The organism is Mitsuokella jalaludinii DSM 13811, assembly GCF_000702905.1.
GTDB classification, from domain to species: domain Bacteria; phylum Bacillota; class Negativicutes; order Selenomonadales; family Selenomonadaceae; genus Mitsuokella; species Mitsuokella jalaludinii.
On sequence record NZ_JNKR01000006.1, the window covers coordinates 1 to 57047 of the forward strand.

The window sequence follows — 57047 nt, forward strand, 5'->3', positions numbered from 1 at the left end:
TTTTCCGCTCCATTTGCGGAAATAGCTCAGTGGTAGAGCACCACCTTGCCAAGGTGGGGGTCGCGAGTTCGAGCCTCGTTTTCCGCTCCATTTGCCTGATTCCGCTCTGCGGATCACATATATCAATGGGCCTATAGCTCAGTTGGTTAGAGCAACCGGCTCATAACCGGTCGGTCCTTGGTTCGAGTCCAAGTGGGCCCACCAAAACAATCTTATAACCAATCACATGACTCAGTAGCTCAGCTGGATTAGAGTATTTGACTACGAATCAAAGGGTCGGGGGTTCGAGTCCCTCCTGGGTCACCATTGTGGGTAGGTGCCCGAGTGGTTAAAGGGAACAGACTGTAAATCTGTCATCTTCGGATTACGATGGTTCGAATCCATCCCTGCCCACCACCTTGAATGCATAGCGTCGCGCAAGCGGCGCTTTTTTCATGTCCATCTTGCTCCTGACTGAGAAAAATGATACGATAAAATGATACGATAACGAAGCAGAAGATGTACATCAGAGGAAAATCTGCTGATTCGAGGAGGTTAGAACGATGATATTTCCAGATGATTTTCTCTGGGGCGGTGCTGTGGCTGCCAACCAGTGTGAAGGTGCTTATCATGAGGACGGCAAGGGGCTCGACATCCAGGATGTCATGCCGAAAGGCATCCTGTCGGGGCCGACGGCGGAGCCGACACCTGACAATCTCAAGCTCAAGGCCATCGACTTCTACCATCGCTATCCGGAGGACATCAAGCTCTTTGCAGAGATGGGCTTCAAGGTCTTCCGCACGTCAATTGCCTGGAGCCGCATCTATCCGAATGGCGACGATGCGGAGCCGAACGAGGAGGGGCTGGCATTCTACGACCGCCTCTTCGATGAATGCCGCAAGTACGGCATCGAACCCTTGGTGACGATCTCGCACTACGAGACGCCGCTGCACCTCGCGAAGGCGTACAATGGCTGGGCGAATCACGCGCTCATCGGCTTTTACGAGCGCTATGTGCGCACGCTCTTTGCGCGCTACCGGGGCAAGGTCAAGTACTGGCTGACGTTCAACGAGATCAACTCCGTCCTGCACCAGCCGCTGCTCTCAGGCGGCATCATGACGCCGCGCGAGAAACTCAGCCTCACAGACCTCTACCAGGCGTGCCATCACGAGTTCGTGGCCTCGGCGCTCGCGACGAAGCTCGCACATGAGATCATGCCGGAGGCAAAAGTCGGCTGCATGATCCTGGCGATGCCCATCTACCCGCTGACACCCGCCCCTGACGACATGATCGCGGTGATGCAGGCAAACCACTTCAATGATTTCTTTGGCGATATGCATGTGCGCGGGCGCTATCCGGGCTACATGAAGCGCTACTTCCGGGAAAACGGCATTGAAATCCGGATGACGCCGGAGGAGGAGCAGCTGCTGCGCGAGAATACGGTCGACTTTGTATCCTTCAGCTATTATGTCAGCATCTGCGAAGGTCATGGCGGAGAGAACGGCGGCGGCAATATCCTGGGCGGCAAGAAGAATCCGTATCTCAAAGCCAGCGAATGGGGCTGGCAGATCGATCCGCAGGGGCTTCGGTACACGCTCAACCGCTTCTACGACCGCTGGCAGAAGCCGCTCTTCATCGTCGAGAACGGCCTCGGCGCCCGCGATGTGCTCGTCGATGACGGCAAGGGCGGCAGGACGGTCGAGGACGATTACCGCATCGCTTACCTCAACGACCACCTCGTGCAGGTTGGCGAGGCCATCGCAGACGGCGTGCCCGTCATGGGCTACACGACCTGGGGCTGCATTGACCTCGTCTCGGCCTCGACGGCACAGATGAGCAAGCGCTACGGCTTCATCTATGTCGACCGCAACGACGATGGCACGGGCACGCTCGCGCGCTACCCCAAGAAGTCGTTCTACTGGTACAGGGATGTCATCGCTTCAAATGGTGCGGCGCTCAAGGCGTGACCGTGAGACAAAAAATCCGCTCGGTGAAGAGCGGATTTTTTGTCTCTATGGATGCATCACGATTCGAGCGGGCAGGAGTGCGTCTGGGCTTTTGGGCCGCGCTCAGCCGTGTGCTTGCCCTCGAAGAGCGCCTGACTCACGCGGCGCATGAGCTCTTCCTCCTCGGCGGCGGCGCTGAAGACAAGCTGCTTCTCTTCTGGCTGTACTTCGCCCTCGAGTGCCGTGATGGCGAGCTGCAGGCGGTGGTCCTTGTCCTTGCGGAAGGAATAGTTCTGGCGCGTGGCGAGCCACTCCGTGATCATCTCGATGTTCTGGAACGAAGCGTTCTTGTTGTAGTCTTTGTAGACCTCTGCGGCAATCGAGGCTGCGCGCTTCTTGTCCTCGGAGGCACCGATGATGGAGAAGGCTTTCTGCTGGCCTTCCGTGACGAGTTTCGTGACGATGTAGAGCATGAGATCATCCTTTCAATGTACGTTGACTCTGGTACGAAAAAAGCACTTGCCGAGGCAAGTGCTTCTGATTTCAAATGGTGACCCAGGAGGGACTCGAACCCCCGACCCTTTGATTCGTAGTCAAATACTCTAATCCAGCTGAGCTACTGAGTCATGTTCTTGTTGGTGTTTATCGCTGTCAACGGATATTATAATATCACCCCTTGGCGCATGTGTCAACACTTTTTTTGAAAAAAGTGTATAGAGCCGGAAAATCCCGGTTTGAGGGCCGCCACAATAAAAAGATGAATTATATTCATTTTTCTCTTTATAAAGGGAGCATTTTCCTTTATAATAGAAAGAGTCAATGATAAAGGGAATGAATTCTTATGGACTGGAGCGATGGACATGGAAGAGAAAATGGGCCGCCGGGAGCGGAAGAAGCTGCTGTCGCGCAAGGCAATTCTGGATGCCGCCGTCCGCGAGTTCTCGCGCAAGGGCTTCAAGGAAACTTCTGTGGCCGACATCATGAATGCCGCAGACCTCGGCATCGGCACGTTCTACAACTACTTTGAGTCGAAGGAAGAGATCCTCATGTGCCTGCTGGGCCGTCTCGTGCACGAAGTCGATGAGGCGCTCAAGGACATGCGCGCGGCCAAGCGGCCGTCGTACGAACTCCTCGATGCAGGCTGCCGCATCACGGCGCGCTTCCTCGACGAGAACCGCTTCCTGCTGCCGCTCTTTCTCGCGGCCGCCGAGCATTCGGCCAAGCCGCAGACTGAAGCGCACGACAAGATGCCCAAGGGCATGGTGACGCCTGGCTTCAAGCCGATCTTCGAGGACATCCTGCGCGAGGGGCAGCTTGCGGGGGAGATCCGCGACGATGTCCCGGCTGATCTCATCGCTGAGATGTTCCATTCCGTCTATCAGGCTGCGGCCTTCAGCAAGCTCCCCGTTGGTTTTCAAGAGAATGTGGCACTCAAGACGCGCCTGTTGCTCGCTGGGATACGCAAGGCGTGACTGAGCCGCAATGAGATGATGTTATCTATGTTTTAGGAGAGGCTTATGATCAGTGTAACGAAACTCTTATTCGCACGGGAATACTTTGGCGACCGCCTGCGCTATACGAAGAACGCGCACACGATGCGCAATGGCGCGGCAGAGGGCGTTGGCCCTGTCGTCGTCTGGAACTCGACGAAGACATGCAACCTCAAGTGCATGCACTGCTACATGCAGTCGGATGCCAAGAAATACAAGGACGAGCTGACGACGGAAGAGGCGAAGAAGTTCATCGACGACCTCGCGGACTTCCATGTGCCCGTGCTGCTGTTCTCGGGCGGCGAACCTTTGATCCGTCCGGACTTCTTCGAGCTAGCGGCTTACGCGCAGGCAAAGGGCGTGCGTCCGACGCTCTCGACGAATGGCACGCTGATCACGCGCGAGGTCGCGCAGCGCATCAAGGACATCGGCGTCGGCTACGTCGGCATCTCGCTCGACGGCCTCAAGGATGTCAACGACAAGTTCCGCGGCGTCGACGGCGCCTATGAGAAGGCCATGCAGGGCATCAAGAACTGCGTGGCTGTCGGCCAGCGTGTCGGCCTGCGCTTCACGATCAACCACCACAACATCCAGGAGCTCGACCGCATCTTCGACTTCATCGAAGCGGAGAACATCAACCGCGTCTGCTTCTACCACCTCGTCTACTCGGGGCGCGGTGAGCAGATGATGGACCAGGATGTCACGCCGGAGGAATCACGCCGCGCGATGGACACGATCATCCGCCGCACGAAGGACTTCGAGGAGCGCGGGCTCAAGAAGGAGATCCTGACGGTCGACAACCACTGCGACGGCCCTTACATGTACATCAAGGCGCTCGAGGCGGGCGACCTCGAGACGGCGGCCCAGATCAAGAAGTACATCTCGATGAACGGCGGCAACCGCTCGGGCATCGCCTTTGGCGAGGTCGATCCCTTGGGCTACGTTCACCCGGACCAGTTCACGCAGCATCACACGTTCGGCAATGTGCGTGAGCGCAAGTTCGGCGATATCTGGCAGGATACGACGAACCCCATCATGGCGGGACTCAAAGACCGCAAGCCGCTCCTCAAAGGGCGCTGCGCGAAGTGCAAGTGGCTTGAGAACTGCAACGGCAACTTCCGCACGCGCGCGGAGGCACGCACGGGTGACTTCTGGGAGTCGGACCCGAGCTGCTATCTGACGGATGAAGAGATTGGACTGACGGAGGAGACGAAATGAAGATCATCTCGTGGAATACGACGAATGCCTGCAACATGTACTGCGCCCACTGCTACCGCGACGCCGGCTGCAAGGCGGAAGAAGAACTGAGTACGGAGGAGGGCAAGAAGCTCCTCTCGGAGATTGCCAAGGCCGGGTTCAAGATCATGATCTTCTCGGGCGGCGAGCCTTTGATGCGCCCCGATATCCTCGAGCTCGTCAAGTACGCCTCGGACCTGCACATGATCCCGGTCTTCGGCACGAACGGCACGCTGATCACGCTCGACATGGCGAAGAAGCTCAAGGAAGCCGGTGCCCGTGCGATGGGCATCTCGCTCGATTCGCTCGACCCGAAGAAGCACGACACGTTCCGCAGCTTCCCGGGCGGCTGGGAAGGCGCCGTGCAGGGCATGAAGAACTGTGCCGCTGTCGGCCTGCCGTTCCAGATCCACACGACGGTCATGGACTGGAATCAGGGCGAGCTCGAGGCCATGACGGACTTTGCCGTCGAGATCGGCGCGAAGGCCCATCACTTCTTCTTCCTCGTGCCGACGGGCCGTGCGAAGACCATCGAAGAGGAGTCGCTGCGCGCTGAGCAGTATGAGGATGTGCTCACGCGCATCATGAAGAAGCAGCAGGAAGTCGACATTGAGCTCAAGCCGACGTGCGCACCGCAGTTCCTGCGCATCGCCGACCAGCTCGGCTACAAGACGCGCTTCCACCGCGGCTGCCTCGCCGGTCTCTCGTACTGCATCATCAGCCCGCGCGGCAAGGTCCAGCCGTGCGCTTACCTCAACATGGAGCTCGGCGACGTGCGCGAGACGCCGTTTGACGAGATCTGGGCCAAGAACGAAGTCCTGCAGAAGCTCCGCACGCTCGACTACAGCGGCGGCTGCGGCGCCTGCCAGTACAAGGGCGCCTGCGGCGGCTGCCGCGCGCGCGCAGCCTACTACCACGGCGGCGACTACATGAGCGAAGAGCCGTGGTGCCTCTACCACGGCCGCCGCGGCGAATGACGCGAGACGCTATCTACATAAGAAGACATCAAAAAAGACGCAATCCCATCGGGGATGCGTCTTTTTTGATGCATGTCGGGGTTCAATGACCGATCTGCTTCTTGGCCACGGCCTTGATCCACTTCCAGTGCCAGACGAGGTGGAAAATCAGGCCGACCATCATGATGTAGCCGCTGTAAGTGTGGACGTCTGTGATGATGCCCTTGAGGGTGCGGCCGCCGCCGAAGCCGCCGAAGAGATGGAAGTCGAGCACGATGCCCGTGATGATGCAGACGAGGCCGCTGACAAACAGCAGCAGGTCCATGTAAAAGTTCTTCTTCATGAGAATCCCTTCTTTCTGATTCGCTGTATTCATGTGCTCAGTTTACGGGAGAGGGCTGAAAACTGCATGGAGATTCTATGAAAATGAAATTATATTTTCTCATCTTAACACTCGTGGCTTGAGTGGTGCGGTGCAGGGGTGCGGCGCAGTGCAATGCTCATGCAGAGCGCCTGCAGCAGGCCGACGAAGAGCAGCAGCAGGAGGGCGCGGCTCGTGCCGAGGCTGGTCGCTGGGGCGAGGCTTTGCGTGCTCTGCTGGCAGGCCGCGACGATGGCGGCTGGGATGGAGGTACCGACAGCGCCGGCGAGCTGCTGTACGGTGTTGCAGAAGGCGTTGCCGTCTGCGCGGATTGCTTTGGGCAGTGCGCTGAGGCCGTACGTCAGGATGTTGCCGACGGAGAGGCCCTGTCCCATGGCGAAGAGGACGTAGATGGCAGTGAGCCCGAGCGTGCCGACTTCAGGGATGGCAAATTGGAAGAGGAGGAGGCTCAGCAGCAGCAGCGCACTGCCGGTAAGCAGGGGCTTCCTGGCGCCGAGGCTGTCGTAGATGCGGCCGCTGACGGGTGCGAACATGGCGCCGACGATGCAGCCCGGAAGCAGGATGCAGCCGGCTGTGAAGGCTGTCTCGCCCTGCACGATCTGGGAGAAGTTCGGCAGGAGAAAGCCGATGCCGAGGCAGACGAACTGGAAGCAGAGCAGTCCCATCGCCGAGAGCGTGAAGGCCCTGTGGCGCAGGATGGTGATGTTGAGCAGTGGATGCGCGCCGCGCTGGAGCAGGCGCTTCTCCTGACGGACGAAAAGCAGCAGCGAAAAGACGGTCAGGAGCAACAGGAGGGCGAGCAGCAGCGGCTCTGAAAGCAGGTCGTGGAGATAGCTCGTGAGCAGCAGGAAGGCGGTAAAGGCAGCTCCGAGCAGGATGAGCCCACGGGAATCGAAGGGGCGCGGGCCGTAGTCGGAGGACTGGCGGATGGCGTACGTGCCGACTGCGAGCGAGAAGAGCAGCACGGGCAGCAGGGCGATGAAGATCATGCGCCAGCCGAAGGTGCTGACGATGTAGCCGCCGACGGAGGGACCGACGGCCGGCGCGAGTGCACAGACGAGCATGGCGGCGCCCATCATCAGGCCCATCTTGTCGAGCGGCGCCTGCTCCATGACGATGAGGAACATCAGCGGCAGAGCGATGCCCGTGCCGGCGCCCTGCAAAAGGCGGCCGAACAGCAGTTGGGCAAAACTCGCGGAGGTCGCATCGAGCAAGGTGCCTGTCAGGAAGAGCAGGTTGGCTGCGAGGAAGAGCCGCTTCATGGCGAAGCGCTGCTTGAGGTAACTGGATGTCGGGATGACGATGGCGAGGATCAGCAGGTAGCCTGTCGTGATCCACTGGACGGTGGAAGTGGAGATGGCAAATTCCTGCATGAGCGTCGGGAAGGTGATGTTCATGGCCGTCTCGATGACGACGCCTGTGAAGGAGAGAAGGCCGGCGGCGATGATGGAGAGGAAAAAGCGCAGGTCTGCCCGTCGCTGGAATCCGGATATCGATTTGGAGGTTGGCATAAGTACATCCTTTCTGAATAACTCTGATGAATCGATGGGGGTATTTCTCCGCTTGGGAAATATGTATCAGTATAATAAGATTTTTAAAGTATGCGATTAAAATAAATGGGGTTGTGATATATTTTTTGGGGATTCAGGTGATTGTATGACTTTGACGGATCGCGAGAAGATCCTGTTGCCCATGATGATGTCGGCCTTCGTGACGCCGTTCACGGGCAGTGCCCTGACGCTCTCGCTGCCGGATATCGGACTCGCTTACGGCGTCTCGGCTAATGAACTCGGCTGGGTGCTCGAGATTTTTCTGCTCGCCTCCATCGTATTCCTGCTGCCGATGGGCAAGATGGCAGACCGTTTCGGCAAGCGGCGCATCTTTCTCTTGGGGACGACGCTCTTCACATTGTCCTCCGCGCTCTGTGCCGTCATGCCGGATATGGGCTTCCTGCTCGTGGCACGTGCGCTGCAGGGCCTGGCGGCATCGATGCTGTATGCGACGAACATGTCGATCGTCGCGCTCTGCTTTCCGACGACGCAGCGCGGCCGCGCGCTCGGCTGGATGGTCTCGATGGTCTACGTGGGCCTGGCCTGTGGCCCGGTACTCGGCGGACTGCTCAATTACTACGCGGGCTGGCAGAGCATCTTCCTCTCCATCACGCTCGTCAGTCTTGCCTGTACCTGCGCGACATTGCGCTACCTGCATCAGGAATGGAAGGAACAGGAGGTGACAGGCGTCGATGGCAGGGGCGCACTGCTCTACGGTCTCGCGATGATCTTTGCGATGTTCGGTCTGTCGGAGCTGGCGGAACTCTCCTGGGCTTGGAGTTTGCTGCTCCTGGGGATGGTGCTTCTCGGCGCATTCCTCTGGCACGAGTGCAGGACGAAAGATCCCATCCTGCCCGTCTTCATGCTCGTCGAGAACCGCGTCTTTTCGCTGTCGAATCTCACAGCGATGATCGACTACAGCGCGACATTTGCCATCAGCTTCTTGCTGTCGATTTACCTGCAGTCGGTCCTCGGCCTTTCGTCTCGCGAAGCGGGCCTCATGATGCTGATCCAGCCTGTCATCATGGCTCTGCTTGCCCCGACCGCGGGCAAGCTGTCGGATAAATATCAGCCGGCGAAGATAGCAGCCTTCGGCATGGCTGTCACGGCGCTCGGGATACTGGGCCTCGTCGCGGCCGTACGGCTGCAGTCGCTCTGGCTCGTCGTGCCGGTCGTCATCGTCATCGGCGTCGGCTGTGCCTTCTTTGCTGCGCCGAACAACAATGCCATCATGGGGTCTGTCGCCAAAAGGCACTACAGCCTCGCGACGGCGATGATTGGCACGGTGCGTCTCGTCGGGCAGGTCGTCTCGGTGGCCATCGTGACGATGGTCCTGTCGCTTGACTGGGATTCGCTGACGGAGATGGAGGAACTCGTCTACAACATCGAGCTATCGTTCATCGTCTTCACCGTGCTCTGTGCCATCGGCGTCTTCCCCTCCTGGGCAGCCCGGCTGAAGAAGGGTGATGGGAACGTAGGATAGGATAGCAAGAATCCCCGCCTCTCTGGCATGAGAGGGCGGGGATTCTTGCGTGGTGGTCATGCATGCCAGGCGTCGCGTCCGGCGACAATCGTGCGCTGGACGTTCAGCGCATTGTCAAAGATCGTGATGTCTGCATTTTTGCCGACGCTCAGCGAGCCGAGCTTGTCGTAGAGGCCAAGCTCCGCAGCCGGCGTCTTGGTGACCGCCTCGATGACCTCTTCAATCGGTGCACCGGTGTTTTCGCGGAAGATGCGCAGGCCGTCGTTCATGCAGAGCACGCTGCCGGCAATCGTGCCGTCCTCGAGCGTTGCGAGCGTGCCCTTGACGAAGACCTTCTGGCCGCCAAGCTCGGACGGACCGTCGCCGAGTCCGCAGGCGCGCAGGGAGTCAGTGATGAGGATGAGGTGGTCCTTCTTGAGGCGGTAGACGAGGCGCTGTACGGCTGGATGGATGTGGACGTTATCGACGATGAGCTCGCAGTTGGCATCCGTATCGAGTGCGGCGCCGACGACGCCGGGATGCCGCTGATGCAGGCCAGTCATCGCATTGAAGAGATGTGTGATGTGCTTGGCACCGTACTGCTCGATGGCCTGGCGCGCCGTCTCGTAATCGGCTGCCGTGTGGCCGAGCGAGACGACGATGCCGCGCTCATGGCAGTCGGCGATGAACTTGCCCTGGTCGTGCAGCTCCTCCGGTGCGACGGTGATGATCTTGACGATGTCCTCATATGGTGCAATCTTCTCGAAGTCGGCCTTAGCGATGTTCTTTTCGGCCTGGGCGCCTTTCTTGGCCGGGCTGATGAACGGTCCTTCCATGTGGCAGCCGAGCACGCGTGCGCCTTCTTCGCGCGCCATGGCCTCGCGTACGTGGCGGAAGGCGCGTTCGAGCGTCGGGAAGTCGTACGTCATGGTCGTGGGCAAAAAGGAGGTCACGCCGGTCCTGGCCTGGAAGCGCTGCATCTTCCGGATGGCTTCCGGCGTGTCATCCATCGTATCGGCGCCGACACAGCCGTGGATGTGGACGTTGAGAAAGCCCGGCGCGACATAGGCTCCGCGCGCGTCGATGCACGCCTCAAGTGCCGCCCGCTCCGCTTCCGATACGGAGGCGGCGGGACAGATTTTCTGGATGGTCTCATCGAAGAAGAGCGCGAGTCCTTCTTCTACGGCAAAGCGCCCCGCTTTGTCTGGTACGATGAACCGGCCGTTGATGATTGCTTTCATGGATGTTCCCTCACTATCTTAGAATCGTTGCTTTTATTATACACCATCGCGCATGATGGCAGAACCGTCTGGCAGGAATTGAAAAGTATCGGCGATTCCTGCTATAATGAAGAGGAATTTTGTGGTGTTGCATCAGCTGCTGCAGGCGGCATGTTGAGATTGTGAGGGATGGTATGATCAAGATCATTTTTTCGGATATGGATGGGACGCTGCTGGACGAACATGGCAATGTCCCCGAGGGATTTGACGAGATAGCGGAGGAACTCCAAAAGCGCGGCGTCATGTTTGCGCCGGCCTCCGGGCGGCAGTACTACTCACTCGAGGACAGCTTCATGAAGTACAAGGACCGCTTCCTGTTCCTCGCGGAGAACGGCACGGTCGTCATCTACAAGGGAGAGAAGATCTTCACGTGCCCGATGGACAAGCAGATCGCGCAGCAGGTGCTCAAGGTAGTCGAGCCATTCCCGGAGATTTACGGCGTCTTCTGCGGCACGAAGAACGGCTACGTGCTTTCCCGGCAGTACACGGATGAATTCCTGCAGGAACTCCACAAGTACTACACGCACTCTGAACCGATCCCGTCGTTCATCGATGTGCCGGATGAACCGGTCAAGGTGTCCCTGTTCGATCCGACGGGCCGCGCGGAAGAGACGATCTACCCGCTCGTGCGTCAGTTCGAGAAGGACCTGCAGGTTGTCCTGGCCAGCGATTACTGGGTAGACCTCATGAATCCTGGCATCAACAAGGGCGTGGCCGTCAGGGAAGTGCAGAAGCGCTTCGGCATCCGCCCTGAGGAATGTGCCGCGTTCGGCGACTACATGAACGACGCCGAGATGATGGAAGCCGTCTCGTACAGCTTCGCGATGGGCAATGCGTACCCTGCAATCAAGAAGCTCGCGCGCTTCGAGACGGGTACAAATGTGGAGAAGGGCGTCCTGATGGGCATCGAGCGCCTGATGAAGGAAGGACTGATTTAAATGCGCATGGACTATCACATGCATTTCGAGAAGGGTTCCTACGACGAGACATGGGTCGAGGGCTTCTTCGAGGCCGCCAAGAAGCGCGGCCTTGCGGAGATCGGCATCTCAGAGCACTCACACACGTTCCCGGAATTCAAGGACCTTTACTATGAAGACCTCGTACTCGATGATTCGTTCATCGGCACGTTCCAGCAGCAGTGGCTCAAGAGCAACAAGTTCAAGTACACGCTCGACGAGTACTTCGCCTTCATGCACAAGCTGCAGCAGAAGCATCGCGTCAAGATCGGCATCGAGGTCTGTAACTTCCAGGACCAGGCGAAGGTACGCGACATCCTCAAGGATTACGATTTTGACTACATCATCGGCTCGGTGCATTTCCTGCGCGGCTGGGCTTACGACTCGTCGGAAATCAAGGCGGAGTGGGAGAAGCACTCGCTCGAGGACATCTACGAGTGGTATACGGAAGAAGTGGAGAAGCTCGCGGACTCCGGCCTCTACGATGTGCTCGGCCATCCGTTCAACATCCGCCTGTTCCGCTACCTGCCGGATTTCGATGTGACGCCGTACCTCACGCGCGTGGCGAAGGCGCTCAAGAAAGCTGATATGGTCGTCGACGTCAATACGGGCACGTACTACCGCTATCCCATCCACGAGATCTCGCCATACCCTGATTTCATGAAGCTCGCGGCTCATTATGACCTGCCCATCATCACGACTTCTGATGCGCACAAGCCCGAGGATTGCGGCAATTACAATGAGATGGCTGTCGACTACGCCAAGAGCTTCGGCTATGCGGGCAGCATCCGCTTCGACAAGCGTCAGCGTACGCTTGTTTCGTTCGATTTGGAATAAATTTCATATATTGTATCATGATTATTATTGTTTTACCCCTTGACGAATGGAACCGGTAACGTTATAATAACATCGAACCGAGAAAAACAACTCAGCTTGAGGAAAGTCATCTGATTAGCAAGATGGTGGCACAGACTGATGAGCCACATGCGAGTTCTTCTTGAGAGCCATCACATGTAGGGAAGTTTGTCTTGTAGTCTGGATGATTGACAGAAGTGAGTCGTGGGTGTTTGTTACCATTACTTTTTTGTTATTCATGCAGTTTCAAGGAGAGATTATCGTGAAAGTACAGATTTATTCGCAGTGGATGGAAGAAGTTTATGTGCCGGTCCGCGTGAGACAGTTTGCCAAGGCAGCGAAGCTCATGGGCAAGAGCTTCGAGCAGTATGCTGCCGCGGATAATGTGAAAGCTGACAAGGCCGATGAGCGCGAGCTCGTCGAAAGCTGGCTGAGTAAGCGCTCTGCTGCAATCGCTGCAGAGGGCGTTGCCTGAACACACGCGAAAATACAGAAGACTCGCCGTCTGGCGAGTCTTTTTTTATGCCGTTGAGCCTCGGTCAATGCTCAATGGAGTTTTTTGGCTGTCTCTGGCATCTGCGGAGCATGCGGGATGGAGAGGGCGACGTGCTGAACGGCCGCGGCCGTTTCGCGCATCATCGCCGGGGTCTTCTCGGCCCAGATGCGCTGGACCTTCTTGCGGAAGCCTTCTGCCGAGAAGGGGTTCTTCTTCTGGGCGGCGACGTGCTTCCTGATGACAGACTGGCATTTGTCCGATAGCTCGATGTCGCGCTGGGCGAGCAGGATCTGCAGCGTCGTGTCGACGAGGTAGAGGTGCAGGGTCTTGTCCTGCAGGCTCTTCTCTGTCGGCATCAGTCCCTCTTTGAGGTTGTGGAGCGACAGCGGCGCATCGCCCCAGCCCTCCTTGAAGATGCCGTCAATCTGGTAGAGCAGGAAGAGCAGGCCGTCCTGCTCGTAGAAGGCGAATTCCATCTCACCCGTGCGGAAGGCCTCGCGCGCGATGACGTCCGTGCGCGAGAGTTGCAGGATGAACATCGCGCCGTTGGCGTCGACCTGGAACATCGCGCCGTCGGCCTGCGTGGCAATCGGCATCGGGAATTTCTGGCCAATCTCAAAATTCGTGTACTCACTCATGTTGTATCCCTCGTTTTCTTCGTATGTGCTCTTTCTATTTTACCACAATCTCATGGGTGGGAACATCCGGCTGTGCTATACTTAGGGAAAAGGGGGAATGAGCATGAGCCTCAATGATACACCGCGCGCGATGCGCCTTCACATCGGCCTGTTCGGCCGCCGCAACAGCGGCAAGTCGTCTCTTATCAACGCGTTGACGGGACAGCATGTCGCGACCGTCTCGGATGTTCCGGGCACGACAACAGACCCGGTCTACAAGTCGATGGAGATCCACGGCATCGGTCCCGTCGTCTTCATCGACACGGCAGGCTTCGACGACAGCGGCAGCCTCGGAGCGTTGCGCGTCGAGCGCACGAGAGATGCAGCGAAGGAGACGGACATCGCCCTCGTGCTGCTTTCAACCGGTCCGGATGATGGAGCAGGAGCGGCAGGGAATGAAGATGCCTTTCGCTGGCTCGAGCAGCTGAAGAGGCGCGGCGTTCCCGCCATCTCCGTCATCAGCCGCATCGATGAGAGCACGGCGGCCGCATCTCTTGCGCAGGTCATCGAAGCGAGGACAGGTGAGCGTTCCGTGCTCGTCAGCGCTGCGACGGGCGAGGGTCTAGCGGCGCTGCGCGCGGAAATCGCGCGCCATTTGCCAGAGGACTACCGGGCGCGCAGCATCACGGCCGAGGTCTGCGAGAGCGGGGATGCAGTCCTGCTCGTCATGCCGCAGGACATCCAGGCGCCGAAGGGACGCCTGATCCTGCCGCAGGTCCAGACGCTGCGCGAACTGCTCGACCGCAAGTGCCTCGTCTCGTGCTGCACGACGGACTGCCTGCCCGCGATGCTCGCCTCGATGGCAAAGGCACCGGACCTTGTCATCACGGACTCGCAGGCATTCCGCACGGTGCATGCGCAATTGCCTGCCGACAGCCGCCTGACCTCGTTCTCGGTGCTGTTTGCGGCTTACAAGGGCGAGGCGCCGTTCTTTGCGGAGTCGGCCCGCCGTCTGCGCGCACTGCCCGCCGATGCAAAGATCCTGATCGCCGAGGCCTGCGCCCACAAGCCACTGCGCGAGGATATCGGCCGCGTCAAGCTGCCGCGCCTGCTCAAGAAGGTGCTCGGCGATGCAATCACCGTGACGGTGACAGCGGGCCGCGACTTCCCCGAGGATCTCACGCCCTTCGACATCGTCATCCACTGCGGCGCCTGCATGTTCAACCGTGCCTATGTCATGAGCCGCGTCGCGGCCTGCCGGAGCGCGCACGTGCCGATGACGAATTACGGTATGGCCATCGCCGCACTGCTCGGCATCCTCGACGATGTCGCGATACCAGGTGTTGACTGATTGCGGCTCGTTTTAGTTGGCTGTCCTTGCTGTACCTGCATGAATACGATACAATAGAAGAGAAACAAATACAACAGAGGTGAGTAACATGAAACACGCATCCTGCATTACGGCGAGCCTGCTCCTGCTGCTCGTCTGCTTCTCGTTCATGCCGCTCGGCATTGTGCGGGCGGAGGGCTGGTACTGGCTGTCGTCGGACAGCAAGTACAGCAAGTATTTTGAACCGTCTTCTGTTCACGTCACGCACAGCGCGGAGACGAGCCACGGCTCCGTCGCGACGGAGATTACGGCATGGACGAAGACGACGTACAGCTACGAGGGCGCCAAGGAGACGCTCGACAATTACGGCCTTAGCGGCCTGATCCCTGACCCCGCGCAGCTGTCATACAGCCTTGCGGAGGTGGCCATCAATCCGCAGAACAGGACCATCCAGTACACGAAAGAGGATTTCTACAACCCGCAGGGCGCAGTCATCTGGTCGAAGGTGGACGGGCGCGTGAAGGAGATTACGAGCCAGCAGTTCGATGAGGCGTTCTATGATGCCATCGTCGATTCGGTATTTGGTGTCGGCGAGGTGGACAGGGCCAGCGCCAAGGACCGCTGGCTCACGCTTTACTCGCATGCGGACGTCGATGGCACGCAGACGCATGTGACGGCCGACACGACGACGATGCGCATGAAAGGCGACAATCTGCTCTTCTGGCAGTGGTCCGAGCACAAGGACGCCGACGGCAATGTTACGAAGATCACCTTCATGAAGCGGACAGTCAATCTGCCGCAGGGAACAGAGCGCCTGATCCGCGCGGAGACCTGGACGCCGTCTCAGGGATGGCAGGATGTGGAGAGCGGTCTCGACGGCGCTTATCACATGATTGCGGCCGATTCGCCAGCGTATCAAGGGCTCCTGCAGCTGCGCGCCTATGCGAAGGCCAATGCCATCTGGGTCCATCGCTACAGCATCTGGTGAGTCGATATACGGGAATCAAGCGGGCAGATCTCTTTTATTCAAAGGGGTCTGCCTTTTTGTGTACAGACTGTTGGATGTGATATAATAAGAAATATTGTATCTGTTTCCGTTTTACTGCCGTGGCATGTGGAAGGAAGTGTTTTCATGCCAATCAAGATACCGAACAACTTGCCGGCCGCCCATATCCTCGAAGGAGAAAATATCTTCGTCATGGATGCGGACCGCGCTTACAGCCAGGATATCCGCCCGCTCAAGATCCTCATACTGAACCTCATGCCGATCAAGTACATCACCGAGACGCAGCTCTTACGCCTGCTCGGCAATACGCCGCTGCAGATCGAGGTGGACTTCATCTACACCGAGTCGTACACGCCGAGCCACACGTCGCAGGAATACCTGACGGAGTTCTACGGCACGTTCGCAGAAGTCCGCCACAAGAAGTACGATGGCATGATCATCACGGGTGCGCCCGTTGAGATGATGCCATTCGAGGAAGTCGCCTACTGGGATGAGATCTCGGAGATCATGGAGTGGAGCAAGACGCATGTCTACTCGACGTTCCACATCTGCTGGGGCGCGCAGGCCGGCCTCTACTACCACTACGGCGTCCCGAAGTACCAGGTGCCAGAGAAGATCTTCGGCGTCTACAAGCATCACCTCTGCGTCGAGCACGAGAAGCTCTTCCGCGGCTTCGACGATGAGTTCTTCGTGCCGCACTCGCGCCATACGGAGAACCACCGCGAGGACATCGAGAAGGTGCCGGAGCTCACGATCCTGGCGGAGGCCGAGGGGGATGCCGGCGTCTACGCCATCGCCAACCTCAAGAAGCGCCAGTTCTTCATCACGGGCCATGCAGAGTACGACCCGCTGACGCTCAAGCAGGAGTACGACCGCGACGAGAAGGCTGGCATGCATCCGAAGATCCCGCAGAACTACTATCCTAATGACGATCCGACGAAGAAGCCTGTCGTGCGCTGGCGCAGCGTCGCGCACCTGCTCTTTGCCAACTGGCTCAACTACTACGTCTACCAGGAGACGCCGTACGTCCTCGACGAACTCTACAAGGAGAGCGACGACTGAGTGCTTCACTAAACTTTCAGCCGACAGCTCTATACTGATGGTGTCACGATACAGCACGATACAGGAGGGAATCTCATGAACAAGTTCAAGAATACCTGCCTCGGCCTGATGGCTGCTGCTGCCTTCTTCACGGCAGTGCCGGCCTGTGAGGCGGCCAGCATAGATGTGCCGGAGAATGTCTTCCAGTGGGTTCAGTCGACGGCGCGGCAGAATTACTACTTCAATAAGGAGCAGATGTGCTACGCGGTCAATCCAAACGGGGAAATCGATATCGGTACGCTGATCGTGCCGACGCTGCGCACGTTCGATGATGTCCAGAAGCAGGATGTCATCGACAAGCGCCGCTGGAAGATGCTGTCAGTCAAGGGGTACGACGACCTCGTCGGCTGTGCCGACTACCTCGCCATCGACCTGCGCGACCGCACGATAAAGGTCACAAAGCATGACGACCTCGACAGCACGTGGTCGGCGCTCGACTCGACTGTCGACGCGGCAACCATCGACATGAAGAAGCTCTCGGGCAAGGATGTCGACTTGAAGTTCTGCAACGCTGTCCTGCAGTATGCGGCCAAGCATCAGGATGAGCTCATCGCGCGCACGAAGGGCAAGCTCAGTGCAGCCGATGCCAAGATCCTCAAGACGAAGAAGGACCCGCTGTTCCAGCCTGCAGCTGCGCCGCAGTCAGCAGATGCCGACAGCACGGCCGGCACGGCGAAGCACCGCGCAAGGAAATAAAGGGATAGATTTGAGAGGAGGAGCGGTGTGGAGCAGCAGGAAATGGAAGCGTGCGTGAAGCGGGCAGAAGCGTCGCATGTGCTGACGCCCGAGGAGATCACAGCACTACTGGGCGCACCGGAGGTGGAAGAATGCCTCGCTGCGGCTGCTGACCGCGTGCGCCATGCATTTGTCGGCGACGGCGTGCACCTGCGCGGACTCATCGAATTCTCGAACATCTGCCGCCAGAACTGCATGTACTGCGGCCTGCGGCGCGAGAACGGCAAGGTCGAGCGCTATCGGCTCGACGCCGATACCATCGTGGAGCTCGCGCACAAGGCAAAGGGCTACGGCTATCAGACAGTCGTCCTGCAGTCGGGCGAGGACCTGTATTTCACGGCAGAGCGCCTCGCTGCCATCGTCCGTCGCCTCAAGGAGCTCGACCTCGCGGTGACGCTGTCGGTGGGGGAGCGCAGCTATGAGGAGTACGCACTCTGGCGCACTGCCGGTGCCGACCGCTATCTGCTGCGCATCGAGACGACGGACGAGGCGGTCTACGAGCGCTGGGACCCGGGCATGGACTACGCGAACCGCGTGCGCTGCCTGCGCGACCTGCGCGCGCTCGGCTATGAGGTCGGCACGGGGACACTCGTGGGCCTGCCGGGGCAGAGCCTTGCTTCGATTGCGGCAGACATCCTGTTCTACCAGCAGCTCGATGCGGACATGGTCGGCATCGGCCCCTTGATCCCGAATCCCGACACGCCGCTCGGCAAGGCTGTGCCGGGCGACTTTCACCTGACGCGACGCATGGTCGCCCTGCTGCGCCTGCTGCTGCCCGAGGCCAACATCCCCGCGACGACGGCCATGGAGACGATGGTGCCGCACGGCCGCGAGCTCATCCTCGCGTCGGGGGCCAATGTCGTCATGCCGAATGTCACCGAGGGCGACCCGCGCCGCAACTATGCCCTGTACCCCGGCAAGGTCTGCGTGGCCGACACGCCGGCTGCCTGCCGCAGCTGCATGAGTGGGCGCATCCGCGCGATGGGACGCTTCGTCGCGAAGGACAAGGGCTTCCGCCGACACCGCCAGTCGTGAACCGATGGTGCCAAGAACGAAGAGAGAGGAGAGGATGTTATGCGTGCATATGCTGTCATCGATATCGGCGGCACGGCCATCAAGTACGGCTGTGCAACAGAGGAGGGCCAGTTCCTCGAGAAAGCTTCCCGCCCGACCAGAACGGGGGCCGTGAGCATCCCCGATGCGGTCCTCGCCATCGTCAAGGACATGGCCGCGCGCCATGAGCTTGCGGGCATCGCCATCGATACGGCGGGCATCGTGCGGCCGGGCGAGGACGGCGAGATCGTCTTTGCCGGTGAGACGACGTTCCCCGGCTACAGCGGCACGAAGCTCGGCCGCATCGTGCGCGAGACGATGCAGCTGCCCGTGCTCGTCGAGAACGACGTCAATGCTGCGGCGCTCGGCGAAGTATGGCGCGGTGCGGCCCGCGGCGCATCCTCTGCCTTCATGATCACGGTCGGCACGAACCTCGGCGGCTGCTTCGTGCAGCAGGGCCGCATCTGGCACGGTGCGAGCTTCAGCGCCGGCGAGATCGGCTATCTGCGCTTGCACAATGAGAAGCGCATCTTGGAGGACGTCGCCTCGACGCGCGCCATGATTCGCGAGGCTGCCTTCTCACACAACATGAGCCCCTCAGAGCTCACGGGCGAGACGGTCTTCGACTGGGCGCGCGAAGGCGACGAGGAGGCATTGGCGGCCATCCAAGGACTGGCTGACAACCTTGGCGAGGGCCTAGCGGCTGTCTGCTGCCTGCTCAATCCAGAGGTCATCGTGCTCGGCGGCGGTGTCATGGCGCAGAGCGAGGTTCTCGGGCCGCTGCTCGAGCGGCGCCTCGAGAACCTCGTCATGCCTGCCATGCGCGTAAAGACGCATCTCGCCTTCGCCGTACTCGGCAACGATGCCGGCATGCTCGGCGCGCTCTACGCGCTGCTGCAGCAGGAATATGTTGAAGTGCAATGAAGATAGGAAATGACAGAGAACAGGAAAAGCCATCCGCGACAGCGTGCGGATGGCTTTTTTTGTTGCCTTGTGGATCAGTGGAACAGGATCATGACGAGGCCGCCGACGGCCGGCATGCCGACGATGAAGACGCGAAGCAGGGGCAGCGGGGCGAGGTGCGTCATCTTCGCACCGAACCAGGCGCCGATCATGAGGCCGGCGAGCGTCTGGATGAAGATCGGGAAGTCGAGCCGACCGTTGAAGAGGTAGCTCAGGCCGCCTGCTGCCGAGATGGGCAGGATGACCATCATGCAGGTGCCGATGGTCTGCAATAGCGGCACGCCGAAGACGACCATGAGGGCGAGCTGGATGTAGGCCGCCGCGCCGATGCCGAAGGCACCGGAGAGGAAGCCCATGAAGAGGCCGATGGCGATGCCGTAGATCCAGAGCTTGCGCCCCGTCAGAGGCTCCTGACGGATCTTGATGTGGCGGCCGAGCCATTCGGCCTGGTACATCTTGATGTAGAGTGTCAAAGCGCTCGAGGCGAGCATGATGCCTGTGATCGCGCTGAGGATGGCGGACGGCACGATGTTGGAGAAGTTGGCGCCGAGATAGGCACCGGCGATGCCGCCTGCGCCCATGATGGCACCCGTCTTGACGAGCACCTCGTGCTGGCGGAAGTGGCTGATCGTGCCGGACAGCATCGTGAAGACCATCGAGGCGAGGGCCACGGCGAGCGCTGTGTGGATGGGCACGTGGAAGCCGACGGTCAGCAGGGCAATCGTGACGCCGGCGCCGCCGGCCCCGACAAAGCCGATCAATGCGCCGAGGGCGAGCATGGAGGCGAATAGCAAGAGAATCATCCTTTCTGATTTCTGATGTTTGTCTGAGCGCGCTTTGAGAGAAGCAAAAAAGCCAGGAGCAACTGCATCCTGGCTGTGATATACAATGGTGACACCTATGGGATTCGAACCCATGAACCCGGCGTGAGAGGCCGGTGTCTTAACCGCTTGACGAAGGCGCCGTGGTGACACCTATGGGATTCGAACCCATGAACCCGGCGTGAGAGGCCGGTGTCTTAACCGCTTGACGAAGGTGCCACGTAACTGACTTGGTTTATTATATTACACTTCCTGCAGTTTGGCAAGACTTTTTTTGAGGCGATCCAAAGAAATTTTTTTGCCGAGCAGAGAGAGGATTTCCGTGGCGCTGCCCGGCGTGACTTTCTGGCCTGCTGCGGCGATGCGCAGGACCCACATGGCGAAGCCCTTCTTGATTTCCTTCTCTTCGATGTAGGCGTTGAGCTTCTCGTAGAGTGCATCGTTGCTCCATTCGGACTCCGGCACGTCCTCTAAGAGGGCCATCATGCCCGGCAGCAGTTCAGCGGCCTTCTCCGGCGTGACCTTGTTGCGCTTGTTGACGTAGAGCTCCGCATCGAAGGCCGGCTGCTCGCAGAGGAAGGCAATCTCCTGCGGCAGGTCGCCGAGGCGCTGGATGCGCGTCTTGAGCAGTGCGGCGAGATGCGCCCAGTTCTTCTCGAGGTAGTCGGGCAGGTCGCCGGCGAACGGGCGCGCCATCTTGGCGAAGTCCTCATCGCTCATGGCCTTGAGGTATTCGCCGTTGATCCAGCCGAGTTTGTCGTAGTCAAAGACAGCCGGGGATTTCGAGAGGCCTTCGAGGCTGAAGTGCGCGATGAGCTCATCCATCGAGAAAATCTCCTGGTTCGTCGTCTTCGGATTCCAGCCGAGCAGCGCGACGTAGTTGACGATGGCGTCGGGCAGGTAGCCGGCCTTGACGAGGTCATCGAAACTCGTGGCACCGTGGCGCTTCGAGAGCTTCGAGATGGAGCCGTCCTCGTTCTTGCCCATGACAGGGGCGAGGTGGATGAAGGTCGGGACATCCCAGCCGAACGACTCGTAGAGCAGGATGTACTTCGGCGTCGAGGTGATGAACTCTGCACCGCGCATGATGTGCGTGATGTGCATGAGATGGTCATCGATGACGTTGGCGAAGTTGTAGGTCGGCATGCCGTCACGCTTCAGGAGTACCTGGTCCTCGAGCTCTTCGTTCTTGATCGTGATGTTGCCGTGGAGCACATCGAAGAACGTCGTCTCGCCCGTGAGCGGCATCTTCTGGCGGATGACATAGGGATCGCCGTTCTTGAGGTGCTCTTCGATGACCTCCGGCGAGAGGTTGCGGCAGGTGCGGTCATAGCCGCCGAACTGGCCGGCCGAGTGATCTTCGTCCGGGTCACAGAAGCAGTAGTAGGCGTGGCCCGTCTTGACGAGCTCCTCGGCGTACTGCTTGTAGAGATCCATGCGCTCGCTCTGGACGTACGGGCCGTACGGGCCGCCGAGGGATGGGCTCTCGTCCGGGACGATGTGCGCCATCTCGAGCGTGCGGTTGATGAAGTCGACGGCGTCGGCGACGTAGCGCGTGCGATCCGTGTCCTCGATGCGCAGGATGAACTGGCCCTGCTGGGATTTTGCGTAAAGATAGCCGTAAAGGGCCGTGCGCAGGTTGCCGATATGCATGTAGCCCGTCGGGCTCGGCGCAAAACGCGTGCGGACAGTCTGCTTAGTCAATGGAATTCCTCCTCTTTTTTATGTATACGATGTGTGCATTGCGGGATATCTTTAAAAAGTATACTACAGAACAGCTTATGAGACAAGAAAAGGCAAGGGATGGAGCCCTTGCCTGACTGGTTCAGCGATTTTTATCGGTTCACTTCCGCAGGAAGTTGTAGAGTGCGCGGTACATGAGCATGGAGCTCACAGCGCCCGGGTCCTCATGGCCGATGCTGCGCTCGCCGACGAGGCTTGCGCGGCCGCGGCGCGCGGCAATGGTCTTCGTGAAGTCCACACCCTCTTTGGCGGCATGCGAGGCCTCTTGGAGGACCTCGAAGAGCGTCTTGCCCTCAGCATGTTCCGGCAGGAAGCACTCGTGGATGGGAATCAGCGCGTCGAGCATGGTCTTATCGCCCTTTTTTGCATGGCCGCGTTTCTCGATGCCGGCAATAGCCGCGCCGAGGAGCTTTTCGAAGGAGGCGACGCTGAGTTTCGTGTCCTCGTCGCAGACCTCGGAAGCTCTGACGAATCCCGTGCCGTAGAGTGGGCCGGCGGCGCCGCCGACGTTGCGGATGAATGCCTTGCCAATCGTGTAGAGGACGGGGCCCGGCTTCGTCGTGTCGTCCATCTCCTCGACGGCATCGAGCGCGGCCTGGAAGCCGCGGGCCATGTTGATGCCGTGGTCGCCGTCAGCAATCTGGCGGTCGAGATCCGTCAGGTAATCTTTCTGGGCGATGATCGCCGCGGCAACTGCATCGAGTGCGTCTTTGATTCTGGTCATATGAAAAACTCCTTTTTATCTAGCACCGATATCGTGATGATTATCTATACCAATGATATTATATTATAACATGAGGACGAAAAAGCACAAGAGTGAATTGACAGAAATATGGGAGAAGATAAACTCTTTCTACCTATGATTTTTGGGAAAAAGATTTGCCTATTTTTGTGAGAAAAAGTATAATAGCAAGAAAGAGATATAGGACGTATGAATATTTGCTATAGACGGCTCCGGCCGGAAAGAGAGATCACTATGGAAATCAAGGATATGCGGGCATTCTATGCCATCGTGGAAGAGGGCAACATCAGTCATGCGGCACAGCGCCTCGACATTGCGCAGCCGGCGCTCTCGCGCCAGATGAAGCGGCTGGAGACTTCGCTCGGCGTGCAGCTCTTCGAGCGCGGTAGCCGGCGCATCCGCCTGACGGATGCGGGGCGCGTGCTCTACTCGCGCGTCGAGCACATCCTCGGCATGGTCGACGGGACGGTGCGTGAGATCACGGAGATCGGCTCCGGCATCGCCGGCTCGATCCAGCTCGGGACAATCACGACGTCGGGCGCACTGCTGCTGCCGGAGCTCATCTCCGAGTTCCACCGCCGCTACCCGCAGGTCACGTATCAGATCTGGGAGGCCGAGGGCGCGCGCATCCTGGAGCTGCTCGACAACCGCGTCATCGAGATCGCCATCACGCGCACGCAGGTGGACTCCAAGGTCTACGAGTCGATCGTGCTGCCGAATGAGCCGCTCGTCGTCGTCATGAATAAGGACCAGGTCATCGGTGCGTCCGACAGCGAAGTCCGCATGGAGGAGCTGCGCGACACGCCGATCATCATCCCGCTGCGCTGGCAGAGCCTCTTCATTGCGAACTGCCGCAAGCTCGGCTTCGACCCGCACATCCTCTGCGTCTCGGATAGCATCGTGCAGGACCTCCTGCTCGTCAAGCGCGGCATGGGCGCGGCCATCCTGCCCGTCTCATCGCGCACCTTGCTGACGGACGGCAATCTCCATTACAAGAAGCTCGTTTCGCCGGAGATGAGCACGCACACGGTCATCGCCTGGCTCAAGAACCGCACGCTCTCTTCGTCGAGCGAGCACTTCATCAAGCTCTTCCGCGAGATGTTCCTCGGCGAGAGGGCGCAGCACGGCGATGAAGAGACGGTGTGAAAGCAATTAGAATCGAATTAATTCGGCAGGAATCCCTTTCTTTTTCCAGGGAGCTGCTATATAGTAGAGATATATTAAAAAATATATCTCTTTTTTTCTTATCTTCCGTTTGTCATTGGATATCATCTGGATATGGAGGGGATCACATGGATAAGGCAAATCAGCCGAGCAAACCAGTACGCATCTTCATTGTCGAGGACGAGCACCGCATCGCGCGCTTCCTGCAGATCGAGCTCGAGCACGAGGGCTTTGAGACGGAGATCGAGGAGAACGGCACGCGCGCCTATGAGCGCATCATGCAGGGCAACTTCGACCTTGTGCTGCTCGATGTCATGCTGCCGGGCATGGATGGCCTGACCATCTGCAAGCGCGTGCGCGAGGTCTCGTCTCTGCCGATCATCATGCTGACGGCCAAGGACGAGGTCGAGGACAAGGTGGCCGGCCTCGACATCGGTGCTGACGACTACATGACGAAGCCGTTTGCCATCGAGGAGCTCATGGCCCGCATCCGCAATGCGCTGCGCAAGCACGTGCCGGACAATGGCGTGCCGCTCGAGGAGCGCCTGCAGGTCAAGAATCTCGTCATGTACCCGAAGCGCTATGAGGTCGAGGTCGACGGCGAGACGGTCCACCTGACGAAGAAGGAGTACTCGCTGCTCGAGTACATGATGCGCAATAAGCGCACGGTCCTCACGCGCGACCAGATCCTCGAGAAGGTCTGGGGCTACGATTACAGCGGCGACACGAATGTCGTCGATGTCTACATCCGCTACCTGCGCGCCAAGCTCGACGACCACTTCCATGAGAAGTACATCTACACGGTCCGAGGCGTAGGCTATGCGGTCAAGGAGTAAGGGCTTCTGGCAGCGCCTCTACTGCAGGAGCCCGCTCTGGCGCATGAAGATCTCGACGAAGATCACCTGCCTCTATGCGGCCATCCTGCTCGTCGTGCTGCTCCTCACGAGCGCCATCATGGGCCTCGGCATCTACTTCTCGTTCTACCATGAAGCGGAGACGGAAATCCACATCGCGATGCAGAACGTGCAGAAGGGGCTGGCCTCGTCGCGCAGCCTGCAGGCATTCCTGAAACGCGGCGATCTCGTCCCGCCTGGCGTCGTGATGCGCGTGACGGACCTGACGGGCAGTGTCATCTACGAGAACGACTCACATTACCCCTCTCTTGATGTGGTGGAGGATCATCGTGTGAAGAACCCGCCGTTCTGGGCGGCCAAGGACATGGAAGTCGTCGAGTTCAACCGCTTCATGATGTACTATACGACGATGGATGTGGCAGACCACGGACAGCTCTACCAGTTCCACTTCTTCCGCACGATTACGGCGGAGAAGAACTTCCTCATGGAACTCCAGCGCCTGCTGTTCCTCATCACGATCGCGGGCACGCTCGTCGCGCTTCTCGCGGGATATTTCCTGAGCAACAGGATACTCCAGCCCATCCGGAACCTCACGCAGACGGCGCGCAAGATCGAGGTGGAGCGCATGGACAAGCGCATCGAGGTGCCGCCGGCGCAGGACGAGCTGTCAGAGCTCGCCCTGACGTTCAACCACATGCTCGACCGCTTGGAGCGCGGCTTCAATCAGCAACAGCGCTTCGTTTCGGATGCCTCGCATGAGCTCCGGACACCGGTGACGGTCATTCTCGGCTACTCCGACCTGCTCGCGCGCTGGGGCCGCTCCGATGCGAAGATCCTCGAGGCGGGCATCACCTCGATTCGCTCGGAGGCTGAGGATATGCAGGACCTCATCGAGAAGCTGCTGTTTCTCGCGCGCGCCGATCAGAAGCGCCAGGTCCTGCACAAGGATTTCGTCCACCTCGATGAGCTCGTCGACGACGCCGTCCGCAAGATGAAGCTCGTTGCCAAGGAGCACACTGTGCGGCTGGCGGTCAATGAGCCGGGCATCATCTACGCGGACCCGGCCACGATGCGCCAGATGATGCGCATCTTTCTCGAGAACGCGGTCAAGTACACGCCGGCAGGCGGCCATATCGCGGTTTCGTCTCGCCGCCTGCCAGAGAAGGGCTGCATGGAGCTGACGTTTGCCGATGATGGCATCGGCATCGCGCAGGAGGACAAGGGCAAGATCTTCGAGCGCTTCTACCGCGCGGACAGCGCGCGCACGAAGAAGGCCGGCAGCATCGGCGGAACAGGCCTCGGCCTCTCCATCGCGAGCTGGATTGCCGAGCAGCACGAGATTGAGATTGCCGTCGAGAGCGAGCTTGACAAGGGCACGAAATTCATCCTGACCATCCCGCTGGCAGAGGATGACGAAAGCGATACAAGCGATAAAGAAGGATAACAGGCATAAGGAAGCGGCCATGGGAAATTTGAATTTTCCCATGGCCGCTCTTTTCTTGCAGTGTATAGCGCCCTTGTCAGTGGAACAGGCGCCCGAAGAGGTGCTTCTTCTCATTCGAGGCGATGTGGCGGACGCTGATCTCGTCGGCTCCGTTGAAGAAAATGTCGGGGTTGGCGATGCTCTCGACCCACTCCTCCGAGTAAATCGGCTTGTCCATGAGCAGGGAGCTGACCTTCTTGCGGATGACCTCGAGTGCGGCTGGGTCATCCACATTGAGGGCGGCGGCGAGGAGCTGGCCAATCTTCTCCATGTCCTTTTCCTTCAGGGAACGCGTCGTCGGATTGAGGCTGGAGAGGCGCAGCACGGGGTGTGCGGGCCTGCGCTCTGCATCCGGCAGGCGTGCCGTCTTGATCATGAAGCCCGCGCGGTGCAGCTTCTGCTCGGTCTTCTGCGGGTCGGCATCTGGGGGCAATGCCGCGACGACGAGGTGGCAGTCTGTGCCGTCGCCCCAGATGGGGATGCCGTTCTCTTGCAGGGCTTTGCTCAGGGCACGCGCATTGGCGATGACCTGCTGCCCGTAGAGGCGGAAGGACGGCTCGGAAGCCTCGCGCAACGAGACGGCGAGGGCTGCGAGGCGGTTCTTGTGCAGGGCGGAATGACCGTTGTCGATGACGGAGCGCTCAATCGTCTCGGCCAGATCTTTCTTGCAGAGGATGATGGCGCCTTCAGGGCCCTGCAGCGAGTCATTCGTCGGGAAGGTCACGATGTCGGCGTCAGCGACGGGCGACGGCATGAGGCCTGCGGCAACGAGGCCGACGTTCTGGCCGATGTCGACCCAGAGCAGCGCGCCGGCCTCGTGCGTGACTTTCGCGAGGCGCTTCGTGTCGATGGCGAACGGGAAACTCGTCGGCGAGAAAATCACGATCTTGGGCTGGTGGCGTGCAATCTGCTCGTCGAGTTCCTTCCAGTCGATGTCGCGGTTCTCCCAGTCTGCTCCGAAGATGGAGAAGCGGTAGGAGAGGCCGTGGCAGAGCTCCTGTTTGCGGCCATTGAAGGAGAGGACGGGATTGCCGGATTTCAAGAGCGCCTTGAAGACGACGCGCGAGGCGGCGCTGATGCTGTCGAGGCGTACGATGGCGTGTTCCGCATGGAAGCACTTGAGCGCGCGCTCGACCGCCATGCGCTCAAAGCGCCCAGTGCGGCTGATGCCGTGGTAATCCGTGCTGACGTTGGCGAGGATGCTGCCTTCGAGGTAGGCGGCAAACGGTGATTCGGCATTGACGGTCGGGATCAGGGACATCGTGAAGCGCTGCTCCTCGATCTCGTCCTGGAATTCGGCAAATACTTCTTCATCGAGCTTCTTGAGCGTGCTCAGTAATTCTTCTCTGTCCATATAAGTACCTCACTTTTTGTGGAATTGTTTCGGCTGGTAGTGCACATCCGGCATCAGAACGGCCAGACGAGCGGGATGATGACCGTGCAGACAATCATCGAGACGAGGACGAGCGGCAGGCCGACCTTGACATAGTCCATGAAGTGGAACTTGCCAGGGCCGAGGATAAGTGTGTTCGGCGGCGTGGCGACCGGCGTCGTGAAGGCACAGGATGCGGCGATGCCGATGGCCATGAGCACGGGGAACGGCGAGACGCCGATCGACTGGGCAATCGAGATGCCGATCGGGGCGAGCAGCGCTGCGGCGGCCGTGTTCGACATGAACTGCGTGAGGCCGCAGGACAGAAGGAACAGCGCCATGACGATGATGAGCGGGGAGGCGTTGCTGCCGATGATGCCGACGACGCCGTTGGCGATCATCGCACCGGCTCCCGTCTTGTCCATGGCCTCTGCGAGCGGCAGCATGCCGGCGAACAGGAAGATGGTCGTCCAGTCGATGCCGCCGTATGCCTGCTTCTCGCTGAGGCAGCCCGTGATGACGCAGGCGAGTGCGCCGATGATGGCGGCCGTCTGCATCGGCACGTTGATCGTCTTCGAGAGTGCCATGGCGACGACGACGAGGATGAGGATGATGGCACAGATGGCCATCTTGCGCGTATCCTTCGGCAGGTCAGACGTCAGGTCGCTGAGGTTGCTGTCGATATGGCCGTGCGGGCAGAGCCGCCTGCCAATCGTCAGCATGTAGATGACGCCGGCGATCGAGAGCGGGATGCCGATCCAGGCGAATTCAAAGAAGCCGAAGGGCTGCAGGCCGCTGGCGGAGAGCGTTGCGCTCATGAGGATGTTCGGCGGCGTGCCGATCATCGTGACGGTGCCGCCAACATTGGCCGCGACGGCCAGGGCCATGAGCTGCGGCGAGACGGCGAGGCGCGCGACGGCGCAGATCTGCACGACGACCGGCAGCAGGCAGGCGACGGTCGCGGTGTTCGACGAGACAGAGGACAGGATGATCGTGACAATCATGATGGCGGCCATCAGGCGCTTCTCGCCCGTGCCTGCGGCATGGACGACGGTGATACCGATGCGCTGGGCGAGGCCCGTCTGGAACATCGCGGCGCCGATGACGAACATGCCGGCGAAGAGTACGACGGTGGAATTCGACAGGCCGGAGAATACCTGTTTCGGCGTTAGCACGCCGAGCAGGCCGAGGGCGATTGAGGCGCCCATTGCTGTGACGGCGAGCGGGATGAGCTCGGTCACGAAGAAAAAGGCTGCTACCCCGAGGACAATCAGGGTCAATACTGCTGGATCCATAAATAGACTCCCTTCTTTCTGAAAGCTTCTCGCATGAGGAACGGGATATTTCGCCATCCCTCTCGTTATCTCTTATCTATTCGTCGCGTTTTTACCGTTTTCCTCTTAGGCTCTACAAAAAAAGAGTCTCAAACGACGAGAGTTGAAAATTTGTGTACTTTTGTGCAATTGAAGCAGGAAGTCAGCCGCTCTGGAAAGAATAGGGTAAGAAACCATCTGGGCATCTGGGATTGTAAAGAAAGAATGAGAGATTGGAAGAATGGAAGGAGCGTTCATGAGGATGAGGGTACTTGTCACGGGTGTAACGGGACAGCTCGGGCACGATTGTGTCCTGGAGCTGAAGGATAGAGGCATTGAAGTGCAGGGCGTGTCGAGCCGGGAATTCCCCCTGACGGATGTGGAGGCGATGCGCCGCTATATGGCCATCTACAAGCCGACATGCGTCATCCACTGTGCGGCCTACACGGCAGTGGACCGGGCGGAGGATGATGAGGCGGCCTGCATGGCTGTCAATGCAGCGGGCACGGCGAACCTTGCCAAGCTCTGCCGCGAGTTCCACGCGAAGATGGTCTACATCAGCACGGACTACGTCTTCCCGGGAGACGGCACGGAGCCATATGAGACGGACGCGCCAAAGGGGCCGACGAATGTCTACGGGAAGTCGAAGCTCATGGGCGAGGAGGCCGTCAGCTCGATACTCCGGCGCTGCTTCATCGTGCGCATCTCGTGGGTCTTCGGCATCAACGGCAAGAACTTCATCCGCACGATGCTGCGCCTCGGCCAGTCCCATGCAAAGCTCACGGTCGTCGATGACCAGGTCGGCTCGCCGACATACACGCGCGACCTCGCGGTGCTGCTAGCCGACATGATCCAGACGGAGCGCTATGGCGTCTACCATGCGACGAACGAGGGCTTCTGCTCGTGGGCCGAGCTGGCGGCAGAGGTCTTCCGCCAGGCCGGCATGCCGGTTGTCGTCGAGCCCGTGCCGTCATCTGCCTATCCGACACGCGCTGTACGGCCGCATAACTCCCGCATGAGCAAGAGGAGCTTGACGGAGGCAGGGTTTTCGCTGCTGCCGCGCTGGCAGGATGCCGTCGGGCGCTATCTCATCGAGCTCGAGAGCCTGAGGGAGCAGCAGGAAGCCCGCGCAGAATGAAATGAATGGAGCATTGCATTACAGGATTTGTCCTCTGAGCGTGTACATCTCGGCGAGGTGTACACGCTTTTTATTTTCCTGGGATACAGAGTACGCGTATAAAACACAAATTACAGGAAAAAGTATTGCATCCTGCTACTGTTTAGTGTATACTAACACATGTACTTTTGAGAGAAACGTATTTCGTTTCACTGCGTCAATTGCAATCAAGGGGGATTCATATGTTTCATAAGATTGGTAAGAAATACCGGGAGACTGCACTGATTAAGCTGATCATCGTCGGCCTTATCCTCGGCATCATCATCGCGCTGGCAGCCCCGCAGGCCGTGCCGGCCGTCTCGGTGCTCGGCGATCTTTTCGTCCGTGCCCTCAAGGGCATCGCACCGGTCCTCGTCTTCGTGCTCGTCATGAATGCTCTGGCTCAGAAGAATTCGGATGCCAGCGCTTCGATGAAGCCAATCGTGCGTCTCTACGTCTTCGCGACGTTCTGCGCCTCACTTGTTGCCGTCGCATACTCGTTTGCGTTCCCGACGGTCCTGCACCTGCAGGTTGCCGATGCGCAGCTCGCGCCACCGTCCGGCATCGTCGAGGTCCTGCACAACCTGATCCTCTCGGTCGTCGACAACCCGATCCACGCGCTGGCCAATGCCAACTACATCGGCATCCTCGGCTGGGCCTGCCTGGCTGGCATCGCGCTCCATGCGGCCAGTGACACGACGAAGAACATGCTCAACGACTTCGCGAAGACGGTCACGAAGATCGTGCAGTGGGTCATCCGCTTTGCACCGTTCGGCATCATGGGCCTCGTTGCCAACGCCATCGGCACGAATGGTCTCGGTGCACTGCTCGGCTACGTCCAGATCCTCGGCGTCCTGCTCGCGGCGTTCTTCACGGTCGCACTGGTCATGAATCCGCTGATCGTCTACCTGCACATTCACCGCAATCCGTATCCGCTCGTCTGGACGACGCTCAAGGAGAGCGGCCTCTACGCCTTCTTCACGAGAAGCTCTGCGGCCAACATTCCGGTCAATCTCGCACTCTGCGAGCGCCTCGGCCTCGATGAGGACACGTACTCGATCTCCATCCCGCTCGGCGCGACGATCAACATGAGCGGCGCGGCCATCACGATTGCCGTTCTCTCGCTCGCCGCAGCGCACACGCTCGGCATCAGCGTCGACCTGCCGACGGCACTCCTTCTCTGCCTCGTCTCGACTGTCGGTGCCTGCGGCGCCTCGGGTGTGGCTGGCGGCTCCCTGCTGCTGATCCCTGTCGCCTGTGCATCGTTCGGCATCGGCAATGACATCGCCATGCAGGTCGTCGGCGTCGGCTTCATCATCGGCGTCATCCAGGATGCCTGTGAGACGGCCCTCAACAGCTCGACGGACGTGCTCTTCACGGCGACGGCTGAATTCGCACAGCGCGCCAAGGAAGGCAAGTTGCGCAATGAGGACATGGTTTCGCACAACAACTGATTTTACGACATAAAAAATGCGGTCCAGCTCTGCTGGATCGCATTTTTGCTGTATAGAGGCGATCATTTGCGGATGATCAGCGCCATGAAGACGAGATCTTCTGTCTTGGATGTGTTCTTGATGCCGTGCTGCTCGCCGTCCGGGCAGAACGTCGTCGCACCGGCACCAATCTCGACTTCCTTGCCGTTGTCGTTGTAGAGCGCATGGCCGGAGAGGATGTGATACGTCTCCGTGTTGCCGACGTGCTGGTGGACGCCGATGCCGCAGAGTGGCGGCACAATGACCTTTGCGTACATGTCGCACTTGCCGTCGAGTTCTTTAGGTGTCAGGAGTTTGACGATCGTGATCGTGCCAATGCCTTTTTCTGCCTGTCCCGGTGCTGGTTCAATGAATGCCATGGTAAAATCTCCTTTTCGCTGTTCGAGCCTTGCCGCAGGGCGGCAAGTTTGTTACAATGGATATACAATTTATAGATTCTAGATAAATGCGGGGATTCCTCTATGAAGATGGGATTTGCGCTTTATTTTTTTGGAGGATGCGATATGGTTTATCTCTTGAAATTCGGGGCCAGCTGGGTACTGCCGCCTGGCATTTTCATCCTGGCGCTCTTTGTCTTGTCCTGGTGGCTCTTGAAGAAGCGCGGCGAGAAAAAAGCGGCAGCAATCCTGTTTGGCCTGACCTTTGCCTTCTACCTGCTCTGCACGGGCTTCGTTGCCGAGAAGACGATGGGCTGGCTGGAATCTGCTTACCAGCCGCCGGAGCAGGCGTCGGGCGATGTCATCATCATGCTCGGCGGCGGCGCCTACAGCGACACGCCGGATGTCGACGGCACGGGGACGCTCTGCGCAAGCCCTGCGAGCCGCCTCTTGACGGCCGTGCGCCTGCAGCGTCAGCTCGGCGTGCCGATCCTGCTGTCGGGCGGCCAGGTCTACGAGGACACGGGCGCGGAGGCGAAGATCGCCAAGCGCGTGCTCATGAGCCTCGGCGTGCCGGAGGAGAAGATACTGACGGAGACGAAGAGCATCAACACGAGTCAGAATGCCCGCTTCTCAGCTGAGATCCTGCGCGAGAACGGCCTCTCGCACCCGATACTCGTGACGAGCGCCTTCCACATGAAGCGCTCGGTGCTCAACTTCCAGAAGCAGGGCGTGGCCGTCGAGCCGTTCCCGACAGACTACCTGGTCGCGCACCATCCTGTATTCCACTACACGAAGCTGCGCCCGCAGACAGAGGCACTCCTAGACAATGTGACGGTGCTGCAGGAGACACTGCGCACCTTTGTGACGAGGTATATCGAATGACAAAGAACTTGACAGAAGGATCGCCGGCCAAGCTGATTTTCTTCTTCACCATGCCGCTGATTGCGGGCAATATCTTCCAGCAGCTCTACGCCTTTGTCGACACCTTGATCGTCGGCCGCTTCCTCGGCGTCAATGCCCTGGCGGCCGTCGGCTGCACGGGCGCCCTGATGTTTTTGATGCTCGGCTTCGTCATAGGCTTCTCGACAGGGCTCTCCATCTACACGGGCCAGCGCTTCGGCGCGCGCGACGAGGAGGGTGTGCGCAAGAGCGCGGCGGCCTGTGCCGTGCTCTCTCTCCTGGCCTCAATCGTCCTGACGACCGTCGGCGTGCTGCTCTGCCGCCAGCTCCTAGTCTGGATGCAGACGCCGGCGGAGATCCTCGACGGGGCCTATTCCTTCATCAGCCTCGTCTACGCAGGCATCGGCCTCTTCGTATTCTACCAGACGCAGACGAATCTCATCCGCGCGCTCGGCGACAGCAAGACGCCGACCGTGCTGCTCGCCTGCGGGCTTACGCTCAACATCATCTTCGAGCCGATCGCGATCCTCGTCTTCGGCTGGGGCATCCCGGGCGCTGCTCTGGCGACACTCGCCTCGCAGGTCTGCGGCAACCTGCTCTGCCTCTTCTTCATCCTGCGCAAGGTGCCTGCGCTGCGCACGCACCGGAAGGACTGGTGTCCGGACTTCAAGCTCTACTGGGAACACCTGCGCATCGCCCTGCCGATGGGTTTCCAGTCGAGCATCATCGCGATTGGCGCTGTCATCCTGCAGGTTGCGCTCAATGACCTCGGCCCTACGGCCGTTGCGGCCTATGCAGCAGCCCAGAAGATCGAGTCCATCGCGATGATGCCGATGATGTCGTTCGGCATCGCGATGTCGGCCTACACGGCACAGAACTACGGCGCGCGCAAGTTCGAGCGCATCGGCGAGGGGGTGCGCAAGTGCTGCTACATGTCCGTGACGTTTGCCGTGCTTGCCGGCGCGGGGCTCATCTTCTTCGGCCCTTCGCTCATGCACCTCTTTGTCGGTGATGGGGCGCAGCAGGTCATCGACTTCGGCCACGAGTACCTGATTGTCAACGGCTCGTGCTACTGGATCCTCTCCTTCCTCTTCATCTTCCGCTACACGCTGCAGGGACTCGGCCAGAGCGTCGTGCCGACGATCGCGGGCATCATGGAGCTCTTGATGCGCACGGCAGCAGCGCTCTTCCTCTGCGGCTGGCTCGGCTACCTTGGCGCCTGCCTCGCCAACCCGATGGCCTGGATCGGCTCCTGCGTTCCTCTGGCCATCGCTTTCTACTGGACGCACCGGAGCTTCAAGAAAAAATATCATCTCGCCTGAGCCCTTTTTGTAGGATTTGCAGGATTCAGGCAATTTCTGTCGAAAAAGAACTACAACAATAAATCAAAACATCACAATGACAGTGATTGCTGAAAAGGGATTCAGGAAGGGATGGATTCAATATGTATCAGGATGAGTACAAACGCTGGGCAACTGCCGATCTCGTGGACTTCGATCTGAACAAGGAACTCAATGACATCGCCGGTGATGATGAGGCCATCAAGGACCGCTTCGCCGTCGCTTTGGAGTTCGGCACGGCCGGCCTGCGCGGCGTGCTTGGTGCAGGCACGAACCGCATGAACATCTGGGTCGTTCGCCAGGCTACGCAGGGCGTTGCCGACTGGGTCAAGACGCAGGGCGGCACGCAGACCGTCGCCATCAGCTACGACAGCCGTCTCAAGGGCTGGAACTTCGCGCGCGAGGCCGCCGGCGTCCTCGCGGCAAATGACATCCACGTGCGCCTCTACGAGGAGCTCATGCCGGTACCGGCCCTGAGCTTTGCGACGCGCTACTACCACTGCAACGCCGGCATCATGATCACGGCTTCGCACAACCCGGCGCAGTACAACGGCTACAAGGCATACGGCCCGGACGGCTGCCAGATGACAGATGATGCGGCCGCTGTTGTCTACGCGTCCATCCAGAAGACGGATGTGCTGACGGGCGCAAAGCACATGAGTTTTGCCGAGGGCGTCGAGAAGGGCCTGATCCAGTTCGTCGGCGAGGACTGCAAAGATGCCTTCTACAAGGCTATCGAGGCGCGCCAGGTCCGCCCGGGCCTCGCGAAGACGGCTGGCCTCAAGCTCGTCTATTCGCCGCTCAACGGCACGGGCCTCGTGCCAGTCACGCGCGTGCTCAAGGACATCGGCATCACGGACATCACGATCGTGCCGGAGCAGGAGTACCCGAACGGCTACTTCACGACCTGCAGTTACCCGAATCCGGAGATCTTTGCGGCACTTGAGAAAGGCCTTGAGCTCGCGAAGAAGGAGCAGGCTGACCTCATGCTCGCGACGGACCCGGATGCTGACCGCGTCGGCATCGCGATGAAGTGCGCTGACGGCAGCTACGAGCTCGTCTCGGGCAACGAGATGGGTGTCCTGCTGCTCGACTACATCTGCCAGGGCCGCATCGAGAAGGGCACGATGCCGAAGAACCCGGTGGCTGTCATGTCCATCGTCTCGACGCCTCTTGCTGACAAGGTCGCCGAGCATTACGGCGTGGAGCTCCGCCACGTGCTGACGGGCTTCAAGTGGATCGGCGACCAGATTGCACAGCTTGAGGCAGCTGGCGAGACGGATCGCTTCATCTTCGGCTTCGAGGAGAGCTACGGCTACCTCGCCGGCCCGTACGTCCGCGACAAGGATGCCGTCGTCTCCTCGATGCTGATCTGCGAGATGGCAGCTTATTACCGCTCCATCGGCTCGTCGATCAAGCAGCGCCTTGAAGAGATCTATCAGCAGTATGGCCGCTACTACAACAAGGTCGATGCCTTCTCGTTCCCGGGCCTCTCGGGCATGGACAAGATGAAGGGCATCATGGTCAGCCTGCGCCAGACCCCGCCGACGGAGTTTGCCGGCAAGAAGGTCGTCGAGACGATTGACTACGCAGAGCCGGAGAAGACGGGGCTGCCGAAGGCAAACGTGCTCATTTACAAGCTCGATGACGGCTCGACGGTTGTCGTTCGCCCGTCCGGCACGGAGCCGAAGATCAAGACGTACTTCACGACGCTCGGCAAGGACCTCGCAGAGGCACAGGCCGAGAAGGAGAAGCTCGCAGAGGCCGTCAAGCCTCTCTTAGCCTGACTTTCACAGAAGAGAATAGTTCACAGAATAAGGGATACATGGTATAATAGAATCGTATGGAATAAGCGATCTGCTGCCGGTATCCCTTCCGTATTCCTGAGCAAATGGCCGCGGTGAGAGAACCTGCAGCAGAACAAGAAGAGGAGTGTTAGAACATGAGTTTAAAGCTGAAATCCGGTTTTACGTTCGACTACGACAATCTTTACGGTGAAGGCAAAGTCACGGAAGCGGACCTCAAATCCTACGAGGAAGATCTCAAGAAGGCGCATGAAGCCATGAAGGTCATGCGCGAGACGGGCTTCATCCGTGCGCATCTCTCGAAGGACGGCGAACCGGAGAAGGTACTGTTCTCTCAGACGCCGTACGTTGAGGAAGGCCACATCAACAGCCCGAGCTCGCTGAAGCGCCTGCAGGAACTGACGGACCACGTCAAGGGGAATGTCGACGTCGTCGTCTCGATGGGCATCGGCGGTTCCTACCTCGGCAACAAGGTCCTCTTCGACGTGCAGTGCGGTGCATACTGGAATGAACTCACGAAGGAAGAGCGCAACGGTTTCCCGCAGGTCTACTTCAGCGGCAACAACATCGATCCGCGCAGCACGGGTGATCTCATCCATCATCTCGAAGATGAGTCCAAGATCCTCAAGTACCATGAGAAGCGCAACCTCAAGGTCCTGCTGCTTGTCATCTCGAAGTCCGGCGGTACGCTCGACACGATGTCGAACTTCATGGTCGTCTATGACGCCCTGCAGAAATACCCGGGCATCGACGTCGAAGTCATCGCGGTCACGGACCCGAACATGGAGAAGCAGACGCTCCTCAAGAAGCTGGCCATCGAGAAGGGCTGGCCGCAGTTTGCTGTACCGGACGGTGTCGGCGGACGCTTCACGGTCTTCACGGAAGTCGGCCTGACGCTGGCCGCCTGCATCGGCTTTGACATCAAGAGCTTCCTCGACGGTGCCAAGGACATGGACAAGGCTTGCCAGAACGATGATATCTGGCAGAACCCGGCTATGCTCAACGCAGCGCTGAAGTTCGCTGCCTCGGAGAAGCACGGCCGCGACATCGAGGTCATGATGCCGTACGGCGATTACCTCAAGTCCGTATCCGAGTGGTACATCCAGCTGCTCGCAGAATCCCTCGGCAAGCAGTTCAACAAAGAGGGCAAGGAAGTCTGCTACGGCCGCACGCCGCTCGTCGCTGTCGGCACGACGGACATGCACTCCCAGACGCAGCAGCATCAGGAAGGCAAGCTCAACAAGGTCGTTCAGTTTGTCAAGATCGAGAAGTGGGCGAATGACCTCGTGATCCCGAACACCTTCCCGGAGGCCAAGAAGCTGGCTGACATCTCCGGCGTCACGATGAGCGAGGCCCTCGAGGTTGCCCGCCAGTCGAATGCCGATGCACTCGCTTCGAACAAACGCTATAATGCATGCTTCGCACTGCCGGAGCTCAATGCCTATCACCTCGGCGAACTCCTCTACATGCTCGCGATGAGCGTTGCTTATGAGGGTGAACTCGCAGATGTCGATGCCTTCAACCAGCCGGGCGTCGAGTCCTACAAGCGCATCATGGGACCGAAGCTCCAGGCACTCAAGGCTGCTAAAGCTGCAAAATAATCCATAGCACATACCCGAGGCTTATCTGTGGCAGTACACAGACGCAGTCAAAGGCGCAGGAAAGGCTCTGTCCGTTTGGCAGAGCCTTTCTTCGTATAAAATAAAATCAGAATAATGTAAATATAATAATATAAGGGGAGGGATGCTGATGCATGTGACGCCAAAGCAGATTGCCTTTGCAGCTGTAGCCGCTGTGCTGCTGGCAGTGGTGCTGTTCTGGCAGGGCGCAGCCGATGGGATGGACCAGGAACTGCCGGAGACGGCCGCAGATGGAGGCAGCGCGCCCGCGGTGGCGCAGAAGAGCCGGGATGGCGCGCGCTACGAGAAGATTCGCGGCATGGAGAGCCAGGTGGCAGTCGAAGACCTGCGCAATCCCTTCTCGCCTGGGCACGAGAAGCGCGGCGAAGCGGCGGCCGCGCCTGTGAAAGCCGCGCAGAAGACGGAATCTGCCCAAAATGTGCAGCCGCCCGCGCCGCCCGCCCGAGCGTCTATGAGGGCGGAGGCGGCTCCAGAGATGCCCGTCTCCGCGCCTGAGCCTGTACTGGCACTTCGAGGCATCGTGCAGGGCGCGGAGCCGCTCGTCATCCTCTCGGACGGCGCGCAGAGCCGATCCCTGGCCGTCGGCGAGCACTTCTTCGGCTACGAGGTCGTCGAGATCGGCAGGGCGGGTGTGCGGCTTTGCGGCCCAGACGGTGAAATCTGGCTGCCAATGGCTTCATTCCATTCGGATGGAGAAGCTGCCGGACAAGATGACAGGATAGAGACGCGTTAGCACAAGATGCGTAAAAGAGAAGAGGAAAGGAGGCAGCCGATGACGGTCAACTGGACAAAGAGGATAGGGAGGGTAATGTTCGGCACGGTATTGCTCGGGTGCTTTTTGACAGGCGGCGTGGAGGCCGCACCCATCGAGATGCAGGTCGTCGAAGGCGATGTGCGCTCCGTGCTCATGTCGCTGGCGCGTGCGGGCCACGAGAACATCGTGCTCGATGACAGCGTGGAGGGGACGGTGACGCTCCATGTGACAGAGGAGCCGACGAAACTCCTGCGCATGGTCGCTGCTTCGAAGGGGCTCGTGCTCGTCAAGGAGGGCACGACGTACCTCGTGACGACGGCCGCGCGGGCAGACGGCCTCAGGAGCGTGCACGTCTACCCCGTGCGCCATGCCGACCCCGCTGACATCGCGCGTGCGGCGGAGCTCTCGCTGCGCAGCGCGGCTGACAAGGCGGATGCGCAGCAGGAAGGCGCGGGCGGCAGTGCGCGCCGCGTCCTCGTCGATAGCGCGACGAATTCCGTGCTGTTCTATGGCACGGCAGCAGAGGCATCTGGCGTGGCGGAACTCGTGCGCCATCTCGACTGCAAGCCGCAGCAGGTATCGCTTGAAGCAAAGGTCGTGGCGCTCTCAAAGGACGCATCCAAGAAACTCGGCGTCGAGTGGCAGTGGTCATCGCTGCCGCAATATCCAGACTTCGAGACGACGTACCGCCACAAGGGCACGGACCATGAAGTGCAGGAAAAGGAGATCAAGCGCCACACGCAGGACGGAACGGTGCCGGGCATCATCCAGTTCGGACGCGGCCCGGAGGGGGTGCCGTTCGAGTTCTACTACAGCGCGACAATACAGGCGCTCGTGACGCAGGGCAAGGCCAAGATGCTCGCGCGGCCGAATATCACGACGGTACAGGGCCGGGAGGCGCTTATCAACATCGGCGGCGAGGTCCCCGTGCCGACGCAGTCGGTGACGAACAGCACGACGACGACGACGTACACCTACCGCCAGGCCGGCATCATCCTGCGCTGCACGCCGCGCATCCACGAGGACGGCCGCATCACGGCGACAGTGCACACGGAGGTCAGTTCGCCGCTCTACGTCGAGGACATCAAGGCCTACCGCTTCCAGAACCGCAGTGCCGACACGACGGTCAGCCTGCGCGACGGCGAGACGATGGTCATCGGCGGCCTGATCGGCAGCGATGAATCGAGGACGCTGTCGAAGATCCCGTTCCTCGGCGACCTGCCCATCCTCGGCGCGTTCTTCCGCAGCGTGCGCCAGAGCCGCTCCGAGTCTGAGATCATGATCTTCCTGACCGCGCATGTCATCCCCGACGACGGTTCGACGTGATGCAGATAATACGATAAGATACAGAATCAGAAGCTTTGATAAAAGTCATGACGACTTTTGCTCGGAGCTTCTTTTCTTTTGCATAAACATCCGTTATAATAAGAAGGTGATTACAATAAATGAATGAGATTCGTAATTGATGAATGTTCAGATTATGGGCGGGGGGATGAGCGTGCAGTATCCGGTCAATATGGAGATCGCAGGGCGTGTCTGCGTGATCATCGGCGGCGGGCGCGTTGCCGAGCGGAAGGCACATGTGCTCTTGCAGGCGGGCGCGCACCTCATTGTCATCGCACCGGCTCTGACGAGGCTGCTCTATCAGGAGGCGTCGACAGGATGTTTCTTCTGGCTGGCCCAGCCGTACGAGACGGGGTTCCTGCAGCGCGTGCGCCCGTTCCTTGTCTTCTGCACGGCAGATGATCATGCGGTCAACCGCGTGGCGGCCGAGGAGGCGCGCGCATCCGGTGCGCTCGTCAATGTGGCCGATGAGCCGGAGCTCTCGGACTTCTTTGTGCCGGCGAGCATCCGGCGCGGCCGCTTCCTGCTGACCATCGGCACGGGCGGCCTTAGCCCTGCCTTTTCGCGCAGCCTGCGCGAACAGCTCGAGCAGGCATTCCCGCCGGCCTTCGGCCTCTGGATCGAGAGGCTGGCCGCGATCCGTCAGGAGATGAAGGACAAGCTGCCGACGAGCGATGACCGTCAGGCATTCTGGCGCGCGGCATTGTCGCGGGACATCATGGAATTAGTCAAGGCCGGTCGTCTGAACCGGGCGGAGGTAATGATTCGACATGCAATTATTGATTTTAGGCCTCAATCATAAGACGGCGCCTGTGGAGGTGCGCGAGCACTTCGCGATTTCCCGGCAGGCCGTTCGCGACGGGCTGGAAAATCTCAACGAATACGAGGGGATATCGGAGGCCGTCGTGCTCTCGACCTGCAACCGCAGCGAGATGTACGCCGTCGTCGACGATGCAGAGGAAGATGCAGCGACGCTCAAGCAGTTCCTGTTTGACTTGACGGGCAACGACGAGGACATCGACGCGTATCTCTACTCGTTCGTCGACGAGGAATGCATCCGCCATCTCTTCAACGTGGCGTCGAGCCTCGATTCGCTCGTGCTCGGCGAGGGGCAGATCCTCTCGCAGGTCAAGGAGGCGTACGCGATTGCGCGCGAGGCCGGCACGACGAGCACCGTGCTCAATACGCTCTTCCACCGCGCCATCGCGACGGGCAAGCGCGTGCGCACGGAGACGCGCATCGCCTACAATTCGGTTTCCGTCAGCTATGCGGCCGTCGAGCTTGCCGAGGAGAAGTTCGGCTCGCTTGCGGCCTCGAATGCGCTGATCTTTGGCGCGGGCAAGATGGCGGAGCTCACGGCACAGCACCTCGTCGCACACGGCGTGCGCAAGATCTACGTGGCAAACCGTCACATCGAGCGGGCTGAGCAGCTCGCGGCGGAGTTCGGCGGCGAGGCCGTTCCGTTCGACGGTGCGCTGAAGCGGGCGGTGGATGTCGATGTCATCGTGACGTCGACGGGCGCGCCGCATTACGTCGTCAAGCCCTGGGAGACGCGCCAGCTCATGACGAAGCGCAAGGGCAGGCCGCTCTTCTTCATCGATATCGCCGTGCCGCGCGACGTCGATCCGGAGGTCGCGGGCATCAAGGGCGTGACGCTCTACAACATCGATGCGCTGGAGGCCGTCGTCGACGAGCACAAGGAGGAGCGGCTGCAGGAGGCAAAGCTCGCGCATGCCATTGTGGAGGAGGAAGTGAAGTCCATCGAGGACAAATTCCAGTACCTCTCCTTCCGTCCGCTCATGGCGCTGCTCTCGGAGCGCTGCGAGCGCATCCGCCAGCGCGAGGTGCGCCGCGCATCGTCGAAGCTGCCGGACCTCACGAAGTCGGAGCGTCGGCAGATCGAGCACATGACGCGCATGATCGTGCGCAAGATCCTGCGCATGCCGATGATGAAGCTCAATGCTTCGGCGGGCACGCCGCAGGAGTCATTCTACATCGAGGCCATGCGGGCCTTGTTCAAGTTGGACACGATAGGGGAGGCGGCAACGAGTGAAGAACGGCACAATCGTTATCGGGACGCGCAGCAGTAAGCTCGCGCTCTGGCAGGCAGACTATGTAGCAGACTGCCTGAAGGAGCGCTATCCGGATCTGCGCGTCGAGAAGAAGCTCATGACGACAAAGGGCGACAAGATCCTCGACGCGCCGCTCGCCAAGATCGGCGGCAAGGGGCTCTTCACGAAAGAGCTCGAGCAGGAGATGCTCGAGGGCGGCATCGACATCGCGGTGCACAGCCTCAAGGACATGCCGACGGAGGTGCCGGAGGGTCTCGTGATCTCTGCCATCACGAGGCGATTTGATCCGGGGGACGCTGTGGTGAGCCCCGTGTACAAGACGCTCGAGAATCTGCCGCAGGGTGCAAAGGTCGGCACCTCGAGCCTGCGCCGCAAGGCGCAGCTCCTGCACGCACGGCCGGACCTCAATATTTCGGACCTGCGCGGCAATGTCAACACGCGCCTGGAGAAGCTTGAGCGCGAGCACTTCGACGCGATCATCCTGGCCGTGGCAGGCCTCAAGCGCCTCGGCTTTGCGGACCGCATCACGGAGGTGCTGCCGCGCGAGATGGTGCTGCCGGCCGTCGGCCAGGGCGCTCTTGCCATCGAGACGCGCGAAGACGACCGCGAAGTGCGCGGGCTCATCGCCTTCCTCAACGATGAGGAGACGGTGGCCTGTGCCAGGGCGGAGCGCGCCTTCCTGGCCCGCGTCGAAGGCGGCTGCCAGGTGCCTGTCGGCGTCTACGCAGTGCCTGCTGCCGGAGAGCGGCTTCATGTCGAGGCGGTCATCGCCTCGCTCGACGGCGCGCGCCTCTACCGCGACACTGCTGTGGGCAGCGCGGCAGAGGCCGAGTCGCTCGGCAAATCGCTTGCCGACAAGCTGCTCGCGATGGGCGGCATCGAGATCCTGCACGAGATCGGCCTGCTGCTCGACCGGTGAGGCGGGCAGAGAGAACCTGGGCGCAGCTGCGTCTGCGCTGGCGATATTTCACGAAGAGAAGAGGAGAGTTTTATTATGGCAGGTATGGTATATCTGGTCGGGGCTGGTCCTGGGGACTACCGCCTCATCAGCCTCAAGGCAGTCGACTGCCTGAAGCGCGCCGAGGTCGTTGTCTACGACCGCCTCGCGGATGACCGCATCCTCGGCTGGGCGCCGCGCGATGCCGAGTTCATCTACGTCGGCAAGGCGTCGAGCCACCACACGATGAAGCAGCCGGACATCAATCAGCTGCTCGTCGACAAGGCGAAAGAGGGCAAGACAGTCGTGCGCCTCAAGGGCGGCGATCCCTTCGTCTTCGGCCGCGGCGGCGAAGAGGGTCTGCTGCTCGAGGAGAACGGCCTGCCGTTTGAGGTCGTGCCGGGCATCACGTCGGCCATTTCGGTGCCGGCTTACGCGGGCATCCCCGTCACGCACCGCGGCATCGCGACCTCGTTTGCCGTCGTCACGGGCCATGAGGACCCGACGAAGGGCAAGAGCAACATCCACTGGGACAAGCTGGCGACGGGCGTCGACACGCTCGTCTTCCTCATGGGCGTCGCCAATCTGCCGCACATCACGGAAGAACTCATAGAAAACGGACGCCCGGCCGATACGCCGGCAGCCGTTATCCGCTGGGGCACGAAGCCGGAGCAGGAAGTCCTCATGACGACGGTCGGCACGGCCGCTGAGGATGTCAAGCGGAAGGGACTCAAGCCGCCGGCTATCTTCATCGTCGGCGAGGTCGTCAAGCTGCGCGAGAACCTGCAGTGGTTCGATAAGCTGAGCCAGAAGCCGCTTTTCGGGCGGACGGTGCTCGTCACGCGCGCGCGCAGCCAGGCATCGAAGCTCACTGCGTGCCTCGAAGAGCTCGGTGCCCGCGTCATCGAGAAGCCGGCCATCGCGATCGCTGCGCCGGATGACGGCTATGCGGCCGTCGATGCGGCCATCGCAGGAATTGACGCCTACCAGTGGCTGATCTTCACGAGCACGAATGGCGTCGAGCGCTTCATGGAGCGCCTCTTCGCCGCGGGCCGCGATGTCCGCGCACTCGGCTACGCGAAGGTCGCGGCCATCGGGAAGACGACGGCGGGGAAGCTCGCCTCGTACGGCATCCGCGCCGACGTCGTGCCGCAGGAGTTCCGCGCAGAGGGCATCTTAGAAGCCATCAAGGGCAAGCTGCCGCCGCACGCGAAAATCCTCCTGCCGCGCGCTGCTGCTGCGCGCGAGATCCTGCCCGAGAAGCTGCGCGAGCAGGGGGCCGAGGTCGATGTCGTGCCGGTCTACCAGACGGTCATGGCGGAGACGGGCGAAGAGGAGCGCGCGGCGCTCCGGAAAGAGCTCGAGAGTGGCGCCATCGACTTCGTGACGTTCACGAGCTCGTCGACCGTCGAGAATCTCGTCAAACTGCTCGGCGGCATTGAGCCGCTCGCGGGCGTCAAGGCGGCCTGCATTGGCCCGGTGACGGTCGAGACGGCCCGTCGGCACGGCATCGAGCCTGCCGTCGTGGCTTCGACGTACACCATTGAAGGTCTCGTCGAGGCCATGCGCGAAAGCCTCGTCTGAGCAAAGGCGAGAGCCGACTTCATTCTGTTCTGCGATTGCCATGGCAGGTATCTGCCAGACATCTATGTATTTAGGAGATGTTGTTATGTATAACCAGAAGCTTCGTCCGCGCCGCATGCGCATCACGCCGGCCATGCGCGCCATGGTCCGGGAGACGACTCTCTCGGCGAAGGATTTTGTCTACCCGATCTTTGTCGTTCCGGGCGAGCATGTCAAAGAAGAGATCCCGAGCATGCCGAACTGCTACCATCTCTCGGTCGACAATGCGGTCGAGCTTGCCAAGGAGATCGCATCGCTCGGCATCCCGGCTGTCGAGGTCTTCGGCCTGCCGGAGTACAAGGATGCAGACGGCTCTTCAGCCTGGGACCCGACGAGCCCGGTGCAGCGCGCCATCAAGGCCATCAAGGCCGCGGTGCCAGAGCTCATGATTATCGGCGATGTCTGCCTCTGCCAGTACACGACGCATGGCCACTGTGGCCATCTCGAGGGCCATTACGTCGACAACGACAAGACGCTCAAACTCCTGCAGAAAGTCGCCGTCTCGCAGGCTGAGGCCGGTGCCGACATCATCGCGCCGTCCGACATGATGGACGGCCGCGTTGCCGCCATCCGCGAGGCACTCGACGAGCACGGTTTCCAGAATGTCTCCATCATGAGCTACGCCGTCAAGTACGCTTCGGGCTACTACGGACCGTTCCGCGATGCCGCCGACAGCGCACCTCAGTTCGGTGACCGCCGCCAGTACCAGATGGATCCGGCCAATGCGCGCGAGGCGCTCAAGGAAGTCGACCTCGATGTCATGGAAGGTGCGGACATCATCATGGTCAAGCCGGCACTCGCTTACCTCGATGTCGTGCGCCAGGTCCGCGACCACATCCACCATCCTGTCGCTGTCTACAATGTCAGCGGCGAGTACGCGATGGTCAAGGCTGCGGCAGCGAACGGCTGGATCGACGAGAAGCGCATCGTGCTCGAGACGCTGACGAGCATGAAGCGCGCCGGTGCGGACATCATCATCACGTACCACGCACTGGATGCGGCAAGATGGCTCAAGGAAGAGGAGTAAGGTATGCTGAATCTCGAAAAATCTCTGGCGGCTTTTAACGAAGCCAAGACGCTCATGCCGGGCGGCGTCAACAGCCCGGTCCGCTCGTACGCCAATGTCGACTGTAATCCGCCGTTCATCGCGAAGGCGAAGGGTGACCGCATCTTCGACATTGACGGCAACGAGTACATCGACTACGTGGGGTCGTGGGGCCCGATGGTCGTCGGCCATGCTCACCCGAACGTCGTCAAGGCGCTGCAGGAGGCGGCGACGCGCGGCACGAGCTACGGTGCGCCGACGCTCTTAGAGTCGGAGCTCGCGAAGCTCGTCATGCAGGTCTACCCGTCCATCGAGGTCATCCGCATGGTCAACTCGGGCACGGAGGCGACGATGAGCGCGCTGCGCCTGGCGCGCGGCTACACAGGGCGCGAGAAGATCGTCAAGTTCATCGGCTGCTACCACGGCCACAGCGACAGCCTGCTCGTCAATGCCGGTTCGGGCATGGCGACGTTCGGCGTGCCGAGTTCGCCGGGCGTCACGAAGGGCACGGCGGCGGACACGATCTCGGTGCCCTACAACGACGTCGAGGCCATCACGAAGGTCATGGATGAGATGGGCGACGAGATCGCAGCGGTCATCATCGAGCCGGTTGCGGGCAACATGGGCTGCGTGCCGCCGAAGCAGGGCTACCTGCGCAAGATCCGTGAGCTCACGCAGGCGCACGGCACGATCCTGATCTTCGATGAGGTCATGTGCGGCTTCCGCGCGTCGCTCGGCGGTGCACAGGCGGCCTATGGCATCACGCCGGATCTCACGTGCCTCGGCAAGATCATCGGCGGCGGCCTGCCGGTCGCGGCTTACGGCGGACGACGCGACATCATGATGAAGGTCTCGCCGGCGGGGCCTGTCTATCAGGCGGGCACGCTCTCGGGCAATCCGCTCGCGATGACGGCCGGCATCGAGACGCTCAAGATCATCACAGCAGAGCCGGAGCCGGGCGAGGCCGACTACAGCCGCATGCTGACGCTCAAGACGAAGAAGCTCCTGCTCGGCTGGCTCGAGAAGGCCAAGGAAGCCGGCGTCACGATCCAGGCGCATCAGGCCGGCTCGATGTTCGGCATCTTCTTCAACGAGCATGAGGTCTACAATTACGATGACTCGTGCGCTTCGGACCAGGAAGCCTTCAAGGTCTGGTTCAAGAGCATGCTCGAGCAGGGCATCTACCTCGCACCGTCGCAGTTCGAGACCCTCTTCATGTCCGGCGCACACAGTGACGAAGACATCGACCGCACGATCGAGGCCGCAGGCAAGGCCTTCAAGGCAGTGGCAGAGAGCCGCCGCTGAGTTTTTGCAAAGTTGACGCCGACGGGACGGGGTTGGCCAACACTGCGCGATGAGCCCCTGCTAAACCGATTTTTTGCCTCAGAATCTCAATCCTTGCCAAAGAGCTAAACGCGCGTTGCTTGGACGACGCTCTTTGGCAAGGGCGGGATGGCAAAAAATCGGTTCTTCACGCAGGGCCTCAACGCTCCGCTTCTGGCCAGTCCCGTCCCTCTGGCTAGTGCAACGCCCGTTTTCATGCACATAAAAACGCTGACAGCTTTTGCCAGCGTTTTTTTCGTGGGATTTGTGCGACCTCAATGGTCAATCGTGACATGGCGGCAGGGTGGCAGGGCCCTGCTGCCCTGCTGCCGATTCACTGTGTCAGCCAATCTCAATCGTATAGCTGAACACCGCTTCTTCGCCTGCTGCGAGGCGTTCACTTCCCTCGCGGTCGGCGAAGTCGCCATCGAAGTCCTCGTAGTCGGCGTGGCCGTGCCATGGCTCGATGCAGATGAATGGCGCGCCGCCCTGGCCCGGGGTCCAGAAGCCCCAGTAGGGGAAGTCCTTGGCGATGACAGACAGCGACTTATCGCTCTTTGTCGAGCGCAGCGTGACCTTGTCCGACTTGAGATTGTGGTAGGCGAGGACGTCGTCCTTGAATTCTTCATAGCAGAGCGGCAGGCGCGTACCCTTGAGCGGTTTCGTGCCATGCGCGCGAAGGTACTGGCCCTCCTTGTTGAGAGGCATGTTCGGCGCATCCTCTTCATGGTTGAACTCGAGGTAATAGTCGGAGAATGCTTCCCCGTGCACGATCGGGCAGCGGAAGGCGTCGTGTGCGCCGATCGAGTAGATCATCTCGTGGTCGTCGTGGTTGTGCACCGTCCAGATGATCTTGACCTGTTTCCCGTGGAGTTCGTAGGCCACCTGGAGCTCGAATTTCCACGGATAGCGCGCGAGCGATTCCTCCGTCCAGCAGAGCGAGAAGGCGATGCGGTCCGCCTCTTTCTCGACGAGCTGAAAATCGGAGATGCGGCCGAGGCCGTGGCTCGGCAGTTCGTACGTCTTGCCGCCCACACGGTACTTGTTGTCCTTGAGCTTGCCGACGATCGGGAAGAGCACCGGTGAGCTGTAGCGCCACCAGGTCGGGTCGCCGTTCCAGAGGTATTCCGTCTCGTCCTCGCGTTCCTTGATGGAGCGCAATTCCGCGCCGTGGTCGCGCACTTGCACGCAGAGCTCGTCGTTCTCAATAGTATAAAGCATTTGATTCCCTCATTTCTTTTTTTGGAAAATTACCTTTTGTTGTTCATTCGCGTTAGGGTCAGTCTATTCCTGCAAGGCAAGGCCAGATTTCTTCCGTCGCTTTGCCTAGAAGGTGGACTGACCGTATTTTTGACCTTGTGAAAATAAAGTGGATTGAGACTTTTGATAGACCCAGAAAGGCGTATACTGGGGAATGTAATCATTCCGGTGCACAGCAAGAGAGATGGAGGAATCGATATGGCAGAACAATTTGACAATCGCTATGAACTCAACAAGCAGCTCGCCCAGATGCTCAAGGGCGGCGTCATCATGGACGTCACGACGCCGGAGCAGGCGCAGATCGCGGAGGAGGCCGGTGCGTGTGCCGTCATGGCGCTCGAGCGCATCCCGGCTGACATCCGCGCGGCGGGCGGTGTCTCGCGCATGAGCGACCCGAAGATGATCAAAGGCATCCAGCAGGCCGTTTCCATCCCGGTCATGGCCAAGTGCCGCATCGGCCACTTCGTCGAGGCGCAGGTGCTCGAGGCCATCGAGATTGACTACATCGACGAGAGCGAGGTCCTCTCGCCGGCCGATGATGTCTATCACATCGACAAGCGCAAGTTCCGTGTGCCGTTCGTCTGCGGTGCGCGCGACCTCGGTGAAGCGCTGCGCCGCATCGCGGAGGGCGCCTCGATGATCCGCACGAAGGGCGAGCCGGGCACGGGCGATGTCGTGCAGGCCGTGCGCCACATGCGCAAGATCAACTCCCAGATTGCCACGCTGATCGCAAAGCGCGAGGATGAGCTCTTTGAGGCGGCCAAGGCACTCGCTGTGCCGTACGCGCTCGTTCGGTATGTCCACGACAATGGCCGCCTGCCGGTCGTCAATTTCGCCGCGGGCGGCGTCGCGACGCCTGCCGATGCCGCGCTGATGATGCAGCTCGGCGCCGAAGGTGTTTTCGTCGGCTCTGGCATCTTCAAGTCGGGCAATCCGGCGAAGCGCGCCCGCGCCATCGTGCAGGCCGTGACGAACTACGAGGATCCGAAGATCATCGCGGAGCTCTCCGAAGACCTCGGCGAGGCAATGGTTGGCATCAACGAAGAGGAGATCGAGATCCTGATGGCCGAGAGGGGAAAATGATATGGCAAAGAGAATTGGTGTGCTTGCCGTGCAGGGGGCCTTTGCCGAGCACGAAGCGATGCTCAGTTCCATCGGCGCAGAGTGCCGCGAATTGCGCAGCGCAGCGGATCTCGAACAGAAGCCGGACGCCCTCGTGCTGCCGGGCGGCGAGAGCACGGTCCAGCGCAAGCTGCTCATGGAAAGCGGCATGCTCGCACCCATCAAGTCGTGGATCGAGGAGGGCATGCCTGTACTCGCGACATGCGCCGGCCTCATCCTCTTGGCAGAGCATCTGAGCAACGATGAGCGCACGTGCTTCAAGACGCTGCCTGTCACCGTGCGCCGCAACGCCTACGGCCGCCAGCTCGGCAGCTTCATCACCGAGGCCGAAGTCCGCCATATCGGCATGATGCGCCAGAACTTCATCCGCGCGCCGTACATCGAAGCGGCTGGTCCGGGTGTCGAAGTTCTCTCCGAGACAGATGGTCATATCACGGCTGTGCGCTACAAGAAGCAACTGGCGCTCGCCTTCCATCCCGAAGTTGGCCCCGACACGCGGCTGCACGAGGCCTTTCTGCGCATGATATGAGAAAATGGAACAAGAATAGGAGATACCAATCCGGTATCTCCTATTTTTATGAGCACGATTATTTGATGATGTGCTTGCCGCCGATGTAGCGCGGCTGCCAGTAGCTGTTGGACAGGCTGTCGATGCGGACGCCGCGGCTGGAGGAGGCGTGGATGAACTGGTCGTTGCCGAGGTAGATGCCGCAGTGGGAGGGGCCGGGCTCGTAGGTGGTGAAGAAGACGAGGTCGCCGGGCTCGAGCTGGCTCTTGCTCGTCGTGCGCAGGCCGAGGCGGTACTGGTCGTCGGCGAGACGCGGGATGCTGATGCCGTTCTTGCCGAAGACATACTGCAGGTAGCCAGAGCAGTCAAAGGCCTTTGGCGTCGCGCCGCCGAAGCTGTAGGGCACGCCGATGTACGACTTGGCTGTCGAGATGATGCTGCTGACCTTGCTGCGCTCGAGGATCGGCTTGTTGTTGGGCACGGTCGGGCCGTAGTTCGGCGCCGTGCTCTTCAGGCGCTCGAGCAGGGCTTCCTTATCCTTGATTGAGCCGTGGTGGATGGACTTTGTATCTTTGAGAGCGCGCCAGGTCGCGTTGTTGACGACGCCTGTTGCGCGCAGGTTGTTGTCCTTCTGGAACTGCGTGACGACGCGCTTCGTCTCTTCGCCGAAGATGCCGTCGATGTCCTTGATCGTGTAGCCGACGTTCTGGAGCTTCTGCTGCAGTAGCATGACGTCGCGTCCGGAGGAATTGATCTTGAGGACGGGGGCGGCAAAGACGGTGGCTGAGAACAGCACGGAAAAGAGTCCGGCAAGCAGGCCGGTTTTCATGAGATGACTCCTGTGCATACGATCGAGTCCTTTCCAAGGGTAACAAGGGTCAACGGGGATGATGTGTCAGGATTCGCGCACGTGGTCGAGTCCCTGGCACATGAGCTTGACGACATGGTCATCTGCGAGGGAATACCAGGCCTCCTTGCCGTCCTTGCGGTACTTGACGAGCCTGGCCGTGCGCAGGACGCGCAGCTGGTGCGAGATGGCCGACTGGCCCATCTGCAGGGCTTCGGCGATGTCGCAGACGCACATCTCCTCTTCGACAACGAGCAAGGAGAGCAGTTTGATGCGCGTCTTGTCGCCGAGCACCTTGAAGAGCTCCGACAGGCGCAGGCTCGTCTCGTCGTCGAGCTTGTGGGTCAGTGCGTATTGGATCCGCTCGGGATGCGGGTGATTGACCTCGCAGAGCGCGCAGCGGTCTTCATTCTTGATGGTATCGTCCATTTGTTTCGTATTTCCTCTCGCATAGGGTATATAGTTATATTATATCAGTTTCAGGGGCGAACCGGAACGAAAATTTTCTTCCCGGTGTGATGTACTGCAGCAGGTTGCACTCACTCTCGTCGACCATGGCGGCGACGTTCGTGCGCGGGTCGGCTGGTTGCGGCATGCGGATGATCTGTAGTTCGCCCATGTAGCGGCCGTAGCCTTCGTTGTCGATGGTGATGGCGCCTATGGGGTGCGTCGTCGCGTTGTCGGGCAGGACCTTGGCATGCATCTCGCGCAGCAGCCGGCGGCTCTCCTGCGCGCGGATGGCATCGCGCGCTTCGTCGAGGCGCGCGGTGAAGGTGTGGGCGAGGAGTTCGCGCTGGACGGGATCCTTCGTCATGTAGCGCGCGTGCAGCGTGACCTGGTCGCCCTGGAGATGGCCGATGCCCTGGATCTCTTCAGCCGTCGGCAGGGAGTCGGCGAGGAAGACGGAGTCGCAGCCGAGTGCGACGAGGTGGCGGGCGGAGAGCTCGGCCGCTTCGTCGCGGTGCTCTTCTAGTGTCGGCAGGCCGTCCTTGAGCGGCGAGCGCCGGCGCCCCTGGCTCGCGACGAAGGCGCCGACGCGGATGCCGTAGCGGTGCAGCAGGATGTTGGCGTGGACGAGGCTCTGCTCGCTGAGGCCCGTGCCGCGGCGCGGGTAGAAGTTGTGCAGGGCATCGATGCGCGAGAAGTCCGTGCCGGCATCCTGCAGCTCCTTGAGGATGCGTCGCGTGATCGTCGAGGCGTTGAGTTGGAAGCGCATCTCGGGGAAGCGGTGCGTGAGGCGCGCGATCTCCTCGGCGGAGAAGCCGTAGTCGAGGCGCAGCGTCGTAATGCCGAGCATGCGGAATGAAGTCGGGTTGAAGTCGGGCAGGTCGAGCAGCTGGCAGGTCGCCGGCGAGACGTCGGAGATGACTTCCATGCCGTGGCGGCGCGCCGCCTGCAGCAGCGTGCCGATCTCCTGCTTGAGTGCGCTGACATCCGTCTCAGGGATGTGCAGTGAGATGAAGATGCGCCGGATGCCATCATGCGCGGCCTTTTCCAAGAGTGCCAGATTCTCCGCTGGCGTGTTGTCGAGGCCGGGATAGAGCGAGATTCCATTATCCATATCCATGTAAAACTCCCTTTCTGTTTGCATATGCGTCTGACAGGGGAAGGTTGTCATTTTTCCTCTGGCGGGTCATCGAAGCCGATGAGCCACGTCGCGATGAAGCCGCCGATGTAGGCTGTGATGAGGCCTAAGAGGTAGACGGGGATCTGGTCTGTTGCTGCGGCGAGCGGCAGGCCGGAGATGCCGAGCGTGGCGGCGCCGACCATGAACTGCGCCTGCACGGCACCGCCGCAGGCACCACCGATGCAGGCGCCGATGAAGGGCTTGCCGAGCGGCAGTGTGACGCCGTAGATCAAAGGCTCACCGACACCCATGATGCCGACGGGCAGTGCCGAGGCAATCGTCTTCTTGAGGAAGTGGTTCTTCGTCTTGCAGTAGACGGCAAAGCTCGCGCCGACCTGTCCCGCGCCGGCCATGGCGAGCACGGGCAGGAGGATCGTGACGCCGTAGCGCGAGAGGAGCTCCGCGTGGATCGGCGTGAGCGTCTGGTGGATGCCGAGCATGACCATCGGCAGGAAGGTGCCGCCGAGGATGAAGCCCGTGACGGCGCCGCCAGAGCCGATGGCGCTCGTGGCCGCCGTGCCGATGCAGTCGGACAGGAAGCCGCCTAGAGGCTGCAGCACGCAGATGGCAACGGTGCCTGAGATCAGGAAGGTGAAGAGCGGCGTGAGGAAGAGGCTGAACATCTCGGGGATGATGCGGCGCAGTTGCTTCTCGAGCGCGGCGGCGAGCGCAGCGACGAGCAGCACGGAGATGACGCCGCCGCGCCCCGGCACGAGCGGACCGTCCGTGAGTTCGACCGAGGCGAGTGCGGGATGGGCGAGCAGCGCACCGAGGATGCCGCCGAGTATCGGCGTGCCGCCGAACTCCTTGGCGGCGTTGTAGCCGACGAAGAGGTTCATGCCCCAGAAGACGGTGCTGCCGCCGATGGCGAGCAGCTGGTAGACGGCCGTCTGGGTAAATGCAGGTTCAACTTTGCTGACGACATTCAAGGTGCCGCTGATGAGGCCGCAGGCGATGAAGGCCGGTATGAGCGGGATGAAGATGCTCGCGATGCGCTTGAAGAGCAGCTTGACGGGCGTCGCGTTCTTGGCGCGGATCTTCGCGTGCAGCGCCTTGCCGTCGCCAATCTCCGGTCTGTCTGATGACTCCGAGAGAGCAGTCGCAGTGGACGGTCCGACTGACTGTGCGCCGTCCGACAGTCCGACTTTGCCGGCAGTCGGACGGCCAGCAGAGGATGGTGATGCTGGAGAAGCGCTAGCGCGTGCCGCTTCGAGTTCCTTCAGGAAGGCCTCAGTCACGCGGTCGACGCGCCCCGGGCCGAAGATAATCTGGAGCTCTTCGCCCGCGTCGTAGACGCCGAGCACGCCCTCGACCGTCTTGAGTGCTTCAATCTGCTCGGGGCTCTTATCGTGCAGCACGAGGCGCAGCCGCGTCATGCAGTGCGTGGCCGATAGGATGTTGTCGGCAGGGCCCACAAGAGAGAATAGCTGTTTGGCGATATCCGTGTAATTCATGCTTTAACTCCTCCTGCGGCCAGGCGGATGGCGGCTGCTAGATGGCCGCTCGTGCGCTCGAGCAATGCCTTGCCCTCGCTAGCGGAGACGTCTGCGACGACCATGAGGATGGCGAGTTTGGCGTGGCCGTCGGCCCCCTTGAGGGCCTTCTCCGCCTCTGTGCGCTCGCAGCCGCTGCCTTCCATGACGATGCGGATGGCGCGCTCTTCGAGTTTCTTGTTGCTGGCCTTGACGTCGACCATGAGGTTGCCGTAGACCTTGCCGAGCTTGATCATCGTGCCGGTCGAGAGCATGTTGAGCACGAGTTTCTGTGCCGTGCCCGCCTTCATGCGCGTCGAGCCCGTGACGACCTCGGGCCCCGTGACAGGCGTCAGGGCGATGTCGGCGAGCGCGGCGATCTCTGCGTGCTCACTGCACGCGAGCGCAATCGTCAGCGCGCCGAGCTCTCTTGCGTACTTCAGCCCTCCGATGACGTAGGGCGTGCGGCCCGACGCCGCGATGCCGACGAGAACGTCTTTCGCGGAGAAGCCGTGCTCTTTGAGGTCGTGGACGGCGAGGCCCGGGTTGTCCTCGGCACCTTCCTGCGCGCGGAAGATCGCGGGAATGCCGCCCGCGATGAGCCCCTGCACGAGCTCGGGGTCCGTGCCGTACGTCGGCGGGCATTCGGAGGCGTCAAGGATGCCGAGACGGCCCGAGGTGCCCGCGCCGAGGTAGAAGAGACGGCCGCCATTTTCGAGGCGCTGGCTCGTCGCATCAATGGCCCGGGCAATCTCCGGCAGGATCTTCTCAATGGCCGAGGCGATCTTGCTGTCCTCCTGCTGCATGATCGTGACCATCTCGAGCGTCGTGCAGCTGTCGATATGAGCGGAGGCCGGGTTGCGGCGCTCCGTCGTGAGTCTTGATAAATCCAAAGAAAAACTCCTTCTCTCTATCTTTATTGTAGAACATAATACCTATAGTATAACACAAGAGACGAAAAAAGCCCTCCCCGAGAAGGGGAAGGCTCTCTTGCTTGACGGCTCAGCCGACGAGGGACTGACCGAAGTAGACGATGCATCCCATGATGATGACAAACGGGATGTAGATCTTGACGGCGAAGTACAGGAGCTTGCCCTCGCAGCCGACCGTGCCGATGGCGGCGACGGCAATCGCGATGTTCTGCGGGGAGATCATCTTGCCGGCGCAGGCGCCCAGCGGATTCGAGGCGGCAATCCAGGCCTGGACGCTCTCGCTCGCGCCGATGGCCATGGCCGAGTCCGTCTGCAGCTTGCCGAAGAGGACGCAGGACGAGGTAGCGGAGCCCGTGATGAACGTGCCGATGGAGCCGATGAAGGCGGCGATGAACGGGTACATCGTGCCCGTCGCGGCGACGGCCGTCTCCGCAATCTCGTGCGTCATGCCCGCATAGCCCATGACCTTAGCCGTGGCGATGACCGTGATGATCGTGATGATGGTGAAGCGCAGGTTCCAAGCCGTGCGGCGCAGGCAGCCCACCATGCTGCCGAAGCCGGCACCCTGGATGGTACCACCGATGAAGGCCGCGAGCAGGATGAGAACACCGGGCGTTGCGAGCCAGGTGAAGGTGTACGGTTCACCGCCGGGGCCGTCGTAGATCAGCACGCTGGTCTTGATGAGGTTCAATGGATCATGGATGGCCGGGATGAGCTTCGACGTCATGAGCAGGAAGATGAAGATGAGGATGAATGGCATCCAGGCGCGGACGGCCGTGCCTGCCGTGATGGGCGCTTCGTCGTCATGCGGTGGCAGGGCGTGTTCCGAGTCATTGACGGGGAAGAGCTTGGCACAGGCGATGATGGCGGCCATCGCGACGATGGAACCGCCGACGACGGCGAGCTCCGGGCCCATGAACATGGCGATGGCAAGCTCTGTGGCAGAAAAGCCGACGCCGGCCGCCAGGCACATGAGCACCATGCCCTTGAGGCCTTTGAGGCTGTGACTTGCGACGATGACCATGAGAAACGGGCAGAGGACGGTGAGCGGTATGAGCTGTAGAGCCGTGTAGGTCGCGAGTTGTATCGGGTCGATGCCCGTGACATTGCCGAGCGTGACGATCGGGATGCCGATGGAGCCGTAGGCAGTCGGGACTGAGTTCGCGATCAGGCAGACCATGGCCGCGAGCACCGGGTTGACGCCGATGCCGGCGAGCATGCCGGCTGGTATCGCGACGGCCGTGCCGAAGCCGGCCATGCCCTCGAGGAAGCCGCCAAAGCCCCAGCCAATCAGCAGGATCAGCACGCGGCGGTCATTGCTGACGGAGGTCAGCATCTTCTTGATCGTGTCCATCGCCTTCGTCTGGAGGGTCAGGTTGTAGGTGAAGATAGCGGCGATGATGACGAGCAGGATAGGCCAGCAGGCGAGTGCGACACCTTCGAGCGTCGCCTGGACTGCGTGGGGAATCGTCATGTCATTGACGAAGATGCCGGCCGTCAGGGCGATGACGAGTGCGATTGGGCAAGCCTTGTAGGCCGCTATCTTGAGCACACTCAGCGCGATGATGAGCCATAGGATTGGGGAGAGCGCGATGAGAAACATTTTGTCCTTCCTTTCTATGCTTATCGTTTAAAATGATGGGTTCCATCTGAAAAAGAGATGAATGGATACCTCATTATATAGACAGCTTTCGCAGAAAGTCAATGGTGAAAATAAAGGTTTTATCTTTCTAAGAATAAAAATCTTCAGACAGGAAAACGGGCGGAAAAAACCTCTCCGAAGAGAGGTTTTTCCTGCCCGTTTACTCAGTAGATTTTCTGGATTTCGTAGCCGTTCGCGTTGAGGGCCTGGATGATCTTCTGGATGTGCTGCTCGTTGTGCGTCTCGACGGTGACGGTCAATACGACCTTCTTGAAGCTGTCGGTGACCTTTGTCTGGTCGTGGTCGAGCTTGATGACGTTGGCATTCTCTTCGGCGAGGATGCGCGAGACGTTGAGCAGCTGGCCCGGCTTGTCCGGCAGCTGGACGGCGAAGCAGAAGACGCGGCCGCGCGCGATCAGAGCCTTGTCGATGAGCGCCGAGATGGTCGAGATGTCGATGTTGCCGCCCGAGATGATCGAGACGACCTTCTTGTCGTGGAACGGCAGCTTTGCGAGTGCGGCGAGCGAGAGGACGCCGGCGCCCTCTGCGACGAGCTTGTGCTTCTCGATGAGTGAGAGCAGGGCGTTCATGATGTCGATCTCCGAGACGGTGATGATGTCGTCAAGGTACTTCTTGCAGAACTCAAATGTCAGCGTGCCGGCTGTCTTGACGGCGCAGCCGTCGGCGACCGTGTCAGCCGAGTCGAGCGTCACGACTTTGTCAGCCGCGAGCGCCGCCTTCATGCAGGCCGCATTCTCCGGCTCGACGCCGATGACCTTGACGTTCGGGTTGACGAGCTTCGTCGCGAGCGCGACGCCCGAGGCGAAGCCGCCGCCGCCAATCGGGCAGAGGATGGCGTCGACATCCTTGAGTGCATCGATGATCTCGAGCGCCGTCGTGCCCTGGCCGAGGAGCACCTGCAGGTCGTTGAACGGGTGGA

52 protein-coding genes and 7 tRNA genes (1 of these 59 running past the window's edge) are annotated in these 57047 nt (G+C 60.3%); 37 read left to right on the top strand and 22 right to left on the bottom strand.

Annotation, left to right across the window (positions count from 1 at the left end; translation table 11 throughout):
• Positions 1-15 precede the first annotated feature (15 nt).
• The 5 genes from T518_RS04945 (at position 16) to T518_RS04965 (ending at position 1946) form a co-directional block, all read left to right on the top strand.
• A tRNA-Gly gene (locus tag T518_RS04945) sits at positions 16-90 on the top strand.
• Between the two features lie 37 nt (positions 91-127).
• Positions 128-204: transfer RNA gene (locus T518_RS04950), tRNA-Ile, on the top strand.
• A 24-nt stretch (positions 205-228) separates the two neighbouring features.
• Positions 229-306: transfer RNA gene (locus tag T518_RS04955), tRNA-Arg, on the top strand.
• Between the two features lie 4 nt (positions 307-310).
• Positions 311-396: transfer RNA gene (locus tag T518_RS04960), tRNA-Tyr, on the top strand.
• A gap of 146 nt (positions 397-542) precedes the next feature.
• Entirely contained in the window at positions 543-1946 is a 1404-nt protein-coding gene (locus tag T518_RS04965; RefSeq protein WP_036376167.1) for a glycoside hydrolase family 1 protein, read from the top strand.
• Between the two features lie 56 nt (positions 1947-2002).
• Here T518_RS04965 and T518_RS04970 read toward each other — a convergent pair whose 3' ends face one another.
• Both T518_RS04970 and T518_RS04975 read right to left on the bottom strand, forming a co-directional pair.
• On the bottom strand, positions 2003-2398 hold the full coding sequence (locus tag T518_RS04970; RefSeq protein ID WP_036376170.1) for a hypothetical protein: 396 nt from the start codon (positions 2396-2398) through the stop codon (positions 2003-2005).
• A gap of 75 nt (positions 2399-2473) precedes the next feature.
• Positions 2474-2551: transfer RNA gene (locus tag T518_RS04975), tRNA-Arg, on the bottom strand.
• A gap of 234 nt (positions 2552-2785) precedes the next feature.
• Between T518_RS04975 and T518_RS04980 the strand changes: the two genes are divergently transcribed.
• The 3 genes from T518_RS04980 to nirJ2 are packed head-to-tail and all read left to right on the top strand — an operon-like array spanning position 2786 to position 5628.
• Entirely contained in the window at positions 2786-3397 is a 612-nt protein-coding gene (locus tag T518_RS04980) for a TetR/AcrR family transcriptional regulator (protein ID WP_036376368.1), read from the top strand.
• A 45-nt stretch (positions 3398-3442) separates the two neighbouring features.
• Entirely contained in the window at positions 3443-4633 is a 1191-nt protein-coding gene (gene nirJ1 / locus T518_RS04985) for a putative heme d1 biosynthesis radical SAM protein NirJ1 (protein ID WP_036376172.1), read from the top strand.
• Positions 4630-5628 carry a putative heme d1 biosynthesis radical SAM protein NirJ2 gene (gene nirJ2, locus T518_RS04990; protein WP_036376175.1) on the top strand — a complete coding sequence of 333 codons (999 nt, stop codon included), beginning with the start codon at positions 4630-4632 and terminating at the stop codon, positions 5626-5628. Before nirJ1 ends, nirJ2 begins: the two co-directional genes overlap by 4 nt.
• Positions 5629-5710: 82 nt before the next feature.
• Here the strand turns inward: nirJ2 and T518_RS04995 are convergent, their stop codons facing one another.
• Both T518_RS04995 and T518_RS05000 read right to left on the bottom strand, forming a co-directional pair.
• Positions 5711-5950 carry a DUF4405 domain-containing protein gene (locus tag T518_RS04995; RefSeq protein WP_036376178.1) on the bottom strand — a complete coding sequence of 80 codons (240 nt, stop codon included), beginning with the start codon at positions 5948-5950 and terminating at the stop codon, positions 5711-5713.
• Between the two features lie 104 nt (positions 5951-6054).
• Positions 6055-7500, bottom strand: coding sequence for an MFS transporter (locus T518_RS05000; RefSeq protein ID WP_036376181.1), 1446 nt, complete (start codon positions 7498-7500; stop codon positions 6055-6057).
• A 145-nt stretch (positions 7501-7645) separates the two neighbouring features.
• On the opposite strand from T518_RS05000, the gene T518_RS05005 reads away from it, so the two are divergent.
• Positions 7646-9022, top strand: coding sequence for an MFS transporter (locus T518_RS05005; RefSeq protein ID WP_036376183.1), 1377 nt, complete (start codon positions 7646-7648; stop codon positions 9020-9022).
• Positions 9023-9078: 56 nt separating this feature from the next.
• Here the strand turns inward: T518_RS05005 and nagA are convergent, their stop codons facing one another.
• Positions 9079-10242, bottom strand: a complete 1164-nt coding sequence (gene nagA / locus T518_RS05010; protein WP_036376186.1) for an N-acetylglucosamine-6-phosphate deacetylase — start codon at positions 10240-10242, stop codon at positions 9079-9081.
• 173 nt (positions 10243-10415) lie between these two features.
• On the opposite strand from nagA, the gene T518_RS05015 reads away from it, so the two are divergent.
• The 3 genes from T518_RS05015 (at position 10416) to T518_RS05025 (ending at position 12567) form a co-directional block, all read left to right on the top strand.
• On the top strand, positions 10416-11219 hold the full coding sequence (locus tag T518_RS05015) for an HAD family hydrolase (protein ID WP_036376189.1): 804 nt from the start codon (positions 10416-10418) through the stop codon (positions 11217-11219).
• Positions 11220-12074, top strand: a complete 855-nt coding sequence (locus tag T518_RS05020; RefSeq protein ID WP_036376194.1) for a histidinol-phosphatase — start codon at positions 11220-11222, stop codon at positions 12072-12074.
• Between the two features lie 280 nt (positions 12075-12354).
• Positions 12355-12567 (top strand): hypothetical protein, encoded by a 213-nt coding sequence (locus T518_RS05025; RefSeq protein WP_036376198.1) that lies wholly within the window; start codon positions 12355-12357, stop codon positions 12565-12567.
• Positions 12568-12638: 71 nt separating this feature from the next.
• Here T518_RS05025 and T518_RS05030 read toward each other — a convergent pair whose 3' ends face one another.
• On the bottom strand, positions 12639-13226 hold the full coding sequence (locus tag T518_RS05030) for a hypothetical protein (protein WP_036376200.1): 588 nt from the start codon (positions 13224-13226) through the stop codon (positions 12639-12641).
• 103 nt (positions 13227-13329) lie between these two features.
• Between T518_RS05030 and hydF the strand changes: the two genes are divergently transcribed.
• The 6 genes from hydF to T518_RS05060 all read left to right on the top strand — a co-directional run bounded on the left by hydF (position 13330) and on the right by T518_RS05060 (position 19354).
• On the top strand, positions 13330-14556 hold the full coding sequence (hydF, locus tag T518_RS05035; protein ID WP_036376204.1) for a [FeFe] hydrogenase H-cluster maturation GTPase HydF: 1227 nt from the start codon (positions 13330-13332) through the stop codon (positions 14554-14556).
• A gap of 88 nt (positions 14557-14644) precedes the next feature.
• Complete coding sequence (locus tag T518_RS05040; protein WP_036376207.1) at positions 14645-15523, top strand: hypothetical protein; 879 nt, start codon at positions 14645-14647, stop codon at positions 15521-15523.
• A 144-nt stretch (positions 15524-15667) separates the two neighbouring features.
• Positions 15668-16603, top strand: a complete 936-nt coding sequence (metA, locus tag T518_RS05045) for a homoserine O-acetyltransferase MetA (RefSeq protein WP_036376209.1) — start codon at positions 15668-15670, stop codon at positions 16601-16603.
• 75 nt (positions 16604-16678) lie between these two features.
• Positions 16679-17338 carry a hypothetical protein gene (locus tag T518_RS05050; protein WP_051652199.1) on the top strand — a complete coding sequence of 220 codons (660 nt, stop codon included), beginning with the start codon at positions 16679-16681 and terminating at the stop codon, positions 17336-17338.
• 42 nt (positions 17339-17380) lie between these two features.
• The gene (gene hydE, locus T518_RS05055; protein WP_036376374.1) at positions 17381-18412 is read left to right on the top strand and encodes a [FeFe] hydrogenase H-cluster radical SAM maturase HydE; all 1032 of its coding nucleotides are present in this window, start codon (positions 17381-17383) and stop codon (positions 18410-18412) included.
• Between the two features lie 39 nt (positions 18413-18451).
• Positions 18452-19354: an ROK family protein gene (locus T518_RS05060; RefSeq protein ID WP_036376212.1), complete on the top strand. Its 903-nt coding sequence runs from the start codon at positions 18452-18454 to the stop codon at positions 19352-19354.
• A 74-nt stretch (positions 19355-19428) separates the two neighbouring features.
• Here T518_RS05060 and T518_RS05065 read toward each other — a convergent pair whose 3' ends face one another.
• The 5 genes from T518_RS05065 to dhaL form a co-directional block, all read right to left on the bottom strand.
• Positions 19429-20187 (bottom strand): sulfite exporter TauE/SafE family protein, encoded by a 759-nt coding sequence (locus tag T518_RS05065; RefSeq protein WP_036376377.1) that lies wholly within the window; start codon positions 20185-20187, stop codon positions 19429-19431.
• A 95-nt stretch (positions 20188-20282) separates the two neighbouring features.
• Positions 20283-20357: transfer RNA gene (locus tag T518_RS05070), tRNA-Glu, on the bottom strand.
• Between the two features lies 1 nt (position 20358).
• Positions 20359-20433, bottom strand: a tRNA-Glu gene (locus T518_RS05075).
• 24 nt (positions 20434-20457) lie between these two features.
• Positions 20458-21918, bottom strand: a complete 1461-nt coding sequence (gene gltX, locus T518_RS05080) for a glutamate--tRNA ligase (RefSeq protein WP_036376215.1) — start codon at positions 21916-21918, stop codon at positions 20458-20460.
• 139 nt (positions 21919-22057) lie between these two features.
• Positions 22058-22681: a dihydroxyacetone kinase subunit DhaL gene (dhaL, locus tag T518_RS05085; RefSeq protein WP_036376218.1), complete on the bottom strand. Its 624-nt coding sequence runs from the start codon at positions 22679-22681 to the stop codon at positions 22058-22060.
• Positions 22682-22933: 252 nt separating this feature from the next.
• Here dhaL and T518_RS05090 point away from each other — a divergent pair, with 252 nt between their 5' ends.
• The 3 genes from T518_RS05090 to T518_RS05100 all read left to right on the top strand — a co-directional run bounded on the left by T518_RS05090 (position 22934) and on the right by T518_RS05100 (position 26161).
• Positions 22934-23845, top strand: coding sequence for a LysR family transcriptional regulator (locus T518_RS05090; RefSeq protein WP_036376221.1), 912 nt, complete (start codon positions 22934-22936; stop codon positions 23843-23845).
• A gap of 146 nt (positions 23846-23991) precedes the next feature.
• Entirely contained in the window at positions 23992-24699 is a 708-nt protein-coding gene (locus tag T518_RS05095; RefSeq protein WP_036376225.1) for a response regulator transcription factor, read from the top strand.
• On the top strand, positions 24683-26161 hold the full coding sequence (locus T518_RS05100) for a sensor histidine kinase (protein ID WP_427825256.1): 1479 nt from the start codon (positions 24683-24685) through the stop codon (positions 26159-26161). The genes T518_RS05095 and T518_RS05100 overlap by 17 nt, the downstream gene beginning before the upstream one ends.
• Positions 26162-26237: 76 nt before the next feature.
• Here T518_RS05100 and T518_RS05105 read toward each other — a convergent pair whose 3' ends face one another.
• On the bottom strand, positions 26238-27554 hold the full coding sequence (locus tag T518_RS05105) for a hypothetical protein (protein WP_036376231.1): 1317 nt from the start codon (positions 27552-27554) through the stop codon (positions 26238-26240).
• A 53-nt stretch (positions 27555-27607) separates the two neighbouring features.
• On the bottom strand, positions 27608-28867 hold the full coding sequence (locus T518_RS05110; protein WP_036376234.1) for an SLC13 family permease: 1260 nt from the start codon (positions 28865-28867) through the stop codon (positions 27608-27610).
• 280 nt (positions 28868-29147) lie between these two features.
• On the opposite strand from T518_RS05110, the gene rfbD reads away from it, so the two are divergent.
• Positions 29148-30023, top strand: coding sequence for a dTDP-4-dehydrorhamnose reductase (rfbD, locus tag T518_RS05115; protein WP_036376380.1), 876 nt, complete (start codon positions 29148-29150; stop codon positions 30021-30023).
• Between the two features lie 221 nt (positions 30024-30244).
• Positions 30245-31495: a serine/threonine transporter SstT gene (gene sstT, locus T518_RS05120; RefSeq protein ID WP_036376237.1), complete on the top strand. Its 1251-nt coding sequence runs from the start codon at positions 30245-30247 to the stop codon at positions 31493-31495.
• 62 nt (positions 31496-31557) lie between these two features.
• On the opposite strand, the gene T518_RS05125 is transcribed toward sstT, so the two are convergent.
• Positions 31558-31893, bottom strand: a complete 336-nt coding sequence (locus tag T518_RS05125; protein WP_036376241.1) for a cupin domain-containing protein — start codon at positions 31891-31893, stop codon at positions 31558-31560.
• A 144-nt stretch (positions 31894-32037) separates the two neighbouring features.
• Here T518_RS05125 and T518_RS05130 point away from each other — a divergent pair, with 144 nt between their 5' ends.
• From T518_RS05130 to hemL, 12 genes are all read left to right on the top strand, one after another.
• The gene (locus tag T518_RS05130; protein WP_036376244.1) at positions 32038-32796 is read left to right on the top strand and encodes a YdcF family protein; all 759 of its coding nucleotides are present in this window, start codon (positions 32038-32040) and stop codon (positions 32794-32796) included.
• The gene (locus tag T518_RS05135; protein ID WP_036376247.1) at positions 32793-34136 is read left to right on the top strand and encodes an MATE family efflux transporter; all 1344 of its coding nucleotides are present in this window, start codon (positions 32793-32795) and stop codon (positions 34134-34136) included. Before T518_RS05130 ends, T518_RS05135 begins: the two co-directional genes overlap by 4 nt.
• 122 nt (positions 34137-34258) lie before the next feature.
• Complete coding sequence (locus T518_RS05140) at positions 34259-35941, top strand: phospho-sugar mutase (RefSeq protein WP_036376250.1); 1683 nt, start codon at positions 34259-34261, stop codon at positions 35939-35941.
• Between the two features lie 155 nt (positions 35942-36096).
• Positions 36097-37560 carry a glucose-6-phosphate isomerase gene (locus tag T518_RS05145; protein WP_036376253.1) on the top strand — a complete coding sequence of 488 codons (1464 nt, stop codon included), beginning with the start codon at positions 36097-36099 and terminating at the stop codon, positions 37558-37560.
• Between the two features lie 148 nt (positions 37561-37708).
• Complete coding sequence (locus T518_RS05150) at positions 37709-38332, top strand: hypothetical protein (protein ID WP_036376257.1); 624 nt, start codon at positions 37709-37711, stop codon at positions 38330-38332.
• A 75-nt stretch (positions 38333-38407) separates the two neighbouring features.
• Positions 38408-39679 carry a type II secretion system protein GspD gene (locus T518_RS05155; RefSeq protein ID WP_051652200.1) on the top strand — a complete coding sequence of 424 codons (1272 nt, stop codon included), beginning with the start codon at positions 38408-38410 and terminating at the stop codon, positions 39677-39679.
• A gap of 139 nt (positions 39680-39818) precedes the next feature.
• The gene (locus tag T518_RS05160) at positions 39819-40499 is read left to right on the top strand and encodes a precorrin-2 dehydrogenase/sirohydrochlorin ferrochelatase family protein (RefSeq protein ID WP_081828426.1); all 681 of its coding nucleotides are present in this window, start codon (positions 39819-39821) and stop codon (positions 40497-40499) included.
• Complete coding sequence (hemA, locus tag T518_RS05165; protein ID WP_036376260.1) at positions 40468-41787, top strand: glutamyl-tRNA reductase; 1320 nt, start codon at positions 40468-40470, stop codon at positions 41785-41787. The genes T518_RS05160 and hemA overlap by 32 nt, the downstream gene beginning before the upstream one ends.
• Positions 41747-42688, top strand: coding sequence for a hydroxymethylbilane synthase (gene hemC, locus T518_RS05170; RefSeq protein WP_036376263.1), 942 nt, complete (start codon positions 41747-41749; stop codon positions 42686-42688). Before hemA ends, hemC begins: the two co-directional genes overlap by 41 nt.
• Positions 42689-42763: 75 nt before the next feature.
• A complete protein-coding gene (gene cobA / locus T518_RS05175) occupies positions 42764-44290 on the top strand; it encodes a uroporphyrinogen-III C-methyltransferase (protein WP_036376266.1) in 1527 nt (508 codons plus the stop codon).
• A gap of 85 nt (positions 44291-44375) precedes the next feature.
• Positions 44376-45356 carry a porphobilinogen synthase gene (gene hemB / locus T518_RS05180; RefSeq protein ID WP_036376269.1) on the top strand — a complete coding sequence of 327 codons (981 nt, stop codon included), beginning with the start codon at positions 44376-44378 and terminating at the stop codon, positions 45354-45356.
• Between the two features lie 3 nt (positions 45357-45359).
• Positions 45360-46679 (top strand): glutamate-1-semialdehyde 2,1-aminomutase, encoded by a 1320-nt coding sequence (gene hemL / locus T518_RS05185; protein ID WP_036376272.1) that lies wholly within the window; start codon positions 45360-45362, stop codon positions 46677-46679.
• Positions 46680-47039: 360 nt separating this feature from the next.
• Here the strand turns inward: hemL and T518_RS05190 are convergent, their stop codons facing one another.
• Positions 47040-47918, bottom strand: a complete 879-nt coding sequence (locus T518_RS05190; protein WP_036376275.1) for an aldose 1-epimerase family protein — start codon at positions 47916-47918, stop codon at positions 47040-47042.
• A gap of 237 nt (positions 47919-48155) precedes the next feature.
• Here T518_RS05190 and pdxS point away from each other — a divergent pair, with 237 nt between their 5' ends.
• Positions 48156-49040, top strand: a complete 885-nt coding sequence (gene pdxS / locus T518_RS05195) for a pyridoxal 5'-phosphate synthase lyase subunit PdxS (protein WP_036376279.1) — start codon at positions 48156-48158, stop codon at positions 49038-49040.
• Between the two features lies 1 nt (position 49041).
• The gene (pdxT, locus tag T518_RS05200; protein ID WP_036376282.1) at positions 49042-49608 is read left to right on the top strand and encodes a pyridoxal 5'-phosphate synthase glutaminase subunit PdxT; all 567 of its coding nucleotides are present in this window, start codon (positions 49042-49044) and stop codon (positions 49606-49608) included.
• 58 nt (positions 49609-49666) lie between these two features.
• On the opposite strand, the gene T518_RS05205 is transcribed toward pdxT, so the two are convergent.
• The 7 genes from T518_RS05205 to ilvA all read right to left on the bottom strand — a co-directional run.
• Positions 49667-50434: a C40 family peptidase gene (locus T518_RS05205; protein ID WP_036376284.1), complete on the bottom strand. Its 768-nt coding sequence runs from the start codon at positions 50432-50434 to the stop codon at positions 49667-49669.
• A gap of 48 nt (positions 50435-50482) precedes the next feature.
• Positions 50483-50863 carry an ArsR/SmtB family transcription factor gene (locus tag T518_RS05210; RefSeq protein WP_172674675.1) on the bottom strand — a complete coding sequence of 127 codons (381 nt, stop codon included), beginning with the start codon at positions 50861-50863 and terminating at the stop codon, positions 50483-50485.
• Positions 50864-50897: 34 nt separating this feature from the next.
• Complete coding sequence (locus T518_RS05215; protein ID WP_036376392.1) at positions 50898-51995, bottom strand: DUF871 domain-containing protein; 1098 nt, start codon at positions 51993-51995, stop codon at positions 50898-50900.
• 53 nt (positions 51996-52048) lie between these two features.
• Positions 52049-53515 (bottom strand): PTS transporter subunit EIIC, encoded by a 1467-nt coding sequence (locus tag T518_RS05220; protein ID WP_036376287.1) that lies wholly within the window; start codon positions 53513-53515, stop codon positions 52049-52051.
• Positions 53512-54426 (bottom strand): N-acetylmuramic acid 6-phosphate etherase, encoded by a 915-nt coding sequence (gene murQ, locus T518_RS05225; protein ID WP_036376290.1) that lies wholly within the window; start codon positions 54424-54426, stop codon positions 53512-53514. Before murQ ends, T518_RS05220 begins: the two co-directional genes overlap by 4 nt.
• Before the next feature lie 109 nt (positions 54427-54535).
• On the bottom strand, positions 54536-56068 hold the full coding sequence (locus tag T518_RS05230) for an L-lactate permease (protein WP_036376293.1): 1533 nt from the start codon (positions 56066-56068) through the stop codon (positions 54536-54538).
• A 203-nt stretch (positions 56069-56271) separates the two neighbouring features.
• Positions 56272-57047: the 3' portion of a threonine ammonia-lyase gene (gene ilvA / locus T518_RS05235; protein ID WP_036376295.1), read on the bottom strand. The gene runs 478 nt beyond the window's last position; only the last 776 of its 1254 coding nucleotides appear in the window; the start codon falls outside the window, past its right edge — the gene reads right to left on this strand; it ends in the stop codon at positions 56272-56274.

Excerpts from the sequence above, each read along its gene's own strand:
- T518_RS05130 (WP_036376244.1), top strand. The coding sequence starts at position 32,038 with ATGGTTTATCTCTTGAAATTCGGGGCCAGCTGGGTACTGCCGCCTGGC.
- nirJ1 (WP_036376172.1), top strand. The coding sequence starts at position 3,443 with ATGATCAGTGTAACGAAACTCTTATTCGCACGGGAATACTTTGGCGAC.
- T518_RS05060 (WP_036376212.1), top strand. The coding sequence starts at position 18,452 with ATGCGTGCATATGCTGTCATCGATATCGGCGGCACGGCCATCAAGTAC.
- hydE (WP_036376374.1), top strand. The coding sequence starts at position 17,381 with ATGGAAGCGTGCGTGAAGCGGGCAGAAGCGTCGCATGTGCTGACGCCC.
- T518_RS04965 (WP_036376167.1), top strand. The coding sequence starts at position 543 with ATGATATTTCCAGATGATTTTCTCTGGGGCGGTGCTGTGGCTGCCAAC.
- T518_RS05140 (WP_036376250.1), top strand. The coding sequence starts at position 34,259 with ATGTATCAGGATGAGTACAAACGCTGGGCAACTGCCGATCTCGTGGAC.
- hemB (WP_036376269.1), top strand. The coding sequence starts at position 44,376 with ATGTATAACCAGAAGCTTCGTCCGCGCCGCATGCGCATCACGCCGGCC.
- T518_RS05015 (WP_036376189.1), top strand. The coding sequence starts at position 10,416 with ATGATCAAGATCATTTTTTCGGATATGGATGGGACGCTGCTGGACGAA.
- rfbD (WP_036376380.1), top strand. The coding sequence starts at position 29,148 with ATGAGGGTACTTGTCACGGGTGTAACGGGACAGCTCGGGCACGATTGT.
- T518_RS05215 (WP_036376392.1), bottom strand. The coding sequence starts at position 51,995 with ATGGATAATGGAATCTCGCTCTATCCCGGCCTCGACAACACGCCAGCG.
- nagA (WP_036376186.1), bottom strand. The coding sequence starts at position 10,242 with ATGAAAGCAATCATCAACGGCCGGTTCATCGTACCAGACAAAGCGGGG.
- T518_RS05030 (WP_036376200.1), bottom strand. The coding sequence starts at position 13,226 with ATGAGTGAGTACACGAATTTTGAGATTGGCCAGAAATTCCCGATGCCG.
- T518_RS05100 (WP_427825256.1), top strand. The coding sequence starts at position 24,683 with ATGCGGTCAAGGAGTAAGGGCTTCTGGCAGCGCCTCTACTGCAGGAGC.
- T518_RS05210 (WP_172674675.1), bottom strand. The coding sequence starts at position 50,863 with ATGGACGATACCATCAAGAATGAAGACCGCTGCGCGCTCTGCGAGGTC.
- T518_RS04970 (WP_036376170.1), bottom strand. The coding sequence starts at position 2,398 with ATGCTCTACATCGTCACGAAACTCGTCACGGAAGGCCAGCAGAAAGCC.
- T518_RS05005 (WP_036376183.1), top strand. The coding sequence starts at position 7,646 with ATGACTTTGACGGATCGCGAGAAGATCCTGTTGCCCATGATGATGTCG.
- T518_RS05020 (WP_036376194.1), top strand. The coding sequence starts at position 11,220 with ATGCGCATGGACTATCACATGCATTTCGAGAAGGGTTCCTACGACGAG.
- T518_RS05110 (WP_036376234.1), bottom strand. The coding sequence starts at position 28,867 with ATGGATCCAGCAGTATTGACCCTGATTGTCCTCGGGGTAGCAGCCTTT.
- T518_RS05150 (WP_036376257.1), top strand. The coding sequence starts at position 37,709 with ATGCATGTGACGCCAAAGCAGATTGCCTTTGCAGCTGTAGCCGCTGTG.
- hydF (WP_036376204.1), top strand. The coding sequence starts at position 13,330 with ATGAGCCTCAATGATACACCGCGCGCGATGCGCCTTCACATCGGCCTG.
- pdxT (WP_036376282.1), top strand. The coding sequence starts at position 49,042 with ATGGCAAAGAGAATTGGTGTGCTTGCCGTGCAGGGGGCCTTTGCCGAG.
- T518_RS05040 (WP_036376207.1), top strand. The coding sequence starts at position 14,645 with ATGAAACACGCATCCTGCATTACGGCGAGCCTGCTCCTGCTGCTCGTC.
- T518_RS05145 (WP_036376253.1), top strand. The coding sequence starts at position 36,097 with ATGAGTTTAAAGCTGAAATCCGGTTTTACGTTCGACTACGACAATCTT.
- T518_RS04995 (WP_036376178.1), bottom strand. The coding sequence starts at position 5,950 with ATGAAGAAGAACTTTTACATGGACCTGCTGCTGTTTGTCAGCGGCCTC.
- metA (WP_036376209.1), top strand. The coding sequence starts at position 15,668 with ATGCCAATCAAGATACCGAACAACTTGCCGGCCGCCCATATCCTCGAA.
- cobA (WP_036376266.1), top strand. The coding sequence starts at position 42,764 with ATGGCAGGTATGGTATATCTGGTCGGGGCTGGTCCTGGGGACTACCGC.
- sstT (WP_036376237.1), top strand. The coding sequence starts at position 30,245 with ATGTTTCATAAGATTGGTAAGAAATACCGGGAGACTGCACTGATTAAG.
- dhaL (WP_036376218.1), bottom strand. The coding sequence starts at position 22,681 with ATGACCAGAATCAAAGACGCACTCGATGCAGTTGCCGCGGCGATCATC.
- T518_RS05105 (WP_036376231.1), bottom strand. The coding sequence starts at position 27,554 with ATGGACAGAGAAGAATTACTGAGCACGCTCAAGAAGCTCGATGAAGAA.
- hemA (WP_036376260.1), top strand. The coding sequence starts at position 40,468 with ATGCAATTATTGATTTTAGGCCTCAATCATAAGACGGCGCCTGTGGAG.
- T518_RS05160 (WP_081828426.1), top strand. The coding sequence starts at position 39,819 with ATGAATGTTCAGATTATGGGCGGGGGGATGAGCGTGCAGTATCCGGTC.
- T518_RS04980 (WP_036376368.1), top strand. The coding sequence starts at position 2,786 with ATGGAAGAGAAAATGGGCCGCCGGGAGCGGAAGAAGCTGCTGTCGCGC.
- T518_RS05230 (WP_036376293.1), bottom strand. The coding sequence starts at position 56,068 with ATGTTTCTCATCGCGCTCTCCCCAATCCTATGGCTCATCATCGCGCTG.
- T518_RS05155 (WP_051652200.1), top strand. The coding sequence starts at position 38,408 with ATGTTCGGCACGGTATTGCTCGGGTGCTTTTTGACAGGCGGCGTGGAG.
- T518_RS05220 (WP_036376287.1), bottom strand. The coding sequence starts at position 53,515 with ATGAATTACACGGATATCGCCAAACAGCTATTCTCTCTTGTGGGCCCT.
- T518_RS05090 (WP_036376221.1), top strand. The coding sequence starts at position 22,934 with ATGGAAATCAAGGATATGCGGGCATTCTATGCCATCGTGGAAGAGGGC.
- pdxS (WP_036376279.1), top strand. The coding sequence starts at position 48,156 with ATGGCAGAACAATTTGACAATCGCTATGAACTCAACAAGCAGCTCGCC.
- T518_RS05205 (WP_036376284.1), bottom strand. The coding sequence starts at position 50,434 with ATGCACAGGAGTCATCTCATGAAAACCGGCCTGCTTGCCGGACTCTTT.
- T518_RS05125 (WP_036376241.1), bottom strand. The coding sequence starts at position 31,893 with ATGGCATTCATTGAACCAGCACCGGGACAGGCAGAAAAAGGCATTGGC.
- T518_RS05050 (WP_051652199.1), top strand. The coding sequence starts at position 16,679 with ATGAACAAGTTCAAGAATACCTGCCTCGGCCTGATGGCTGCTGCTGCC.
- hemL (WP_036376272.1), top strand. The coding sequence starts at position 45,360 with ATGCTGAATCTCGAAAAATCTCTGGCGGCTTTTAACGAAGCCAAGACG.
- T518_RS05095 (WP_036376225.1), top strand. The coding sequence starts at position 23,992 with ATGGATAAGGCAAATCAGCCGAGCAAACCAGTACGCATCTTCATTGTC.
- nirJ2 (WP_036376175.1), top strand. The coding sequence starts at position 4,630 with ATGAAGATCATCTCGTGGAATACGACGAATGCCTGCAACATGTACTGC.
- T518_RS05000 (WP_036376181.1), bottom strand. The coding sequence starts at position 7,500 with ATGCCAACCTCCAAATCGATATCCGGATTCCAGCGACGGGCAGACCTG.
- T518_RS05190 (WP_036376275.1), bottom strand. The coding sequence starts at position 47,918 with ATGCTTTATACTATTGAGAACGACGAGCTCTGCGTGCAAGTGCGCGAC.
- T518_RS05135 (WP_036376247.1), top strand. The coding sequence starts at position 32,793 with ATGACAAAGAACTTGACAGAAGGATCGCCGGCCAAGCTGATTTTCTTC.